The organism is Actinotignum inguinis (genome assembly GCF_051265835.1).
Lineage (GTDB): Bacteria > Actinomycetota > Actinomycetes > Actinomycetales > Actinomycetaceae > Actinotignum > Actinotignum timonense.
On the sequence record NZ_JBOZDP010000012.1, the window covers coordinates 1 to 57,671 of the forward strand.

Sequence of the window (57,671 nt, forward strand, 5' to 3'; positions counted from 1 at the left end):
GGGCGCGGCGGGTGCTAAACAACGACGGCGCAGGCCGTGGGTGGCCGGCTTTGCGTGAACGGCTGCGGGCGCGGCGGGTAATGGACAGGGCGGCCGCGCGCGAACGGTTAGACTATTCTCGTTCAAGGCATAGTTGGCGACGACGCAGGAGTTGAGATGGCATTCGGCCGCAAGAAAGAGGCAGTAGAAAAGGCGCAAGAACAGGCAGCCCCCGCCCCCACTCATCCCAAGGGATATACCCCGGGCAAGGGAGCCCCTACCCCGAAGCGTAAGGACGTGGAAGCGCGCCACCGCCGGCCGATTATTTCTGATAAATCCTCCATGACCCGCGAGGAAAAGAAGGCTCGCAAGGCCGAGGAACGCGCCCGTTCTTCCGAGCGCTGGGAACGCGAACAAACCGCGATGAAAACGGGGGATATTCGGAATATGCCCCTCGCTCACGCGGGTGTGCAGCGGGCTTTCGCGCGTGATGCTCTTGATTCGCGTTTCCAGTTCTCCTCACTCATGCTCTTCCTGGCCGTCATTATGATCGCCGGTGTTTTCACCCTCACCCGCTTCCCGCTGGTCTTCAATGTGTTCGTTATTACCTGCTACGCAATCTTGGTGCTCATGGCCCTCGAATCGTGGTGGCGGGCCCGCCAGGTGCGCACGCTGGTCGAATACAAATACGGGGAGGATAAGACTCCGGATCGCCTGGTCGGGCAGATGATGTCGCGCGGGTTTACCCCGCGGCGCTGGCGCATGCCCCGCCCCATGGTGAAATTCGGTGAGTACCCCGAGGGCGGCACTCCCGCGGATCTCAAGAAAGCGCGGGAAGCGAAGAAAGAAATGAAGCGGGCCGCGAAGTAAAGCGAAGGGCTAAAGAAAACTAAAGAAAACTAAAGATTGCGCTGGGCGATGCTGGCTGGCCGGGACCACATAATCCAGGCCAGCCCGGCAATGGCCCCGAGGGTAGGAAGGTAATAATAGGTGGCCCCGGCCTGATACCAGGGGCTCACCTGGTGGAAAAGATCAGGGATGACCACGCCCACCACGGCCATCACAATATTGGCGCTCCAGCAGGTGGTGGCCACCCACCGCATCCGCCGCCCGTTATGGAGCGAGCCGGCGCAGGCCAGCACCCACACAAGCGCCGCCACCAGGGTGGTGGTCATGCGCCCGGGATAGCCCAGCTGAAAATCTTCGGTGCCCGCAACAATGGCCCGCCACACGAAAATAACGGCCCCCAGGCTCAGCGCAATGAGGAGGAAGAGAGGCCAGCCCACGGCGGTGCGCCTCTCGTCTCGGATCATTTCACTATTCACCTGGCTCCTCCCAGAATCCTGCACTGGCTGCGCGCCTCCCTCGCGGAGCTGACCGCGGAGACGACGTACCATCATAAACCTTTAAGCGCGCCGGTGCTCCGCGTTCCAACGGCGCACCGACTCGGGATAGCCGGTGCGATTAATTTCGTAGAAAGGTATGCCCAGTTCACGGGCAAGTTGTGCTCCGGCTGCCAGATCGGGCACCCGCCGGCGGGTCCACTCCCCGGTGCGAGCAACGAGGAGAAGAGCTGCCGGCTCACGCGGAGTTTCCACCTCAAAATAGGCTTCCACCCCCGCGCGAGTCTCGATGAAATCGGCGAAGTGTTTCGCCGTCGCCGAACGGCGAGCACCGCCGTGAGCAGCACGGGAACGGGAGCGACGCGAAAAAAGACCCATACGGTGATTTTAGCGACCCTCGCTGGGAGCGTGATGCGTCCCAGATAACACCTCGGCATGGCAGAATATAGGTATAGCGGCTCTTGTACCGCATTCCAAAATGTTGTATTGCGAAGGGAAATCCTGTGGCAGAAACGAAAGAGTACGACGTCGTCATCCTCGGTGGCGGCAGCGGCGGCTACGCGGCCGCGCTTCGTGCCGGTCAGCTCGGCCTGACCGTTGCTCTTATTGAGGCTGACAAGCTCGGCGGTACCTGTTTGCACCGCGGGTGCATCCCCACCAAAGCATTGCTGCACGCCGCTGATGTTGCTGATGAAATGCGCGAAGGCCCGTCCATTGGCGTGAAGGGCTCCTTTGAGGGCATTGATATGCCCACCTTGCAGGCCTACAAGAACGGCGTAATCGAGAAGATGTTCAAGGGCCTGACCGGCCTGGTCTCCTCGCGCGGTGTGGAGATTGTGCAGGGCTGGGGCAAGCTAGTCGCGAAGGACACCATCGAAGTTAATGGCGTGCACTACCGCGGCAAGCACGTTGTGCTGGCCTCCGGTTCCTACTCGAAGACCATCGGTCAGGAGATCACCGGCCGCGTCCTCACCTCCACCGAAGCGCTGGAGTTGGGCGAGGCCCCCGGATCCGTGATCGTGCTGGGCGGCGGGGTTATCGGGGTGGAATTCGCCTCCGCGTGGCGCTCATACGGTGCGGAAGTCCAGATTATTGAGGGCCTGCCGCGCCTGGTCCCCAATGAGGACCCGGAAGTTTCCAAGAATCTAGAACGCCAGTTCCGCAAGCGCGGTATTAAATTCGCCACCGGAACCATGTTTGATCACCTCGAACAAACCGATCATTCCGTCAAGGTTTTCACCCAGGACGGCAAGGAATTCGAGGCGGATTACCTGCTCATCGCTATCGGGCGCGGTCCGGCCACCGCGAACCTCGGCTACGAAGAAGTCGGGGTGAAGATGGATCGTGGTTTCGTGCTCACCGATGAGCGCCTGCGCACGAACGTTGATGGAATCTACGCGGTGGGCGATATTGTGCCCGGCCTCCAGCTGGCACACCGCGGTTTCCTCCAGGGTATTTTCGTTGCCGAAGATATCGCGGGCCTCAACCCCAAGGTGATTGACGAAACGAAGATTCCGCGCGTGACGTTCTGCACCCCGGAAATCGCCTCCGTGGGTCTCAACCAGGATAAGGCTGAGGAAGAATACGGCAAGGAAAATATCACCACTGCCACCTTCAACCTCACCGGGAACGGCAAGTCCCAGATGCTGGGCGCGGCCGGTTTCGTCAAGCTGGTTGCGGTCAAGGATGGTCCCATCGTGGGCTTCCACGCCATCGGGGCGCGCATGTCCGAACAGATTGGCGAAGGCGAACTCATGGTGGCCTGGGAAGCCTACGCGCAGGACTTCGATGGTCTTATCCACGCCCACCCCACCCAGAACGAAGCAATCGGCGAAGCGGCACTGGTCCTCGCGGGCAAGCCGCTCCACAACCACTAAATCGAGGGAGATAACTCTATGTCTGAACCGTTGAAGATGCCCGCCCTGGGCGAATCCGTCACCACCGGTACCGTGACCGCCTGGCTCAAGCAGGTGGGCGATACTGTTTCGCTCGACGAGCCGATTGTGGAAGTCTCCACAGACAAGGTCGATTCGGAAGTCCCCTCCCCCGCGGAAGGCGTGATCGAACAGATCCTCGTCCAGGAAGATGAAGAAGTTGAAGTGGGTGCCATCCTCGCCTATATCGGTGATGGCTCCGGCGTGGCTGCTTCGGCAGCTCCCGCCAGCAATGCAGCCCACGCGGAAGAAGCGGCTCCTGCTCCTGCTGCCGCTCCTGCGCCGGTAGCTGCGCCCGCCGCACCCGCCGCGCCGGAAGGTGGTTCGGGCGCTACCGGTGTGGAAGTGAAGATGCCGGCCCTGGGCGAATCAGTCAATGAGGGAACCGTCACCTCGTGGCTGGTGGCCGAAGGCGATGAAGTCGAAGCCGACCAGCCCATCGTGGAGGTCTCCACGGACAAGGTCGATTCGGAAGTCCCGGCCCCGGCCGCCGGCATCATCCAGAAGATTGTGGTCCAGGAAGATGAAACGGTTGCGGTAGGCACCGTCATCGCTTATATCGGCGACGGCGCAGCCGGGGCCGCACCCGCGGCTCCCGCCGCCGGTGCGGCCCCGGCTGAAGCACCGGCCAGTGTGGCAGCGGTCCAGGAACCGGCTTCCGGGACCCCGCAGCACGGCACCCCAGCCCAGCAGGAAAACCAGGCGCGCACGCCGGATCTGGATGCGGCTGATGCCGGTACCGGGTTCTCCGAACCGGATGCTTATATCACTCCGATTGTGCGCAAGCTCGCCAAGGACTTGGATGTGGATCTGTCCGGAGTCAAGGGCTCCGGTGTGGGCGGGCGTATTCGCCGCCAGGATGTGGAAGCGGCAGCCGCGGCCGCGAAGAAGGCTGCGGAAGAAGCCGCGCGTGCCCAGGCCACTGCTTCCCAGCCGGCCCCGGCAGCTGCACCCGCGCCCGCCGCGGCGAAGAAGGCTACTCCGAGCGCACCGTCTGCTGAGGCAGCTCAGCTGCGCGGTACCACCGCGAAGATGACGCGCCTGCGCCAGACCATCGCCAAGCGCATGGTGGAATCCCTCCAGATTTCGGCGCAGCTGACCACCGTGATCAAGGTGGATGTCACGAAGATCGTCAAGCTCCGGGAAGCCAATAAGGCTGCTTTCGCCGAACGTGAAGGCACCAAGCTGACCTACCTGCCCTTCTTCGTCAAGGCCGCCATCGATACCCTGAAGAACCACCCGAAGCTCAACGCCACCATCAAGGACAATGAGGTGGAGTACTTCGATTACGAGAACATCGGGATCGCGGTGGATACCCCGAAGGGCCTGTTCGTTCCGGTTATCAAGAACGCGGGCGATCTCAATATCGCCGGCCTGGCCCGCGCCATTAATACCGGCGCGGCCAAGGTACGCAATGGCGAAGCAGCGGTCGATGATCTCACCGGCGGTACCTTCACCATTACGAATACCGGCTCGAACGGCGTCATGTTTGACACCCCGGTCATCAACCAGCCCGAGGTGGCCATCCTGGGTATCGGCGCGATTATGCGCGAACCCGGCATCGTCAAGGACGCGGACGGCAACGAATCCATTGGCATTCGTTCCTACCTCTACCCGGCGATCACCTACGATCACCGTTTGGTGGACGGCGCAGATGCCGGCCGGTTCCTCAAGGAATTCAAGGCCCGCCTGGAAGAAGCCGATTTCGAGGGTGCGTTCTAAGGAACTTAACAACTAGGATCCTCGGTTCCTCTGGGTTACGCAGTGCATCTCAGGTGCTACGTAACTCAGTAACGCAACCTCAACCGCGCGCGTGATCACGCGCGCGGGAAGCTCCCCGGTTCCGGTAGTGCTATCTGGCATTCCGGATACCGGGGAGTTTTCGGTTGATAGGCAGTCCGCAACACCGCCCGCAGCCCCGGTTCAGAATGCACGGTTTGCGGCCTGCTTAGGCAGCCCGCTCGGCCCGGAAAACAAAGTGGGTGTGAGAGCACCGTTTTCAGCCGGTTTTATGTTCCTTATGCCCATTCTGTGGGAGGCAGTGTCCAGAATGCCCGCTTTGCGGGGCCTGCTGGATTCTGGCACGCGCGCGGGCAATATCGCGAGCGCGTAGGCCGCCGAACCGGGTATGTTTTTTCCAGGGTGTACTGCGGATGTTGTACATGCGAAGTACAGCTCTGACAACACATACCTCCTCCCCAGGTGCTGGCGTGACTCCTGAGGTTCAGCTTATGGGACCTCGTCTTATGGAACCTCGGCTTATGAAGCACGTAGAAGTGCAACGGGGCGAATAACCACAATAGTTACTACTCAAGCGCCCCACTCAGCTGGCCTCTCCATACCGCTCATGCGATAGCCTTCACGGGCACGGATGGACGGCCACCACGCGCCACGGCTGCGGGCTCAGCTGCCAGCGCGCGCACCGCTCCGGTTGCGGCCCGATAGTTTCCCCGCTGGCGAGAATGAGGCGGTGCTGCACCGTGACAACTTCAAGAAGGTTCTCCCCCACCCAGGAAGCTTCCCGCACCTCAGTTTCCACCTGCGCAACCGGAGTGCTCTCCAGCACCCTACGCAACTTCGCATCGGCTGCCGCCGCTTCACCATCCGGCATGTTCAAGGCGTTCAGCGCTGCTATATCACCCGCGCCAATAGCGGCATCGCGGGCCGCCACTAACTGGCGGGCCACCGCCAGAGCATCCGGCTCCGGCTCGGTATTCGCACCAGAGCCACGTGCCAGGCCCTGGCCGAGTACCGAACGGTCGCCACGCTCCGGACCCTCGCCACGCCCCGGGCCGTCACCGTACCCCGGGCCCTCGCCAGACGCCGCGCCATCGCCATACCCCGGGTCTTCTCCCCGCACCGGCTCCGTGGATGCCTTTTTCACCGCGGGCACTAGCGCGCCCAGTGCCATCCCTGCCAGCACGCCCGCCACCAACCCGAGGACGCATAGGCGCACCAACATAGCCACGCGCCCGTCACTAGCTCCGCCTACCCCGCCTACGTCACGTGCCCTGCTCGCCTCGCGCCGCTTCACCACTGTGCCTGCCATAGGCCTACTTCACCACCGCCGGCCCATCTCGTCCAGAAGCCATCCACAGGAGGGCCCGCCACTGCGTCGTTATCCACAAGCCGCTCACGCCGCAGCCGCACGCCTCCTACCTCCTCCTCACGCCTCACGCAGAGTTCTCGAGCATATCACCGCGCTTACCCTTGATGCCGAGGTCACCACAGGATCCACACCTCCACCCCCAAACGCTCCGCCAGCGTGAGATTGGGCCAGGCGCTCAACAAAGCCGGCGCTATCGTCTAGAATCGACGGGGACTATCGAGAAGGATCTAAAAGGAATCAGATGGCACAGGATAAGAACAAGGGCGCGAAGAAGAAGCCTGGCTTTTTCAAGACTCTGCGTGACGCATTCACCATCGCGAAGCGCACCTACAAGCATCTGGGCTGGTGGCTTGCCCTGGCCGGGCTCGCGGGCCTGGGAATCGGTATTCTCCTCGGTTTCCTCACCAAGAGCTGGATCGCATGGACCGTGTTCGGGATTCTCCTCATGCTCCTGCTTCCCATGCTGCTTCTCACCCGGGCGGTGCGCTCGGCTAGCTACGCGCAGCTGGATGGCATGCCGGGAGCCACCTCCGCGATTCTCGATTCGCTGCGCGGCTCGTGGGTCAAGCAAACCGAACCGGTGCGTTTCAACGCCCGCCACCAGGATTTCGTTTTCCGCCTCATCGGGCGCCCTGGCGTGGTTCTGGTTGCCGAAGGCCCCATCTCGCGTACCCGCAAGCTCGTTGATGATGAACGCCGCGCCATCCGCCGGGTAGCCCCGAATGCCCCGGTGCACGCCATTTTCATGGGCAATGGCGAAGGTCAGATCCCGCTGGCCAAGATCGAAAAGGCCATTAAGAAGCTCAAAAAGGAAATTTCCGCCCAGGAAGTTTCTGCCCTGGCCCAGCGCCTCGAAGCTTTGGGGAATAAGGCACTCAATATCCCCAAGGGAATTGATCCCACTAATATTCGCGCTAATCGGCGGGCCCTGCGCGGCCAGTAGGCCGCGCCGTCGTCGTACATATGTAGTATCCGCCCGGGGAATTCCACGTGAGTTCTCCGGGCGGAGGCACGCCCGGAGGTTTTTTGAGCCGGGGGCAGCACGCTAAACTACATGGGGTAACCGCACCGCTAGCCGCGCCGCGCGCCGGGAGGAGTCCGCATGTTCACAAGTGTCGCCGAAGCTGCCGAGTTTATCGCGGAAAACGAGATCGAATTTCTTGATATTCGCTTCTGTGACCTGCCTGGCGTGATGCAGCATTTCACGGTGCCCGCCACCCAGGCAACCGCCGAAAAAATGAACGAGGGCTATATGTTTGATGGCTCCTCGATCCGCGGTTTTACCTCGATTCATGAATCGGATATGAAACTGCTTCCGGATGTGTCCACCGCTTTTGTGGATCCGTTCCGCGCGGAACCCACCCTCGTCATGAATTTCAATGTGGTGGATCCGTATACCGATGAGCCTTTCGCGCGCGATCCGCGCAATGTTGCCGAACGCGCCGAGGCGTACTTGCGTTCCACGGGTATTGCGGACACGATTTCGGTGGGTGCGGAAGCCGAGTTTTATTTATTCGACGACGTGCGCTATGACACCACGGTCAATCATTCCATGTACGTGATTGATTCCAATGAGGGCTCCTGGAATTCGAGCCGGTTGGAGCCGGGCGGGAATACCGGCTACAAAATTCCCCACCAGCAGGGCTATTTCCCGGTGGCACCGGTGGACGCGAACGAGGATGTGCGTGACCTCATGTGCCAGTATTTGGCGCAGGTGGGCTTGGATGTGGAACGTGCCCATCACGAAGTGGGCTCGGGCGGCCAGCAAGAAATCAACTACCGCTTCAATTCTTTGCGTGCCGCGGCGGACGACCTCATGAAATTCAAGTACGTCATTCGCCGGGCCGCCGATGTGTGCGGGAAAACTGCCACCTTTATGCCCAAGCCGCTTTTCGATTCGGCTGGCTCGGGGATGCACTGCCATATGTCGCTGTGGAAGGATGGGCAGCCGCTTTTCCACGATCCGCGCGGCTACGGGCAGCTATCGGACCTCGCGCGCTGGTACGTGGGTGGTTTGCTAGCCCACGGGAAGGCGCTCGCGGCTTTCACTAATCCGTCCGTGAATTCCTACCGCCGCCTGGTTCCCGGCTTTGAAGCGCCCATCAATTTGGTGTATTCGGCGCGTAATCGTTCGGCGGCGATCCGGATTCCGCTGAGCGGGAATTCCCCGGCTGCCAAGCGTATTGAATTCCGGGTTCCCGACCCGACCGCTAATCCCTACCTGGCTTTCTCCGCGGAGCTCATGGCGGGTCTGGACGGCATCCGCAACCGGATTGAGCCGCCGGCTCCCATCGATAAGGATATTTACGAGCTGCCGCCGGAAGAATACGCGGATATTGAGACGATTCCGGCCTCCCTCGATGCGGCTTTGGCCGAGCTGGAAGCCGATCACGATTTCCTCCTCGAAGGCGATGTGTTCACCGAGGACTTCATCGCCACCTGGATTAAATACAAGATGGATGCGGAGGTCACCCCGCTGCGAGCCCGCCCCCACCCGTACGAATTCGAGCTGTACTACACGCTCTAAACGGGCGCTGCCGAAGCGGCCCGCGGCGGCCTGGCCGCGGTGCGCGGGCTAGCCTCGCCCGTAAAATACGTGCTCCACGGCGGCGCGGGCGTGCCGCGCGGCCCGGGCGCGCCGGTCGAGGATATCGCTGGCGTGCTCGGCGCCCAGGATCGCGGCCATGCGTTCGCGCTCGCGCGGATCACGCGGAATGACCTGGGCGGCGCTCCCGGTGCGGCCCGTCGCCACAAAAGCGGCCTGGCGCAGGGCGCTGGCGGCCTGCCAGCCCTCCACGAGGGCATGTTCCTCATCCGCGGTGATCAACCCGGCAGCACCGGCCGCCCGCAGTGCCTCCCCCGTTCCGGTAACCCGGAGTTGCGGGTAGGCCGCGGCGTGCTCAAGCTGGAGGAGCTGCGCGGTCCACTCCACATCCGCGCTTCCGCCCGGCCCGAGCTTAAGGTGGGAGGCCGGGGCCACTCCCCCGGGAATCCGTTCTTTTTCCACCCGGATTTTCATGAGCCGGATGGCGGTGCGCCGCGCCTCATCCCAGTGCGCCGGGTAGCGCAGCGGGGCGATGAGCTCAAGGAAACGTTCCCCGAGTTCACGGTCCCCGCCCACCACGCGGGCCCGCAGCAGCGCCTGGAATTCCCAGGGCTCAGCCCAGCTGCGGTAATACTCTCCGTAGGAATCCAAAGTGCGTGCGAGCACCCCGCTGCGGCCCTCGGGGCGCATATCAGTATCCACCGCCAGTGGCGGCGCCCCGCCCACCTCCTGCTCCAGGCGCATAAAAGCACGCGCCAGTGCGTCGGCATCCCCGGCGGCCTCCTCCGGCCCGTCCCACACAAAGATCACATCGGCATCGGAGGTGTAGCCGCATTCGCGCCCGCCCAGGCTCCCCAGCCCGATCACCGCAAAAGAAAAATCGGGATGCGAGCTATCCGCCTCGTTTTTTTCGGCGACGACGGCGCACCTGGCGGCGCGTACCCCCGCTTCCACCGCGCATTCCACGGCGTTACTCACCGCGCCCGCCACTTCTTCGGGCCCGAGCAGCCCGAGAGCCTGGGCCATGGCGGTGCGCAGCACTTCCCGCCAGCGCAACCACCGGCCCGCCCCGGCGATCTCCTCCGGCCGGCTGCGCCGCTCGAGGAGCGCGTCCAGCTCCCCGCGCAGCGCCGCCGCGCTGCGCGGGGCCAGCTCGGCGTCGTCGCCCAACCACGCAATGGATTCGGGTAGTTCGGGAATATCGCGGGCCAGGAAACGCGAGCGGGAAAGAATGAGGGCGAGGCGGTGGGCGACGGGCCCGCCGTCGCGCAGGGTGCGCATATACCAGGAGGTGGCCCCCATTTTTTCGGAGAGCACCCGGAAGGCGAGCAGGCCAGCATCCGGTTCGGGGCCTTCGGCGAACCACCCGAGCATGACGGGCAGGAGCTGGCGGGCAATGGCCGCGCGCCGACTGGTGCCTTCCGTGAGGGCGCTGATATGGCGCAGTGCGCCGGCCGGGTCGCGGTAGCCGATACTGGCCAGCCGGGTACGGGCGGCTTCGGGGGCGAGCGAAATATCATCGGCGGCTAGCTGCGCGGCGGCGGGAAGGAGGGGCCGGTAGAAAATATCTTGGTGGAGTTCGCGCACCTCCCGGCGTACCTGCGCGAAAGTGTCGGTCAGGGCCGCGGCGTCGGGTAGGCCGAGGGAGCGGGCCAGGCGGCGCAGGTCGTCTTCGCGGGTGGGAAGCACGGCGGCCCGGCGCAGCCGCACCAGTTGGGCGCGGTGTTCCAGGCAGCGCAGCCAGCGGTAGTGGTGGTCGAGGCGGGCGGCATCCGGGCGGGAAATATATCCGCCTTCGGAGAGGCTCGCGAGCGCCGTGGTGGTGGTGGCCGAGCGGATGGTGGTATCCACGCGCCCGTGCACGAGCTGGAGGAGTTGGACGGTGAATTCCACGTCGCGCAGGCCGCCCGCCCCTAATTTGATATGGCGGTCGCGTTGGGCGGTGGGGATATGGGCTTCCACGCGGGCGCGCATGGCCCGGGCGTCGGTCACGAAGTTGTCCCGGGAGGCGGCGTTCCAGACGAGCGGGGCGGTGGCGCGCAGGTAGTTGGCGCCGAGTTCGCGGTTGCCGGCGGCCACGCGGGCTTTGAGGAGGGCTTGGAATTCCCAGCTTTGTGCCCAGGTGGCGTAGTAATCCAGGTGGGAGGCGAGGGTACGCACCAGGGGGCCGGTTCCGCCTTCGGGGCGCAGCGCGGTGTCAATGGTCCACAGGGCGCTTTCGGGGCCGGGTGCGCTGATATATCCGGCGAGGGTGGTCGCCAGGGCGGTGCCGATCTCCAGGGCTCGTGCTTCGCTGACTCCCGGGCGCGGTTCGGTGATATAGACAACGTCCACATCGGAGGCGTAATTGAGTTCCCCTCCCCCGGTTTTCCCGAGCGCGATAATCGTGAAATCGACATCGTGAGCATCGGGTACCCGGGTGCGGGCGAGTTGGAGGGCGCCTTCCAGGGTGGCGCAGGCGAGGTTGGAGAGGGTGGCGGCTACCTCGGGCATGCGGGCAGCGGGATCGGGCAGGGTGAGGTCCCAGCCGGCCAGGGTGAGGATGCGGGTGTAGTAGTGGGCGCGCAGCGCGGCAATAGCATCCTGGAGGTCATTGCGGTTCTCGCGCGAATCGCTCCCAGCCTCCGGCCCGGCCCCGCTCATAGGACCCGGCCCGGCACCGGTCACAGTTCCCGTCCCGGTACCTTCCACGGCACCGGCAAGCCAGGGCGCGAGAGCGGCGCGCATGGCCCTGCGTTCATCTGCCTCATTCAGCAGGGCCCGAGCTTCGGCTTCTTCGGCGGTCCCGCGTAGTTCCTGGGCGGCTTGGGGATGGCGGGCCAGGTGGTCGGCTAGCGCGGTGGAGAGCCCGAGCACGGCGAGCAGGCGTGGCCGGGCGGCGTCGTCGTTCCCTACGCCCTCCCTACGGTTTAAGCCGAGCCGCGCGCAGGCCGCAAGCGCACGATCCGGATCCGCTACCTGCGCGAAATCCTCCGGCTGCCAGGCGCCGGCCTCCAGTTCCGCGGCGGCGCGTTCGGGGGCCGTGAATCCGCAGCGCCGGGCCCGCTGGGCGAGGGTGAGACGTCGCATACCCGCTCCCCGCGGCCCTAGCGATCCGCCCGGAAACGCGCGCGTTCCAGCGGGGTGACCTGGGCGCGGTATTCGGCCCATTCGGCGCGTTTATCACGCAGGAAGTAATCGAAGGCATCCTCGCCCAGGATCTCGGCAACCAAATCGGAGCTTTCCATGAGTTTGAGCGCGCTATCCAGGCTCCCGGGCAGGGATTCGATACCGAGCACGGAACGTTCCATATCGGTGAGGAGGAGGACATCCGTATCGGCCGGGTCGGAAAGATCGTATTTTCCTTCGATTCCGGCCAGGCCCGCGCCCAGCACGGCCGCGAAAGCCAGGTAGGGATTGGCGGCCGTGTCCAAGGCGCGGTATTCCAGGCGCGCGGATTGCGGTTTGGTGGGCTTGTATTCGGGCACCCGCACGAGGGCCGATTGGTTACGCGGCCCCCAGCACACGTAGGGCGGGGCTTCCCCGCCGCCCCACAGGCGCTTATAGGAATTAACATGCTGATTGGTCACGGCGGTAATTTCGCGGGCGTGGCGCATCAGCCCGGCCAGGAAGCGCCGCGCCGTGACCGACATCCCGAATTGGCCGCGCGGGTCGTGGAAGGCATTTGTTTCGCCTTCGAAAAGTGAGAAGTGGGTGTGCATGGCCGAGCCGGGCCAGTGCGCCAGGGGTTTGGGCATAAAGGATGCTTCCACCCCGTGGCGCAGTGCCACTTCTTTAATGATGACGCGGGCGGCCATAATGCTATCGGCCATCGTGAGGCAGTCGGCGTAGCGCAGATCCACTTCCTGCTGGCCCGGGCCGATTTCGTGGTGGGAGAATTCCACGCTGATGCCTACGTCTTCCAGGGAGAGGATCACATCGCGCCGGAAATTATGGGCCACCGAGCGGGTGACGTAATCGAAATAGGAGGCCGAATCAATCGGGGTGGGTTCTTCATCATCGCTGGCTCCCGGCTGGAAGAGGTAGAACTCCACTTCCGGGTGGGCGTAGGCGGTGAAGCCCAGGTCCTCGCAGCGGCGCAGGGTGCGCTGGAGGATAGCTCGCGGGTCGGAGCGGGCCGGTTCACCTTCGCGGGTGAGGATGTCGCAGAACATGAAGGCGGCGTCGTCGCTCCCATCCACGCCACGCAAGACCGCAAAGGTCGAGGCATCCGGGCGCGCAATCATATCCGATTCGTAGACGCGCGTGAGGCCTTGGATGGCCGAGCCGTCAAAGCCGACGCCCTCTGCGAAGGCATTATCGAGCTCCACGGGAGCCACCGCCACGGATTTGAGGGTGCCGACGATATCGGTGAACCACAGCCGCACGTAGCGGATACCGCGGTCGCTTATGGTGCGAAGGACGTGTTCTTGCTGGTCATCCATGGCGCTTCATCTTTCCGTGTTTTTTCGGGGAGGGTCCGTTAGTTCCGGCGATTTCGGTTATGCGTTCGGGCGCGATCCGTTATGTCCGGGCGATGCCCGTTATGTGTGCGTGCGAGTGGAAACGGGGAGTAATCCGCGTACGAAACGCCGCAGGTGGCGCCGCCGTGCGTGCGGAAGATCGTGGGCGAGCGGGTGGGAACGGAACCGGGTTTCCAGAACGCTCAAGGCTTCGCGCAGCTGGTACCAGTTCGTGATATCTTCTCCGGCCAGGTGCAGCCACGGGAGAGCAGCGCCGACGTCGCGCATATCCCGCGAGTTAATTCGCTCGAGAGAACGAACCCACTCATCGGCACATTCCAGGCCGTACGCCCAGCCCACGTAGGAGGCGAGGACCTCCGCGCTCACCCCGGCGAAACGGGGCGCCGCGGTGAGGAAGCGCCGGAAGCCTTCCACCTGATCGGAGGCCACTACTCCGTTCGGGGTGAGGGAAGAAAAGTTGAGGAGACCAACGAATCCGCAGAACACCAGCCAGCCGCCCACAATGAGCCAGTACCAGGACAGCTGGAAAGCCAGAGCCCCGATAAAAGCCAGGCCCGTGAGCGCGATACCCCCGAAGAAAAGCACGGCGGCCAGGGAGCCCACCAATTCGCGCCCGTGGTGGTACCAGCCCCGGCGCGAGACCACTTCCGCTTTGCTATCGCGCGCGATGGCGAGGGCGAGGCGGGTGGAGAATCCCTGTACCCGCAGCACCGGGCGGGAGGCGGCCGGCAGCCCGGCGTTTTCCATCGCGGTGCGATACGAGCGGTCATCAAAGGGTTCGGATTCCCGGAATGCTGCCGATTCGGCACTTTCCGGGGAGGCCAGGGCAGCCAGGAAGCGTGCCTCAAAAGGTTCGAGGGTGGAGGTATCGGCTTCGGTGAGGGAGATGGTGATCATCTGGCCGCGCAGGGCCGGATCCCGGAAGAAGTCAATGGTGAGGAATCCGCGGGCGGCCAGGTCGAGGAGAGTGGTGATGGCGGCGTCGTCCGCGGCGTAGTGGCGGTGCATAAAAGCACCGAGGGCGGCGGGCATCTCCGGCGGAATAGTGCGTACCGGCGGGCGGGTATGCGGGCGGCGCCGCCGGTAATTATGGCCGGTCACCCCGGCCGGTTCACGCGGATATACCCCGCGCGGCAGATCGGCATATTCCCGACTCGGGATGAGCGCCAAGCACATAATGACCAGGGCAGTCACCCCGATCCCTAAGGCCAACCAGAATTCCAGTGCGTTCATGGACACCAGCTCAAGCAAGGGTTCCACAGTCACCTCCTCGCACCTAGCGTACCGTGCCCGATGATGCACCGGCGCGCGCGACCTAGTACTCTAAGCCATAGATATCGGGAGGTAATCATGACGGAGTTCTCACCGGCACGAATTCGGGTGCAGCACCTGAACGAGATGGTCGCTAACGGAGAGGTGCTCACGGCACTCACCTGCTATGACGCTCTAACCGCGCGGATCTTGGACGCGGCCGGAATCGATATTTTGGTGGTGGGTGATTCCATTGGCAATACCGCCCTGGGATTCTCCTCCACCATCCAGGTCACCCTGGAAGATATTGAACGAGCCACCAGCGCCGTCATGCGCGGCACCACCCGGGCTTTTATTATTGCCGATATGCCCATGGGCACCTACGAAGAAAGCCCCGCGCAGGCTATCCGCACCGCCATCCGCCTGGTGCGGGCCGGGGCGGACGCGGTGAAACTGGAAGGCGGGGAAGCTTTCGCCCCCACCGTCGAAGCCCTCACCAAAGCCGGGATTAACGTGGTGGCCCACGTCGGTTACCGCCCCCACGCCGATGCCGCCCTGGGTGGCCCGCGGGTCCAGGGCCGGGATGAAGAAGAAAGCGAGGCCATTATTGATGACGCGGTCTCGCTGGAGAAGGCCGGAGCTATTGCCGTCGTCGTCGAAATGGTACCCGGGAAACTCGGAGCAAAAATTACCGAGATTCTTTCGGTTCCCACCCTCGGAATCGGGGCCGGGTATCGCACCTCCGGGCAGCTGCTGGTTTGGCCGGATATGGCCGGGATGACCGAATGGCAGCCCTCCTACGCCAAGCGTTTCGGCGAGGTGGGTGCGGCGCTGAGTAACGCGGTCACCGCTTTCCGCACGGCCGTCAAGGGCCGGGAATTCCCGGATAAGGAGCACAGTTTCTAAGCCACTACAATGGTGGCTATGAGTCTTGCAGCACGTGCGCCGCTCGGTACGGCGCGTCCCGGAAAGATTTCGCCGCGCCGTAAAGTTCCGGCTTCCATTGAACGCCCCGAATACATGTTCCATGACGGGCCGGAAGTGATCACCGCCTCGGATGTGAAAACCGAGGAGACAATTGAGCGGATTCGGGTGGCGGGAACCATTGCCGCAGATGCCATGTACGAGGCCGCCAAAGCGATCCGCCCGGGCGTGAGTACCGATGAATTGGATCGCATCGCGCACGAATACATGATCGATAACGGGGCCTACCCCTCCTGCCTGGGCTATATGGGTTTCCCCAAGTCGATCTGTACCTCCGTGAACGAGGTTATCTGCCACGGCATCCCCGATGACCAGGTGCTACGCGAGGGCGACATTATTAATCTGGACGTCACGGCTTATAAGGACGGCGTGCACGGGGATACCAATGCCACCTTCGGCGTGGGCGAGATCGACGAAGAATCCCGCCTCCTCATCGAACGTACCGCCACCGCCACCCTGCGCGGGATTAAAGCAGCACGCCCCGGGCGCCAGGTCAATGTGATCGGGCGGGTCATCGAGTCCTACACCAAGCGTTTCGATTACGGGGACGTCCGCGATTTCACCGGGCACGGCGTAGGCGAAGCTTTCCATTCCGGCCTTATTATTCCTCATTACGACGCCGCACCTTTGCACGGGGAAACTATTGAAGAGAATATGGTCTTTACGGTCGAGCCCATGGTGACCCTGGGAACTATCGACTATGAGATCTGGGATGATGACTGGACCGTTGTGACCAAGGATCGCGGGCGCACCGCCCAATTCGAGCACACCATCGTGGTGCGGGAAAGCGGACCGGAAATCCTCACGCTGCCCTCTGATCCGAATCTTGGGCTGCGGCTCTAGGCGGGTATACGCTGCGCGGGCCGCGGCGGGCCGCGGCGGGCTACGGCGTTGCTATGCGCGTGGGGGCGGATCCGAGAATCCGCCCCCACTGTCATCTTGGCCTATACGCCGGGTTCTGTACCGCTTGCGCGGCGGCGACCATCCATCTACGTGCGCCATTGCTGACGCACTCTAGCAATCCACCCGTGCCCTAGACGAGGAGCCTGGCGGGGCACTGTCTGATCTTGCTCCCGGTGGGGCTTGCCGTGCCATGCCGGTCACCCGGCACGCGGTGGTCTCTTACACCACCCTTTCACCCTTACCTTGCGGCGGTTTACTTTCTGTTGCGCTTTCCCGCGGGTCACCCCGGGTGGGCGTTACCCACCACCGTCCTCTACGGAGCCCGGACGTTCCTCGAGGCGCATACGCGCCGCGCGGCCGCCCGGCCAACATGACCCGTTTATGCTACCAGCCTGACGGGCGCGCGGGCACCGCCCTACGGACACGTGGTAGCGGGCCTACGGGTGCGCGCGCATCCCTACAGTGAGCGGCGGGCACCCCGGGGTTCCGACCGGGATTCTGACCAGGGTTCTGACCAGGGTTCTGACCAGGGTTCTGATCGGAGTTCCGGCAGCATCTAAGAATGCCGTTTCTGAATATATCTCCCCCATCGATTACCGTGAGTAATTATGCACTATTGTTTCCTTGCTCACACCCAAAAGTCCGAATGTGCGGGAAAGTAAGGCAAGCCGTTCCCACCGCCACGGCGGCGATTGTTAAGTCTTTGAGGATCCCTTGCCTGTAAATATTAAACCTGCTTAGAATCCAGGCAACAGGCAAAACAGCGACGTTTCGTGCGTTTTCTCTGTTAGTAGGTAATGGCTGCGGGGGCCGACTTTGCGTGAGGGTCGGCTCCCGCACCTCTCTCCACAGCATTGCGCGAATGCCCCACACGCTACGGAACACCACGAATACGTGCCACGCGCCACCGATACCCACCACCGTAGACGCTCACCACATTTAACCAAAGGTCATGTACGAATATACGGCTTGGCCCGTAGACTTTAGCTGTTTTATAAACGGTCAAAAGTTGCAGATTAGCCGTTCCGGGTAGTACTGCACGTCTTCGCGAAGGATCCCCATGACACAGCGCATCTCCCGACTCGCCAGTACTCTTACCGTGACCACCCTCGCCCTTACCATGGCGGGCACCGTGGCCGCCCACGCCCAGCCGGCCGCCGGCTCCCCCGCCCCGGGCGCGTCCTTTACCTCCTGCACCGATTCCCCCAAAGCGAAGGCCGCGGCGGATGAGGCGAATGCCGAACGTGAGGCACTGCTCAAGAAAACGGAAACGGCGCAGCAGGAGCTCGCCGCCGCTCAGGAAGCGGCAACTGCAGCGCAGGCCGCCAAGGATGCGGCCGCCGCGAAACTGAGTGAGGCGGAGAAGGCCGCCCAGGCCGCCGCGGAGGCACGCGATGTCGCCAAGGCCGCCCTCGATGCTTTCCAGGCGGAAGGTCAGGCTGCGAAAGATGCGCTTCCCGCGGCCCGCACCGCCCTCGAGGAGGCGGAGGGCCGGGTAGGCGCGGCGTCGTCGCAAAAAGACAAGGACAGCGCGGCGGTGACGGAAGCGCAGCGCGTTTTTGAGGAAAAGAACGCGGATCTCGCCGCAAAGACGCAGGCGGAAAAGGATGCGCGCGCGAAGCTGGAGGCGGCGCAGGCCGCCGAGGCCGCGGGCAATGCCGAACGTGAGAAGCTCGCCGCGCAGCTGCGTGAGGTGACCGAGAAGAAGGCGCAGGCGGATGCGGATCTGGTCGCGGCGCAGGCGAAGGAACGCGCGGCGCAGGATGCCCGTTTCGAGGTGGTTACGCGGGAAGCAGAAAAGGTCGCCGCCGCGCAGCGCGGGTACGACGACGCTGTTGCCGCCCTTCCCGCCGCTCAGGCGGCGAAGGAGGAAGCGCAGCAGGCGGCCACCGCAGCCGCTAACGATGTGACCGCCAAGCGCGGGGAGGCCGAAGCCGCCCAGGCGAAGGTCAAGGACTCGGAGGCGAAGCTGGCGCAGGCCACGCAGAAACTCGGCGATCTTGAAAACGCCGTGACCGACCTGAAGAACCGCCAGGCCGAGGTGGAGGCCGCGCTGCCCGGGCTCGAGCAGGCCAAGAATGATGCCGAAACCGCTTACAACGAAGCCCAGGCGGCCGAGGACGAGGCAAGGGAATGGTACGAGGCCGCTGCCGGAGATAAGAAGAATTTCACCGAGGAGGATGTAGAGCAGTACCGGCAGGAATGGGAGGCGAAGAAGGCGGAAACTGCCCCGAAGAAGGCGGCTTTCACGCAGGCCACTGATGCCTATACTGCCAAGGCTGCGGAAAAGGATCAGCTGGCTACCCAGGTTCCGGCGAAGGAAGCGGAGCGCGATGCCGCGCAGACCGAGAAGACCGGACTGGAGGCGGCTCACGCTGCGAATCAGCAGGCCGCGCAGGACAGCGCCGCGAAGCTCGCCGCAGCGGTGGAGACCGAGGCTGCGAAGCGCGCGGCTCTCACGGAGAAGGACGCGGCGCTTACCGCGGCCCAGCAGCAGGTAGAAACGACGAAGGCCGCCCTCGCTGCCGCGGAGGAGGCCGCCGCGGAAGCGACCCGCCCGGTGGATGAGGCCCTGGCCACGGCCCAGCGGGAAACCGCCGCCGCGCAGGAGAAAGCCACGCAGCTAGCCGCCGAGCACGCCGCACTTTCCGAGCAAATTATGACCGTGCACGTACCCAAGTGGAATGATCTGCGCCTCAAGCGTGAAGATGCACAGCAGGAGCAGACCCAAGCTGCCGGGGCGCTCGCGGAGGCGGAGGCCGCGAAGGGCGCTGCGGATCAGGAGCTTGAGAAGGCGAAAACTGCGGCGCAGAAGAGCGCTGCGGCGGTCACGTCCGCTGAAGCTGAGCGTGACGCCGCACGCCAGAAGGTGACGGAGCTGGAAGCGGCCGGCGCGAAGCTGGACGGTTTGCAGGCCGAATATGACACATTGGCTGCGGCTGCTACCCAGCCGGAGGCGGATGCGGCGGCGGCCCGTGAGCAAGATGCGGCCGCTGGCACGGCACTTGCGGACGCGACGGCGAAGGCCGCGGAGGCTGATGCGGCGGTGAAGCGTTCCGCGGATGATCTTGCCGCGGTTGATGCGCGTATCGCGACGCTGCGGAATTTCCTGGAGAAGTGCGCTGCTGAGGAAGCGGAGCGGCCGGGCGCGGGCGAGCAGCCCGGTAGCGGGACCGCGGCTCCGGGCACGCCGGCACCGGGAGCTTCTGCACAGAATCCTTCAGTGCGGGGCGGCAAGCATGCCGATCCTTCCACGCCGGTCTCCCGCGGTCAGCAGTCGGTTGGCAAGCACGCCGCACCCGCGGCGCAGCTGCCGAACACCGGTGCGGAGAGCAGCGGTATCGCTAGTTCGGCTCTGCTGCTGATGCTCGCCGGAACGGGCGCTGTGGCTTACGCCCGCAAGCGCGCCGCGCGCTAACGCCGCAAGCCTCAGAGTGCGCATAAGAACACCGTGTTCAGCTAATTTCGTGTTTCTTATGCGCACTCTGTGCCTCTCATGGTTTCAAATGCGCACTTCGTACGTCCCCGCCTGGCGATTGCTCTGGCGGGGACGGGTTGTTTTTCCGAGCTGTACTGCATCTGTCGTACATGCGAAGTACAGGCGTGAAAAAGAGAGCCGGCCTAGGCTTCGTCGTAATCAACCGGGACGATAATGCAGTCGTAGTCCTCAGAAAGATAAATCTCATCTTCCGGGGTGGCCTTGATTTGCGCCACTTCCACTGGAGAGAGCGTAATTCCCGCCCCGGTAGCACCGTTAGGCGTCATGGTCATAACCGCGTAGCCGCCGGTGGCAACCGAGTGCTCGTACACTTTTTTGAGCGAGGCCGCCAGCGGTGCATAGAGTTCCTCGCGTTGGGCGCGGATTTTTTCTTGGGAGGCGGTGATGTCCGCGACCACGTCCTCCAGTTCGGAACGCTGGGCCAGTACTTTTTCTTGGAGTGAATCGATAGCTGCGCCCAATTCCCGCACCCGTTCCTCACCGCCTTCAACAGCTTCGAGCGCAGCGAATTCCTTTTCCGATGTTTCTTCCAGGGTGGTACGGAGCGCCGCCATTTCGTCTTCCAGAACGAGCAAATCGCGGGAGGTCAGCCCGGTGCCGGCATTATATTTTTCTTCTTTATCCGCTACCTGGCGAGCCAAATCCGCGCTAGCCTTCTCCACGCTCGCCAAATCCGCCCGTGCCTGCTCCAGCTGCGTCTCCGCCGCGGTTTTTTCCCGCCCGCGCGCGGCAATCGCGTTGAGGAGTTTACCCAAAGAGGCTCGCAGCGGATGCTGGGTATTTTCCCGCTCGAGGCGGTTGAGCTGCGCGTCCAAGTCGGCAACCTGAAGCAGGATAAGTTGATCGGCACGGGGTGCTTTCATCGGGTGGATCTCCTTCGACTCGCACGAAAGGCGCACGGCGCGCCTTCCCCTATTCTATGTGGGAGAACCGGCCCCGCGCAGCGAGCTCACCCGCATCACCTCACCCGCACAGCGCCGATGGCCCGGCAAGCATTACGTAGCCCGGCAGGCACCACTGCGCCGTCGTACCTTTAACCGCGCACCGCAATATTCCAAGCATCCGTGGGAATCTCGGAAATATAGGTATCCAGCTGCGGGAAACGCTTGCGTAAACGCTGCTCCATCTCGCCCAGCACCGGCCATTCGCTGGCCCAGTGGGTGGCGCAAATGAGCGCGCAGCCGCCGTCCCAGATATGGTCGGTGGCCGGGTGGTGGCGCAAATCGGCGGTGAGATACGCATCCGCGCCCGCGGCTTTCGCGGCCGCCAATAGCGAATCCCCCGACCCGGAGCAGATGGCTAGCCGCCGCACCACCCGATCCGGATCGCCCGCTCCGAGCACGCCGGCCGGAGTATGCGGCAACACCTGCGCGACCCGCTCGACCAGCTGCCCGAAAGACACGGCCGCGATGCTGCCCACCCCGCCGATTCCGGATTCGGGATCCAGCGGCGCTTCAATCTCCACGTCCAGCAGCCGCGCGAGCGCGGCGGTGGAGGCCACCACGTCCGCATTGGTGTGGGCACTAAAAAGCGCGACCCGCCCGCGCACCAGCTGCGTGACCCACCTTCCCTTGGCGAACGTTCCCGCCACGGTGGAGGTCCCGCGCAAAAAGAGGGGATGGTGCGTAATGAGGAGGTCAGCCCCGCGTTCGCAGGCTTCTTGCACGGTTGCTTCACACGGGTCGACGGCGAAACCGACGCTGCGCACCCCGTCGCTGGGTAGGCCGGCCACCAGGCCGACCCGGTCCCAGCTTTCCGCGCATGCGGGTGGGAAGAATTCGTCCATGGCCGCGGTGATATCCGCCACTGTATATGTCATGGACTCACCCTACCCTAGGACGCCGTGCGCTCCACGGTGCTCTCCCACTCCTTGTGGAAGATTTCCTCCTCGTGATCAAAGGCGGTGACCACCGATTGCACGTAGAAGTTCTCCGCATCGCAGCGGATGCGGGTATCGGCTTCCAGGCGAACCTCCCAACCGATATCCGGGCGGGCCAGCCCGATTTTCCATTCGGCTTCGGTGCGTGCCGAAAGCGGGTCATCCCAGGAAATCCAGTAGCGCTCCACCGAATCTTCGTCGTAGTGGAGGCCGTCCGGGTATACCCGGGTTCCCCCGTAGGCCGGATCCACCTGGATAAACGTTTCTTTCTTCACCACGTCGCGGGCGATGAGGCGTTCGGGGCGGCGCGCCCCGGCAGCGCCCGCTTCCGGGTACGTCACATCCAAACCAACGGGCTGGACCGGCCCGGCGAAACGCACCGCATCATCAAGCGCATCGCGCTCTCCCCCGGGACGGATCGGGCGGGCGGGCACCACCAGCGCGGAGGCCCCCAGATCCACCTCCACTCCGGCGTTTTCCCGCGCCGGCCAAATCCACGGCCAGTAAGCACTGGAAAGCGCCACCCGCAACGTGTGCCCGGCCGCGAAATGGTAGCCAATACCGGTAAGCGGAACCTCCACATCCACCCACTGCCCCGCGGGCATCTCCACGATCCGCTCGCGCCCCTCGCGAGCGCTCAGGTTGAGGTTCCCGCGGGTGATAAGCGTGGAGGCACCGTCCGGGGCCACATCTTCCAGGCGCACATACATATGCCCGCGTTCCCCACCATTGCGCAGCCGCAACAACGCCCTGGCATTGCCGAGAATCTCCACCGATTCCCCCAGGTAAAAATCGCAGGTTACCGCGCGGCCATCGTCGGCGCGCTGATCGACCGGCAAATCGGCGTCGTTCCCGTACGGGAAGTACCGCCCGGCATCCGAGCCGATATCTTGCGGCGACTTCACAAGAATCGTGCCACCACGCACCGCACCTGGCGATACGCTCGCCTGCCCTAACTCGAAACGCAGCGGCTCAATATCCGGGGAGGGCCAGGCGCGTTCCGCCACCCAGCGGCCCTCGATTTCCTCGTATACCGAGGCCGGGCGCATGGGGTCACTGATCCAGGTGCGCAGCAGCGGCTCATCCATCGCGCCGTTATCCACGCCCTTGAGCCATCTATCCCACCAGCGCAGCGTTTCCCCGAGGAAATCAATATGCGGGCCCGGGCGCAAATCGCGATCCGGGTACTGGTGGCTCCACGGCCCGAGCAGCCCGCGCACGTTCTTCCCCAGCGCGGAAAGATTCTCCACCAGGCGCAGCACGGTATCGCGGTACGGATCGAACCAGCCGCCTACCGCGAGCACCGCCGCATCGAGTTTCGAATAATCCTCACACACCGAGCCGTGTTTCCAGTAGGCATCGCGGGTCTGGTGACTCATCCAGGTATCCACGTAGGGCTCCATATTATTGAGGCGCTCTAGCCACATGGACTTCCAGTTTTCCCCCACGGCGCGCGGGTCCGGCGGCCGGGATTCGAAGGCGAGCATGGTGGCCCCCCAGGCGTGCATATCCACCGCGAGCATCGAGCCGCCGAAATAGTGCACGTCATTGTCGTAGCGGTCGTCGGTGGAGCAGGTGGTGACGATCGCCTTGAGGGCTTCCGGCTGATAGGAGGCGAGCTGGAGCGAATTGAAACCGCCCCAGGAAATCCCGAACATACCCACGCTGCCCGTGCACCATTCCTGCGAAGCAATCCATTCGATGACTTCCAGGCCGTCTTTGTGTTCCTGCGCATCGTATTCATCGCCCGGGATGCCCTCGGAATTGCCGTGCCCGCGGATATCGACCCGGATGGAGGCGTAGCCGTGCCCGGCGTAATACGGGTGGCGTTCGTGATCGCGCGGCGCGGTCCAGTCCCCGCTGCGGTAGGGCAGATATTCGAGGATCGCCGGCACTTTTTCTTCCGTGCGCGGCATCCAGGCTTTCATCCACAGCCGGGTGCCGTCCGAAAGCGGAATCCACCCCTCGCGAATCTCAGTCTCGTAGGGAAAATCTGTGATGTACTCCATTGTTCTCCTTCCTATGCGTCTGTGCTGTGTTGCTTCTATGCGTGTGCTGCGGATTTCGTGGGGCGTGTTGAGGAACGACGACGCCGCCAGCTTTACGCGACGACTTTCATACGCGAACGCATCCACGGAGTAAGCGCCATGAGCAGCACTCCGTAACCAATAACCACCGCTCCCTGCACTCCGAAGTAGGCAGGGATGGAGGCGGCCATATTTTCGTAATCAAAGAATTTCACCACCTGAGCTTGGATCCCCTGGGCGCAGGCCATCGCCGCGAACCACAGGGCCATGGTTTGGGAGGCGAAAGCCCGCGGGGCGAGTTTCGTGGTGGCGGACATCCCCGAGGTTTGCAGCACCAGGTCCCCCAGGCCGAGGAAGATATAGCATCCCACCAGCCACAGCGGCATAAGAAGAGCCCCGCGCGGGGTGAGGATGCCCGCGAGCGCCACAATGACGAAGGCGATCCCGCCGAGCACCGCGCCCAGCCCCACTTTCGCGGCCACGTGAGGTTGGCGTTTGCCCATTTTCAGCCAGATCCAGGCGAGCACCGGCCCCATGACGATTTCCACGATGGCGGTGAGGGAAATGTAATAGGAGGAGGGGTAACTCAGGGAGCCGATGGTGTTATCGGTGGCGTTGAGGGCCACGAGGTTGAGGGTATTTCCGGTTTGGAAATAGAGCAGGTTGTAGAGGATGAGGGCAATGAGCAGCAGCGCGTAAGGGATGAGATTGCGCCGTTCTACCGGGGTGACCTTCGGGGAGCGGTACATCCACAGGAAGAAGAACACCGGCACGATCCAGGTGATCACGGAGATGCCATTGACGACGTCGCTGAGCGTGGCGGAGGAGAAGGTGGCGAAAAGCGTGGCTACCGCGACTACTCCCCCAACCAGTCCCACGAGCATCCAGAAGGAACGGTCCGCCACGAAACTGGCGCGGATGCGATGCGCTTTGGCGCGCCCGGATAGGTTTTTGCCGGTTGCCACGTAGGCGATGAGGCCGAGGATCATTCCCACGGCGGCGGAGGCGAAGCCGGCGTGCCAATGCACCCGCTGGCCGAGGAACCCGGCCACCAGCGGCCCGAGGAACGCCCCGATATTAATACCGGCGTAGTAGATGGAGAAGCCGGCATCGCGGCGGCTATCCCCGGGTGCGTAGAGTTCACCCACCATGGTGGAAACATTGGGTTTGAGGAGCCCGGTTCCCACCACGATGAGACCCAGGCCCACCCAGGTGAAGAACTCGGTGGGGATACCCATGGCGATATGGCCCGCGGCAATAACAATGCCGCCCCAGAGCACCGTGCGGTAAGTGCCGGAAATACGATCCGCGATCCAGGCTCCCGCGATAGAAAGCAGGTAGACGAGGGCACCGTAGGCGGCCACGATGGAGGATCCTACGTCCTCCGCGTAGCCGAGCCCGCCGCTGGCGATGGCATCGGTGAAGTAAAGGACCAGGATGGCCTGGAAGCCCAGGTAGGAGAAACGCTCCCAGAGTTCCAGGCCGAAAAGGGAATACAGGCCGGTGGGTTGGCCCATAAAGGAGCGGGTGGCGCGGGCGCGCCGGTCGCGGCGCAGGGCTTCCTTGTGTTCCTTTATGTACTTTTTGGGATTCTCGACGTTATCGGGGACCTGCGCGGCAATCTGCGCGTGGGTGGGTAGGTCAGTCACGTGGTACTCCTTCTCGAAAAACGGGACCGTCTGACCCCGCTATCGCGGCCGCTTCCTCCTTTCTCTAGGCGCGCGCGTGCGTCTTCCCGGGGCAGTACGACGGGCGCACATCCCCGGCTTTTTCAAGCACAGCAGGGGCACTTTTCGGCCCTGCTATCCGTTTTCCAGGGTAACAAGGGCCTCCGACATAACCGTGATTTGAGTACTTTTTTATCGTTTTCGCCCTACCGCCCACCCGCCGCAAGCCCTGAGCCCGTAGGAAAAACTCGAATAGACATGACATCGGTCACATTGATAGGCTGTAGGGCATGACCACATGCAATATTCCCACCACTCGCCTTGCCGATGGCGGCCAGATTCCCCTGGTTGGGATCGGCTCCCTACTGGCCAAAGGTAACGAGCTCGCCACCACGCTCGGCCAGATCATTGCTGACGGCTACCGCCTTATCGATACCGCCCAGCAGTACGCCAATGAAACGGCCGTTGGGGAAGCGGTGAAACGCTCCGGGGTACCCCGCGCGGAGGTATTCATCACCTCGAAGGTGGCCGGCGGGGAACAGGGGAAGCGGTACACCCGGCGTAGTATTGAGGATTCGCTGCGTCGCCTAGATACCGATTACCTCGACGCTCTCCTCATCCACTGGCCCAATCCTTCCCGCGGCCTGTACGTGGAAACCTGGGAGGAGATGCTCGCGGCGCAGGCGGAGGGCCTGGTGCACCACGTGGGAGTCTCTAATTTCTTGCCCGAACATCTCACCCGCTTGCATGAGGCCACCGGGGTGTGGCCGGTGCTCAACCAGGTTCAGCTCTCGGTTGCCCTCCCGCGCACCGATCTGCGTGCTTTCCACGAGCGCCACGGTATTGTCACCCAGGCGTGGCGGCCGCTCGGCGGGCCGGAAAAGCTGCTGGATCAAATCGTGGTCAAGCGCCTGGCCGCCAAGCACGGGGTGAGTGCGGGGCAGATTGTGCTGCGCTGGTGTGTCCAGCAGGGCATTGTGGCGATTCCGTCGTCGTCCCAACGCGAGCGCTGGCGGGCAAATGCCGATATCTTCAACTTCACCCTGGACGACTCGGATATGCGCGATCTGGCCGCGCTGGATACCGGCGACCTGCACGTATGGGATGCGCGCACGCACGAAGAGTGGTAGCGGATTTCGCGGCGCTCACGGCATAAAGAGTGGGCCCGACCGGATTCGAACCGATGACACCCTGGGTGTAAACCAGGTGCTCTGACCAACTGAGCTACGGGCCCGCGCGCTGCGCACTCGGATGATCCTACCCGATGCGCGGCCCGCGCGCACCTTCCCGCCGAAAATACCGGCAGCGCTTCCGTTGCGATTGCCCGCCGGCACTACCGGCCCGGCCTACCGCACGGCTCCGCGCCGAAAATACCGGCGGAACCCGCCGGCTTCTAGTAGCGCAGGCCCTTATTGGTTAGGCGCACGCCCGTCCAGGACTCCCCGAGGGCCACAGATGTGGTTGGTTGCATGCCCGCGGTATCAGCAGCCTCTTCAATATCGTTATGCGGCACCGCATTCGACACCCGCCCCGTGGGCACGAAGAGCCAGCAGATAGCATTTTCGTCGTCGAAATTAGCCTTGATATCCAGGAGCAAATCGGTGAGGTCATCGACGTCGCCGTCGTCCGCGCGCCACCAGGCGATGGCGCCGTCCACGATATCGCGCGAATCTTCGTCCACCAGCGCACTTCCGATAGTTTCTTCGATCTGCGCGCGGACCTGGGCGGCTACGTCGTCGTCGTAGCCAAATTCTTGGATGATGTTCCCTTTCTGGAAACCAAACGAACTCATGGCTTAAGCTCATCTGATCGCCGGCATTTTTTCAAGTTAATCTCAGCCGCGTCGCCCGTGATTTTGGTGATCATTACCGTATGACGACGCGCGCCGCCCGGTTCCCGGGCGCCGTGAAAGCCACCGGCCATGCGCCCCGTCCACCGCTCAGCTTAATTCCGCTCATGCCTGTGCGATGGCTCTCAACAACGCGGTAATATAAGAGTGCATGTGTAAGAGGTACCACAGCCGTTCTGGGACCAAAGCCGCGAACGGGTAACCTTGACACGTCCCTATGAACTACAACCACTCAAGCAATGGAGGAGATTCCGTGGCTTCACAAGATTCTGATGATCGCATGGTGTCCGGCCAGCTCAGCCAGATCCCGGATGTTGATCCGGAAGAAACCCGCGAATGGCTCGCGTCCGTGGATGATCTGATTGAAACAAATGGTGCGGATCGGGCGCGGTTTATCCTCGCCAGCGTGGATGAGCACGCACGCTCCAAGGGAGTTTCGGTCTCCCCTGATCTCGTCACGCCCTATATCAATACGATTCCTGCGGAAGAAGAACCTCCCTACCCGGGCACCCCGGAAGAAGAGGAACTCGAACACCAATTCCGCAGCTGGACCCGGTGGAACGCGGCCGTGATGGTCACGCGCGCCCAGCGCCCCGGCGTGGGGGTAGGCGGCCATATTTCCTCCTACGCCGCCCAGGCCACCCTTTACGAAGTGGGCTTCAACCACTTCTTCCGCGGCCCGGATGCTCCCGGTGGCGGGGATCAAATCTTCTTCCAGGGCCACTCCTCCCCCGGTAATTACGCCCGCGCCTACCTGGAAGGGCGCCTCACGGAAGCGGATCTGGATTCCTTCCGCCAGGAAGCCTCCCGTATTTCCGGCGGGCGCGGCCTACCCTCCTACCCGCATCCCCACCAGATGCCGGACTTCTGGCAGTTCCCCACCGTGTCCCTCGGGCTGGGCGCCACGAACTCCATCTACCAGGCTTGGTTCAATCGCTACCTGAGCGAACGCGGCATTAAGGACACCTCGGATTCGCACGTATGGGCCTTCCTGGGCGATGGCGAAATGGACGAACCCGAATCGCGCGGTATGCTCCAGCTGGCCGCCTCCCAGAAGCTGGATAACCTCACCTGGGTGGTCAATTGCAACCTCCAGCGCCTGGACGGGCCGGTGCGCGGCAACGGCAATATCGTGCAGGAACTCGAATCCTTCTTTAAGGGCGCGGGCTGGAATGTCATCAAGGTGCTGTGGGGTTCGGGCTGGGATAAGCTCCTCGCCCAGGATAAGGACCACGCCCTCGTGGATCTCATGACCTCCACTCCGGACGGTGACTACCAGGGCTTCAAGGCGAATGACGGCTCCTACGTGCGCAATAACTTCTTCGGGCGCGATCCGCGCACGAAGGCCATGGTGGAAGATTGGTCCGATGATGAGATTTGGGCGCTGCGCCGCGGCGGCCACGATCACCACAAGATCTACGCTGCCTACCGGGCAGCCCTGGCCCATAAGGGCCAGCCCACCGTGATTCTGGCGCAAACGGTCAAGGGTTATGACCTCGGCTCGAACTTCGCCGGGCGTAATGCCACCCACCAGATGAAGAAGCTCAATAGCAACGATCTCAAGCTGCTGCGCGATACCCTGCGTATCCCCATCGATGATTCCCAGCTGGAAGATCCCTATAACGCGCCCTACTACAAGCCGGCTGAAGATCACCCGGCCATGAAGCATATGCGCGAGCGGCGCGAAGCACTCGGCGGCTACCTGCCCCAGCGCCGCACCCACCAGGGTGGTATCGCGCTGCCGGCCGATAAGCCCTTCCAGTCCATGAAGAAGGGCTCGGGCAAGCAAAAGGTGGCCACCACCATGGCCCTGGTCCGCCTGCTCAAGGACATTATGCGCGATAAGGAATTCGGCTTCCGCATGGTGCCGATCGTTCCGGACGAAGCGCGTACCTTCGGCATGGATTCCATGTTCCCCTCCGCCAAGATCTTCAATACCCAGGGCCAGCAGTACACCGCGGTGGACCACGATATGCTGCTCTCCTACAAGGAATCCACCCAGGGCCAGCTGCTCCACACCGGTATTACCGAAGCCGGTTCCCTCTCCGCTTTCGTGGCGGCCGGAACCTCCTACGCCACCCATAACACCCCGATGGTGCCCTTCTACATCTTCTACTCGATGTTCGGGTTCCAGCGCACCGGGGATCAGTTCTGGGCGGCCTACGATCAGCTGGCCCGCGGCTTCATTATTGGTGGCACCGCCGGGCGCACCACCCTCACGGGTGAAGGCTCCCAGCATATGGATGGGCACTCCCCCGTCCTCGCCTCCACCAACCCGGGCATGGTCATTTACGATGCGGCCTACGCTTATGAACTCGGCCATATCTTCAAGGATGGCCTGAAGCGTATATACGGGGATGGATCTGACGGGCGTGAACAAAACGTCATGTACTACCTCACGGTCTACAACGAACCCATCCACCAGCCCGCCGAACCGGAGAATGTGGATGTGGACGGCATTATCCGCGGTATCTACAAGCTTGATGAAGCTGATGGCCTGGGCGGCCCGCGCGTCAATCTACTCTCATCGGGCGTGGGGGTGCGCTGGGCCCGCGAAGCCAAGCGCATGCTGCGCGATGACTGGGGCGTGGATGCCACCGTCTACTCGGTAACCTCCTGGTATGAGCTGCGCAAGGATGGCCTGGCCACCAACGAATACAACTACCTCCACCCGGAGGAAGAGCCGCGCAAGGCCTACGTGACCGCGAAGCTGGAAGGCGAAGAAGGCCCCTTCATCGCCACCTCCGATTTCGAGCACCAGGTCCAGGATTCCATCCGCGAATGGATCCCCGGTGATTATGAGACGCTCGGCGCCAAGGGCATCGGTATTTCCGATACCCGCCCGGCTGCCCGGCGCTACTTCAAGATCGATGATGCCACCATGGTGGTGCGGGCCCTGTACGCGCTCGCCAAGGCCGGCAAGATCGACCGCTCGGTTGTCCGCCAGGCAATCGAGAAGTACGATCTGCATAACCCGGCAGCCGCCGAACCGGTTCCCGATAACGACCCGGAGTAAAGCGGCGCGGGCCACGCCGGCGCTCCCGGCATCACCGGGATACCCGGCACGCCCAAGCTACGGCGCTCGGGTGCTGCACTGGCAGCGGCGCAGGCCCGGCGTCGTCGTAACTAATTGAATAGTGTTTGAGCATCCGTGCTCTCACACGTAGCATAGTGTGGCGGTCCTTTCTCACCCGTGAATAATTATCGCGAGCTGAGCTTTCGGACCGCCACACATATATGGAGGCTAGTGATTGACCGTTTATCGACTGGCGTGGAGGCATCTGCGCGACCGCAAATTCCAGCTCCTCGCGATTGCTGTGCTACAGATCGCGCAGGTGCTCCTCGGGCTCACCCTCCCCGCGCTGGGCGCTAACGTTATCGATTACGGCATTCTGGAACGCAATAGCTCCTATATTTGGTCGCGCGGACTGCTCATGGGGCTCTTCACCCTCGCGCAGGTGCTCTGCGCCATCGGGGCGATCTATTACGGGGCACTGGTCTCCACCCACCTGGGCCGGGAGCTGCGCCGCGAAACTTTCGCGCATGTGCAACGCTTCTCCCCCGCGGACCAGCAGCGTTTCGGGGCCTCCACCCTGGTCACCCGCACCACGAACGACGTCAATCAAATCCAAATGGTCACGCTCATGTCCCTCACCATTATGGTGACGGCCCCGATTATGGGCGTGGGCGGGGTGCTCATGGCCATCGGGCAAGACGTAGTTCTCTCCCTCACCCTCCTCGTGATTATCCCGGTGCTCACCGCGATTATTCTGGTGTGTACCGCGATGCTGGCCACACGCTACGAAACTCTCCAGCGGCGCGTAGATGCCATTAACGATGCGCTGCGCTCCCAGCTTTCCGGGGTGCGAGTGATTCGGGCCTTCCGCCGCGAGGAAGCCATGGCCGGGGAATTCGAGGTTCATAACCGCAATTTCCGCTCCATTATGCTCCAGATCGGCACGATTTGGTCCGCGCTGCTGCCGGCCATGAGCGCGGTCATCGGGCTGGCCTCCGCGCTGATCGTGTGGATTGGCGGACATCGGATTGCCGGAGGCTCCATGCCGGTGGGGGCGCTCGCCGCGTTTATCACCTACCTCATGATGATTCTGGGCGCGGTCATGATGCTCGGCATGATTATTATGGTGGTTCCGCGCGGGAACGTTTCCGCCGAACGCGTTATCGAAGTCAATACCACCGTTCCTTCTATTACGGACGCGCCGGATGCGCGGGAGATGCCGCCCGGTCCGGTCACCTTCCGCTTGCGCGATATTTCCCTCACTTACGCGGATGCGGACGAACCTGCCTTGCGCGGCATTTCTTTGTGTTTCAGGCCTGGAACGACGACGGCGATTATTGGCGCCTCGGGCTCGGGCAAATCATCGCTGGTGAAAATACTGCCGCGCCTCGTGGATGTGACCGCCGGGCGCTTCACCGTGGAAGGCAGCGCCGGGGCCGGAGCGGGTAGCGAGGCCGGCGAAACGGAATCCGGCGGTGCCGCAACGCGTACTGCTGGAATGAGTGAGGCCGGCGTGGGCGAAGTGGATGTGCGCGATATTCGACTCGCTGATTTCCGCCGCCGGGTGGCCCTTGTGCCCCAGCGGGCTTTCCTGTTCAGCGGCACGGTGGCCAGCAATGTTGCCGGCTCCACCCGCGATATCAACCAGGAGCGGGTCATTGATGCGCTGCGCTGCGCCCAGGCCTGGGATTTCGTTCAGGCCGGGGGAGGGCTAGAGATGCCGGTGGAAACCGGAGGAACCAATCTTTCCGGCGGGCAGCGCCAGCGCCTGACCATCGCGCGGGCCCTCTACCGGGCCCTACCCGATAGCTCCGGGCGGGCCGGGGCTGATCTGGTGGTTTTCGATGATTCTTTCTCCGCCCTCGATTACGCCACCGATGCCCAGCTGCGGGCCAACCTCAAGGAGCGGATCCGGGACGCGGCGGTGGTCATCATTGCCCAACGTATTTCAACGACCCGCAGCGCTGATTGCGTCGTCGTACTGGATTGCGGCGAGGTAGTAGGCTGCGGCACGCACGCCGAACTGATGGAAACAAGTGACATGTACCGCTCGATTGTGCGCTCCCAGGAGCGCGAGCCGGAAGGCGGCGCGGAACGCGGAACGGAAGCGAACGGTACGGAACGCGGCACGGCGGCCGCAACGAGTGAGGAGGCGCGGGCATGAGAGGTGCCGGAAATATTGACGAAGCCCGCGATATCCGCGGGGCGCTTCTCACCCTTATTCGCCATTACCTGCGCCATTACGTGGGGCGGATCGTGGCGGTGCTGCTGCTTTCGCTTATCTCCACCGCGGCGGTGGTAGCCGCTCCCTTCCTGCTCGGGCAGGGCACCAATGTGGTGGTGGATGGAATTCGCGCCGGCGGCGTCGATTTTCCGGAGTTGGCGCGGGTGCTGAGCCTGGCGGCCGGGTGCTATATTCTCTCGGCGCTGCTGCGTTTCTGGTTCGGCTATATTATTCGCCTTATTATTCAGGATCTCGGCTATGAGATGCGGCGGGATTGCCAGCAGAAAATTGATCGGATGCCGCTATCCGTGCTGGACAAACAGCAGCGCGGCGATGTGCTCTCGCGGGTCACGAACGACGTTGATAACGTGACCCAGTCCCTGCTGCAAACCCTTTCCGAAGTGCTCTCCGCGATCTACCAGATCATCGGGATCGTGGCGGTGATGGTCTATTTGTCCTGGTCGGTGGCCCTCGCCTCGCTGGTGGTCATCCCGGTGGGGATTATTGGGATCCTCCTTCTGCTGCGCCGCTCCCGCCCTTATTTCCGCGACCAGTGGCGCCTCACCGGTGATGTGTCCGCGGTGGTGGAGGAAAGTTTCACCGGGCTGGATGTGGTGGCCGCTTACGGGCTGGAAGATGAATTCCAGGGGCAATTTGATAGCGCGAATGCGCAGCTCTACGATGCGTCTTTCCGCGCGCAGGCAATCGCGCAAATGTCCCAGCCGCTTATGATGCTGGTGCAGAACGGTTCCTTTGCCATCGTCACGCTCCTAGGCAGTATTCAGGCGATGGCCGGCACCATGACGATTGGCGGGCTGCAGGCGATGATGCAATACACTCGACAGCTCTCCCACCCGCTCCAGTCCCTGGCCTCCACCGCGAATCTTATTCAATCGGCGGCGGCTTCCGCGGAACGCATTTTCGATTACCTGGCCCAGGAAGAAATGGCACCGGATGCGAAGTCCAGCTACCGCGAGGTGGTGGCCCCCGAGGCGCGGCGCGGCACCATCGAATTCTCGCACGTGCGTTTTGCCTACGAGCCCGATACTCCGGTGATCCGCGACCTCTCACTGCGGGTGGAGCCGGGGCATTCCGTGGCAATTGTGGGGCCCACCGGCGCCGGGAAAACCACGCTCGTCAATTTGCTCATGCGCTTCTACGAGGTGGACGGCGGGGCGATTACCGTGGACGGCGCGCCCATCGATTCCTTCACGAAAGAATCCCTACGGGAACATTTCGGGATGGTCCTGCAAGACACCTGGCTTTTTGACGGCACGGTCTGGGAAAACATCGCTTTCGGGAAGGACGGTGCTACGCGCGACGACGCCATTGCCGCCGCGGCCGCACTGGGCATTGATGATCTTCTTGAGACCCTCCCCCACGGTTTTGATACCCATATTGGGGATGAGGGCGAGAATGTTTCCGCCGGGGAGAAACAGCTCATCACCATCGCGCGGGCCTACCTGGCCAATCCCGATGTGCTTATTTTGGATGAGGCCACCAGTTCGGTGGATACCCGCACCGAGGCACTTATCCAGGATGCGATGGAGCGGCTGCGCGAAGGGCGCACCTCCTTCATCATTGCGCACCGGCTCTCCACCGTCCGCAATGCCACCACGATCCTGGTTATGGAAGCCGGGGACGTGGTAGAAAGCGGCACCCATGAGGAACTGCTGGCCGCCGGCGGCGCCTACGCCCGCCTCTACGAAAGCCAGTGGGCCTAAGCTAGCGGCGGTGCGAGCCTATGCTGGCGGTGGCGCGCCCAAGCTAGCCGCGATCCTGAGACCTGCGAGCCTAGGCGACCGGGACCGCCAGCTTCTCCTCCGCCGGGATTTCCCGGCTGGCAAGATACCCGGACATGAGCCGCGCTACCGCGCTGGCACCCAGGCTGAGCACCCACAGAGCAGCCATGAGAATGAGAATGCTCGGATGCCCGGCATCCTTAATAATGAGGAAGACCAGGAGGATCACTCCGAGGGCAGCCGCGATCACCGGGACGGCCTGCATGGTGGGGCGCAGCCACGCCGGTGCAGAGCGCCGGGGTTGTTCCAGCAGCCCAAACCACTGGTAGACCCCTAGGAAATAAACCTGGCCGAGCGCGACCCAGAGCATGCCAAAACAGGTGCAGGTCCACACCACCAGGCTATATTCCGGAGCCCATTGCATTGTTTCCATTGCGCTAACGCACAGCAAAAGATAACCGAGAAAACCGCCGAGAACCGCAGCTCCCGCCGCGATCTTTCCAGCCGTGTACGCGTTCATATGAGATCCCTCCGTTGAGCTAGGTAGCCAATCGCCGCGGTGACGATCTTATGTGGGAGTCTAACGACGCCTCGGGTGGATGTATACGGCCACGCCCTTCGCTGCTCAGATCTTAATCAAATTGTATCCAGACTTAATGCTGCTGTGACCCTATGTTAATATGCCCGTGCCTGATGTTAATGGGATTGTGACCGCTCCACTCCGGCGAAATCCCACAGGATCTCACCGAGCTCGCGCGCGGTTCCCACGTGCCGCCAAGCTAGCTCCCATTCGGAACGCGGTGCAGTCCCCCACTCCACGAGCACCGTGGGAAGGCCGTGCTGGCCTGCGCCGTCGACATCGTGAATACGATCCCCCACCATGAGGGCACGCGAGGTATCGATGCCCTGCGCCCGCAATTCGCGCAGCGCGGCCCCCACCACCTCAGCTTTCCCGTACCCGGGGATATCTTCGGGATCCCCGGCAATATAGCGGAAGTGCTGCGCCACGTCCTGGTGTTCCAGAATCGCGCGGGCATTCTTTTCGTTTTTCGACGTCGCAATGGCCAGCGGCACCCCGGCCGCGTCCAGCTCCTCTACCAATTCGCGCATCCCGGGGAAAATCGGGGTGTCGAGCATGCGCTGTTCGTAGCGGACGCGGTAGCGGCGCACCATCTCTACCGGGTCGGCCGCACCGAGCTTCGTGAAGGTATCGATGAGCGGCGGGCCGATGAACTGCACAAAGAATTCTTCGGGGTGGTCCTCCCCCATTTCTTCGCGCAGGGTGGCCCGGAAAGTTTCTTTGACGATAGCGGCGGAATCGTGGAAGGTTCCGTCCAGATCAATAAGGATAGGGTTCACAGGTCAAGTCCGGCGGTATCGCCTGCTCCTTGTCTCGCGATTTCGTTAGTTACCAGGTCAAGTACGGTGGTGGGACCGCGCCCCACGGGCCCGTTCACCACCACATCCAGGGCATGGCCCAGTTCATCTTCCACAATCCAGCCCTCTTCGAGGGGTTCTTCCGCGCCGGGAAGAATCAGCGTGGAGGAGAGTAGCGGTTCGCCCATTTCCGTGACTACGGCTTGGGTGATGCGGTGGTCGGGGATGCGCACGCCCACCGTGTGCTTCTTCGGGTTGAGGGTCATCCGCGGCACTTCTTTGGTGCCCTTAAGAATGAAGGTGTAGGGCCCGGGCGTGAGGCTTTTGATGAGCCGAAAATCGGGATTATCCACAATCACGAGCTGGCCGAGCTGCGCGAAATCGTGGCACAGCAGGGTGAAATGGTGTTTATCACCCACCTGCCGGATGCTGCGAATCCGCTCCAGGCCCTCCTTATTGCCCATCTGGCACACAATGGCGTAACCGGAATCGGTGGGCAGGGCCACCACCTCACCGCGGCGCAGCCGATCCACCACTTTGGTGACGAGCCGCGGTTGCGGATCCTCAGGATGAATATCAATGAAGGTAGCCATAGCCCCTAGTCTAGTCGAGGCCGCGACACGAAAAAGCGGCGGTTTTGACTACTCCGCCGCGCTCACCGCCTCCCGCAGCTCCGCGAGCTCATTCGCCTTGCCATAGGGTTCCATTTCCCGCAGATACGCGCGGGCTTCATTGGTGCGCCCGGCCGCCAGTGCGGTGCGTACCAGAGCCTCACCGGCCTCGAAACTGTGGGTGGCCGGATCCCAATGGGCCAGCCCCAAACTGAGGGCCTGATCCGGATGCCCGGCGTCGCGCAGAATTGCCATGGCCCGGGCGAGGATGTGCCCATCCGGATTGCGATCCGTGGCGGTGGTGAGGAGCCGCAGGGCCCGCTCGGGATCGGAGTCCACCGCAAGCCGAGCCATATGCAGCTGCGGGTACCAGGAAGCCGGTGAGCTGGAGAGTTCTTCGGCGAGGGCATAAATCGCCAGGTCCGCGGAAAGGATGCTTCCGGTTCCGGTGAGCTCCGCGGTGAGCGGATCAGCGGGCGGGAGTTCGCCTTCGGCCGCGCGTGCCAGGGTGACGAGCTGGGTGAAAGCCTCGACGTCGTTCGGGTCCTCAGCAAGCCGCTCACGCAGCGCCTGCGCGGTGGCGGTACCGGCTTCCGGGGCCCGGGTATGCTGGAAGAGTTGCTGCATCAAATCGAGGAATGCCATGATGCGAGCGTACCGAAAATAGGGAGGTCGTGCGATGGAGGTAGCGCAACTCATGTCGCTGGGCGCGGATGTTCTGGAGCGCGAAGGCTACCCGGATGCCACCGAAAGTTTCGAGCTGAACCGCGTGGATAGCGTGACACGCTGGGCAATCGCTGTCACCTTGGAAGACGCCAGCGGCGTGGTGGTGCCCGATAGCGAGATCTGCGCGGCGCGCACCCTCGGGGAGCTGGTGCGGCTCAGCTGCCCGGGCGCGGACCTCAGCCTCGCACCTTCTTCTCAGCACGACGGCGCAGCTGCGGCCCGCCCCGCTTCTGCCACCACCGCGAATGCGGCGGCGGGGCCTAGCCCGGCGCAGTCGGATAAGGCGAATGTGCGGGATAAGCCGGAGACGCCGACTGAGACGAATCGGCCAGATGTGCCGGATGAAAACGCCCCGCTATCCGCGGAGGATCTGCGGGCTGCCCTGGGGCTTTAGCCCACGCGGTGCAGCCAGCGTACCGGCGCACCCGCGCCGGCATAGCGGAAGGGCTCAAGTTCATCATCCCAGGCTTGACCGAGGGCAATATCGAGGAGCCGGCGCATTTCTGCGGCGTCGTTCCCCGCGTTTTCCAGGGCGGCCCGCACCCGGTTTTCCGGAATCACCACATTGCCGGTCAGATCTGTTTGGGCGTAGAAAATACCGAGGCCGGGGGTGGCGGACCAGCGGCCTCCTTCGGATACCGGGCTGGCATCCTCGGTGATCTCAAAACGCAAATGCTCCCAGCCGTTGAGGGCGGAGGCGAGCATGGCTCCGGTTCCCACTTCTCCCGTCCACGAGGCTTCTGCCCGGTTCATATGCGGGGCTGCGGGTTGTTTCGTCCACTCAAAATGCGGTTCGTATCCGAGCACACTTGTAACCGCCCATTCAACGTGGGGTTGAACGGCCGGCATAACAGAGTGAATGAATATGACGCCGCGAGTGGCGTATTTGTGTGCCATAGCATTCCTCCTGCGCTTGGGTGGCTTTCCCCGTGCTACCCACGCGGAGGGGCTACTAGAGCGATTGTAGCGCAGAAGAGACGCGCAGCTGGCGAATATCGCGCATCGCTTGTTTACGGACCTCCCGCTCCAGGCGGTCAAGGTAGAGGTGGCCGTCCAGGTGATCGCATTCGTGCTGGATGCAGCGCCCGAGGAGCCCCTCCCCTTCCACGATTTTCTTCTTGCCGTCCAGGTCGATACCTTCCGCCCGGGCGTACCAGGCGCGCTTGGTCGGGTAGTACAGGTCCGGGACGGATAGGCAGCCTTCCTCGCCATCCTGGTATTCATCTTCGGAGAGGGCCACGATCACAGGATTGAGGATGTAATCGATCTCGCCGTCGATATGCCAGGAGAAGGCGCGCAGGGAAACCCCGATTTGGTTGGCTGCTAGGCCCGCCCGGGCGTCGTCGTTCACGTTTTCGAGGAGGTCTTCAACCAGGCGCACGATGCCCGGGGTGATCTCCCGAATCGGATCGCAGGGGGTGCGCAGGACCGGGTCCCCCACCACGCGAATCTCCCGGAATGCCATCACGAACTCCTTTATAAGATTTCTCACATTAAGACTGCCCGGCGGCGCGGCTTAGGCTTATGGCTTACAGGACCGCACCGCGGGTGCCGGACAGAGCAGAACGGCGGTAAGCCTACGCTCACCGCCGTTCGTTCGCTCCCGCAGCTGGACTCGAACCAGCAACCGTTCGATTAACAGTCGAATGCTCTGCCATTGAGCTATGCGGGAATTTGCAACAGAAAAGATAATAGTCAATGGCGGGCCGTGAAGCAACTTGAGAGGTGTGCGCTCTACCACCCTTGGCTCAAAGGGTTGCTATAGGCCGGGCCCCTGCCGTACTTCAGCCGTTGCTAGGCGCGCCTCAGGCGTTGTTACACGTGCTAGGGCTGGTCACCACCGCCGCCGTTCGCCACCACCACCGCCACTACCTGCTGCTCCCCTGCGCCAACATCAGCCGCGGCCAGGTGCTGGCGCAGGGCGCGCCCGGCGAAGAACATGACGATAAGCAGGATGACCCCCACAATCGCGGCGGCGATCATACGACGGCGTGCGATGCGCTGAATCTCCTCCGCCTGGGCGGCGTCAAGGGTGCGGGATTCTTGCGCCTCGGGCCCTTCCGCCGCCTCAGGCCCTTCCGGCAGGTCCGGTTTCTCGGGTTGTGACATGGGGCTACTCTAGCCCACGCTCTGCCCGGTGAGCATGAACAGCACCATCTTGGTGGGAGCCAGGGCGCGCACCGCGTGCGGGAGGCGGGTGGGCAGGTGCACAAGCCCGCCGGGGCGCAGCTGCACCGTGCGCCCCTCGGTACACATCTCCACTTCCCCTTCCAGCACCTGGATGAGCACGGGCACGGCGGCGGTATGCTCGGAGAGCTCCTCGCCGGTATCGAAGGAGAAGACCACCACATTCGCGCCTTCAACGCGCAGCGCGGTGGTGGAAACGGTCGAGGCAGCGGCGTAGTCCACCGTGGCGCCCAGATCCTCCAGGTAGGAAAGTTGCGGGGTGTTTTCACTCATCGGTTGTCCTTTCAGTTAGCGGTGGTAGCGGAAGTGCCGGCATCCGCAGAGCTGGCGATGCCAGTAGATTCGGCGGCGCCAGTAGCACCAGCAGCACCAACGGATTCAACGGGCTTACGGGCCACCATGGCCACGCCGGCCAGGTGGTGGCGATACTTGCGGAAGAGCGCGCGCATGGCCAGCACTCGCGCACGCAGCTCTTTATCGCGCAGCACGTTGCGGAGGATACGCGCCACCCCGCGCAGGCCTTCGTCGGCGAGGTTGCGGCGCAGAGAAAGCAGGGCCATGGGGGCATCCCCCACCCATTCCACCTCGAAACCGGCATCGGTGAGCACCTGCCGCCATTCGGCCTGGGTGAGCGGGCGCGCATTGACGCGAATCGTCTGCGCCAGGCCTTTGCGCAGGGTATCGGCAATGGCCGGGTCGATGCTATCCGGGGTGAGGCTCAGTTCATGGATGGCGTAGCGCCCGCCCGGGCGCAGCAGCCGGAACGCCTCGCCCACAATCGCGGCTTTCGAGTTCGCGCCCTGCATGGTGAGCATCGCTTCGCCCACGACCACATCGGCACCGGCATCGGGTAGTCCAGATTTTTGCGCGGTGGAATTAACGACGACGCCGCCCACTTTCTCCACAATCCCCTTGACGCGGGTCACCGCATTCTTGTCTTGATCTACCCCGGTGTAGGAGTGAATGGGCTCGGAGATAATGAGTTCTGCGGTCCGGCCCAGGCCGGGGGCGAATTCTACAACGTCCGCGCTGGCCAGCTGGGCATACTCAAGCATGGCCTTCGTCAAATGCAAGCCGCCGGGGCGCAATACCCGTTTGCCGGCGCGGGCGAGCACCCAGTGCCCGGCGGCGGTAGCGGTGGGACGATCAGATTGCGGAAGTGGAGCATTGTCATCGATCATGGATTCACCTTAATCCCGCGGGCCTGGTGAGAAAAGGGCGTGTCACAACGATTTCACACCAACCTGACAACTCATAAAAGCGAATAATTACCACTAGAAATCCACCCATTGCCTTAGCCACCAAGTCACCCGATGCTAATAAATACAAAACTGTTGAGAGTAAGCATCTTGAAATGCCCACAACACAACCACCTGTGGCACACCCCACATCAACTTAGACAAACGCACATCCTTGCCCTAAACGTTTAGGTGACATAGCTTGACCTCAACGCAACCAATTGGGACAAAGGAGACCCTGATGAAACCGGCAACTCTTAAAGACGTGGCTCGGGCCGCCGGTGTGTCTATTTGGACTGTTTCCAATACGTTTTCCGGCAAAGCGCCCGTCACGCAATCGACCAAAGCCCGAGTATTGGAAGCGGCTAAAACGCTCAACTACATCCCGAACCAGACAGCACGCGCCCTGCGTCGCGAAACTCCCGGCCCAATCGTCGTGATGACCGCATCAACATCTAATGCTTACTACGTCGATATGCTCGATGGCATTCATGAAATGTTGCGCGCATCTTCCCATGGAGTACGCACAGCCGATCTTGCTCCTGAAGGCCGATTTGATCAGAAAACTGAAGATTTGGTTGTCACCGAAGCAATCCAATCGCGGGCAGCCGGAGTTATCAGCACTCTTACTTTATCTGTAGACAATCACGAGAAACTTTGCGAGTGGGGAATCCCCATTGTCTATGTCGACTCGCAAGGACCGACTGCGCCGTCCGGTTCGGTATCTGTAACCTCAAATAACGAACAAGCCGCTCATCAAATCGGTGAACATCTTAATTATCATGAACTCGACACGTGGCTTTTATTGATCTATCCCGAGCGGTGGTCGACAAGGCAAACTCGAATTAAAGGCATGAAAAACGCCGCCAAGAAATTCGGGGCAACTCTCTCGATTCTCGAATGCGCTAATGACTCACAATCGAGCGCAATTGCGTTAGAGGAATATCTCAGAAATACGAAGGTAGAGAAGCTCGCGATTATTGCCGGTAACAATCCTCTCCTCCTCGGAACCATGCACGCACTCCAGGCATGTGATCTCCATGTTCCTGATCAAGTCGCCTTAATTGCGTTTGACGAATTCACCTGGTCAACTTTCGTCAATCCTCCAGTGACGTTGATTGACGAAGATTCTCGCGATATCGGCGCAAAAGCCGCTCTAAAACTTATTCACATCATGCAAGAGCATCCGCAGGGAGCTATCCGTTACCACAACCAGGAGTCTGAGGAGGTGAACGTCAAGCTCAGAATTCGCGCCTCCTGCGGCTGCTAAACAAATTAGAAAACCAAATTGGGCTAAACCGGCCTATCTAACCAAAAGGAGATCTCAACGATGAGAACAGCAAAAAAGGCGCTCGCCTTCACGACAAGCATTCTGCTCGCCGCAACTTTCTCGGGTTGTACTTCAGGTGACTCCGCTACGGAAGCGCCGAAACCTGACAAGATCGAGAAAATCGGCTTAATGGTGCAGGACATGTCGAACCCGTTCTTCTCAGCTATGGATAAGGGAGCGAAAGAAGCAGCCGAGAAGATTGGCGCAACCCTCAACGTCCAAGACGCCAAACTTGATCTGGCGAATCAGAATACTCAGATTGACACATTCATTCAGCAAGGCGTAGACCTTATCGTTGTCTCCGCCGTTGACGAGTCCGGCCTCCAACCCGCCATCGAACGTGCGCGACAGGCAGGGATCTTCGTGGTAGCTGTTGATACTCCTGCGAAGGGCGCGGATGCCATTGTTATGACCGATGCCGTTCAGGCTGGCGAAATTGCATGCACCTATCTATTCGAACAGATGGGTGGCAAGGGAAATATTTTGGTTGTTGATGGCACACCTATCCAGACGATCACGGATCGCATTAAGGGCTGCAATCAAGCAATGAAGAATTTCCCCGGCATCAAGGAAGTCGGGCACCAAAACTCGCAAAATGACCGCGCCACCGGTCTCTCCGTCACTACCGACATGCTTACTGCAGCCAGCGATGTCCAAGGCATCTTTGGAATGAATGACCCGTCCGCCCTTGGTGCGACGCTTGCCGTGCAGCAAGCTGGACGTACTAATGAAATTAAGGTGGTAGGAATCGACGCTTCTCCCGAAGGACTCCAGGAACTCCGAACCGCTGGTTCTCCCTTCGTCGGCACGGCCACCCAAGAACCCGCAAAAATGGTCGAAAAAGCAATCGAGGTTGGGCAGCAGCTTGCTCGTGGAGAATCACTCACCGAAACCACTATCCTCATCCCCTCGCAAATCATTACCCGGGATGCGGTAGACGAATACCCGGGATGGTAGAAATGACTCTTCTCAAGCTCGAAGGGATCAGGAAAAGATTCGGCGCTACCCAAGCGCTTGGAGGAGTTTCCTTTGATCTGAACGCCGGAGAGATTCATGCCCTCATGGGAGAAAACGGCGCTGGCAAGTCAACGTTGATGAAAATCCTGGCGGGGAATCTTGCTGCCGACAGTGGAAAGATCTTCGTTGACGGTCAGGAAGTCCATATCTCATCTCCTAACGATGCGCGTAAACATGGAATCGCAATCATCCACCAAGAGATCAATACCGTCCCAAATCTGACGGTAGCCGAGAATCTCTGCCTCGGCGTTGAACCACTCAAACACGGGATCCTTGACCGTGAAAAGATGCGTTCGGATGCACGCGCTAAGTTATCGGCTATTGGAGTGGACATCGACGTGAACAGGCCTCTCGGCTCGTTTTCCATCGGTATGCAGCAGATGGTCGAAATTGCTCGTGCTGCTGCCGAGGATGCCCGCATCCTCGTTCTCGACGAACCAACTGCCGCGCTTTCCCGAGCTGAAACAGAGGATCTTTTCAGAATTATTCGGGAACAGCAGCAAAACGGTGTCGGCCTTATCTACATCACTCACCGCATGGAAGAAGTGTGGAAATTGGCTGATAGGGTGTCCGTTCTTCGGGACGGAACGTCCGTCGGAACACAGCTTCTAGCCGAATTAACACCTGACGAAATCGTGCGAATGATGGTCGGTAGAAAAATCGGTGATCTCTACGAACACGCGGACCGTGCATCGGGAGAAGTGGTGCTTGAGGCAAAGGATCTCAAAGCGCCTGGAGTTGACGACGTTTCCTTCAAAGCTCGCGCCGGTCAAATTCTTGGATTTGCAGGCTTGGTCGGTGCCGGGCGTTCGGAAACCGTCAGGCTACTTATGGGAGCAGATCCCATGAGTAGCGGAACGTTGCTACTCAAAGGCGAAAGATATCATCCTAAAAGTCCCAAGGAGGCCCTGGAATCTGGCATTGCCATGGTGCCGGAATCAAGAAAGGAACAAGGTCTGTTCTTGGATCACACAACGGCATCGAATATCTCGATTGCCTCTCTGGGTGACTTCACCAAACTCGGCGTACTCGCGCGAGGCGCAATTCGAAAGAAAGTTCGCCAGATCATGGAAGTGCTCAATATTCGAAAGACCTCCACAAGTCTTCCGGTAAGAGCTCTTTCGGGAGGAAACCAACAAAAGGCACTTCTCGGCCGCACTCTCATGGCAGGTGCCGATCTTTTGATTTTCGATGAACCTACGCGCGGTGTTGACATCGGGGCGAAAAGGGAGATCTACGAAATCATGAATGATCTGGCTAAAGAAGGTAAAACCATCATCATGGTTTCTTCTGACCTCCCTGAAGTTCTGGGAATGTCTGATCGCATCATCGTTATGCGAAAAGGAAAAGTCGTGGGAGAACTCGATGCACGAGATGCCACAGAAGAATCGGTCATGAGCCTCGCGACCGGAGCAACAAAGGAACAAGCATGACTATAGAAGCTGCACCTCGACGGAAAATGAACTTCGCTGCGTGGTGGGATAAGGTTGGGATTCTCGCGGTCCTCGTCCTTCTCGTCGTGATTATGGCGCTCATCGCCCCGAACTTCATGTCGATGAACAATCTCATGAATATCGCCCGTTCGATCTCTATCAACGCGATCATTGCGGCCGGTATGACCTTCGTTATTATTACTGCCGGCATTGATCTCTCTGTCGGATCAATCGTTGCCGTATCGGGTGTAACCGCAGTACTGGCTTGTATCTCCGGTGCTCCAGCCATCGTCGGGATAATCGCTGGCATTCTTGCCGGTGCAGTTGCGGGATGGGTAAATGGTGCCCTATCGGCGTATCTAGCCCTCGCGCCCTTTATCGTGACGCTCGGCATGATGACATTCCTCCGTGGCCTCGGATACACACTGACCGGCGGCCAACCCATCGTAGATAACAAGCTGGCTTTCAGAGATCTCGGAAACGGATACATGGCTGGAATTCCAGTTCCCGTCATTGTAATGATCATTGTCTACATCATCTGCTGGTTCATCCTCGAACGCACGAAGTACGGCAGGCATGTTTACGCAGTCGGCGGCAATCCCGAGGCAGCACGGCTCGCTGGAATCAACGTGAAGCGTGTACTCACATCTGTTTACGTCATTGCAGGGGCACTCTCAGGGCTTGCGGGTGTCATTTTCGCCGCACGCGTTGTTTCCGCGCAGCCGACCGCTGGAACCGGATACGAACTTGATGCTATTGCCGCAGTTGTTCTAGGTGGAACATCCCTTGCCGGTGGTAAGGGCAAGATCATCGGAACCCTCATCGGTGCGATCATTCTCGGCGTGCTCTCGACCGGCATGATTCTGATGAATGTCCAATTCTTCACTCAGCTACTAATTAAGGGCGTCGTCATTATTCTCGCCGTCGCCATTGATTCCCTCAAGCAGAAGAGCACCAAGGCAGGAAAGTAGATGAAGACCCATAAAGTAATCAGTAGTATCGAAGGAAAGCGGGCATTCGAGCCGATTTACTTCGATGAACCACAAGTGCTCACAGAGTCTTTATGGCTAGCACGAACCAATACTGGAGAGCAGATCCTTTGCCAGCGATTGGTTGATCAGCCGGCTCCACAAGAGGCCACCAGATTTGTCACTACACTCAGTTTTGAGGGCGAGGCAAGTTTCACACTGGATGAACCAGTCGAATCCGGAGAAGGAATCACAAAAGGACCCGGTACTGAAGTTGACTCATGGGCCCGCGTTAATACCGGCTACTTCGATATTGATGTATGCACGGGTACCGCCGAGGGCACTGGTGCCTCAAAGTGGGGGCTCAAGCATTTCCGCACCCTTGATGAGGGTATTGATCTCCTCCCCTCTGGAAACAATGCGATTGGTGGATTTTACGGCCCGTTCTTCACTCCTGAAAACGGACTGATCAATCCGCCAGAACACACAAAGGTGAAGATTGAGATCCGTGAAGACGGACCGGTCTTGCTTTCTTTCAGAATGCTAGGTGTGATTCCCGACGGGCTCCTCCCAGAGCTCAGGGGTAAGAACTTCTCAATCGAGTGGGCTTTCACTTATAGGACGCCTTGGTTCAGCCGTCGTTATTACGTAGATGATTTCCAAACCGTGATCAACGGGCGTTCTGTAACTAACAAGATCACCGTTGGGGATGAATTCGAGGCCGGGCAAGGAAAGCTGCTCTTTGATCGGTTTGCGTGCTACGGTGGATCCCGATATCGCAGCGGCGATCCTTATGCTGGACACCTGGCCGACATGGTCGAGCAGACCATTTCTGACGGTACATTGCCTCAGCGCAAGAAACTTGAAGAGTTTAAGGCCGTCCTAACGGATGATATTGAGAACGCCCATTGGGATTTGTACTGGCGCCTATTCTCGACTTTCGAAGGTGCTTTAACGGACGAAACGATCCGCGACCGGCTGGCAATTGTTCGCGAGAAATCGTTTGTTGATGCAGAGCTGCGTGATTGGCGAGTCGATTCTGAACCTATCGACGTCCAGAAAGAGGAGCACGAGACTATCTTCCCCGGAGCTTCCGATAAGACAGTCGAATATGACACATCTACCGGTCGTGCAATGATCTGGTATACCTCGAAGCCATCGGGAGGCTTCCAGATCGTGCAGCGCAAGCAGTCGGGATGGGGAAACTGGGGTACCAACCTCGAAAACGAATGCCCGGAGCTCCCTGTGGGTGTCGATATCAAAACGGCATACGGCAAATTCGCGTCTAACTGGAAAGATATAGCCGACCAGTTAGAAACTCCTCCGGAAGTACTTTAGGACCAGAGAATCCCGTATGGCACTTGCCGGATTTCTAGATGTCCCAGAGTAGGACAGCACGGTTACCGTATACAAAGCTGGGTGGCTGGCGCGATCATTCTCGCGTTAGCCACCCAGTTCCCTTTTACCAAGAAACTGATTCCTCCAGGTGTGATTCACGCCGGGAAGTTGAGTGGGAGGGTGAGGTCGTATTGTTCCGCGTCATACAAATGGTCGGCTAGATCCACGACCCGCCCGGATTCATCATAAGCACTACGCCGCACCCGTAAGAGAGGTGCCCCGGATGCTACGTGTAAAAGTTCTGCTTCCGTAGGCGTCGCGCTACGCGCGCTAATACGCTGGACCCCACCACGTAACACGATCCCGTGGCTCTTGAAGAAATCATAGAGACCACCCGATGATATCGCGGTAAGAGAGGGCGCTAGATCGGCTGGGATCCAGTTACGCATAATCCCCATACGGTTCCCCTCCGCCCACCGCAACCGCTCTAAAGCCACGATCTCTTTACCTTCTTGGCAATGCATATCGCCAGCTAGACCACTATCAGCAAACACCACCCGATACTGGAGAACATCCGTGCGTGGTTCACGGCCCGCCGCCCGCAAATCATCGGAAAGACTCGCCAGGGAAGGATCCCGTTGGAAAACCCGTGGCATCACCCTGGTTCCCACGCGCGGACGCCGTGAGAGTTTGCCTTCATCAGTCAACACTTGCAACGCCCGCCGTAGTGTAGGACGTGAGACTCCCAGCCTGCGTGACATAGATACTTCGTCTTCAAGGAGCTGACCGGGTAAAAGCGCGCCGGAGTCAATCAGGCTCCCTAATGATTGCGTGATTTGTTGATGCAAAGGAAGCGAGGAGCGAGAGTCGAAAACAATCTGCGGAGCAACCGGGATATCCAGCTGATCCGGGTTGTCTTTCCCACCCAGGTTTGACATTAACGTGACCCTCTCACTCTTATTTGTTCACCCAATTGTAAACATAGCGGACAATAGTGAGATTAGCTAGTGTTTCTCTCATTTTATCGCTTCGATGCTGTCCTATATGGCCGTGTTCATTCAAGTTTGCTGGCCGCCCTGGCTGGTCTTTTGTGTTTACAAGTGGGTGGGGTGGGGTTATTTTGGAAACCAATGAGACACCCCGCTGGTGGGGTGCTGGTTTGGACTCACAAGGGAGTGATACGAATGGATATACCTCATTGGATTAATGGTGGCCTCTATGCGGGGCAACCTGAGGGAAAGATTGAGGTTGATGACCCGGCGAGTGGTGAGATTCGCGGGTATTTGTTACAGGCAAGCCGTGAAGATCTTGACTACGCGGTAGGGGTTGCTGTTAAAGCTCAAAAAGCTTGGGCTCGTACCTCGTTGGCTAAGCGTACCGAGATCATGTATCGGATGCGTCAGCTTGTTTTGGATCATCAAGACGAGATCGCTAAAGCGATTGTGGCTGAGCATGGTAAGGATTATTCGGATGCTATCGGGGAGATCCAGCGTGGGCGGGAGACCCTTGATTTTGCTTGCGGGATTAACGTCGCTTTGAAAGGTGAAACCTCGTCGAATATTTCCACCGGGGTAGATATTCACACGCTACGCCAGCCCCTGGGTGTTGTTAGCGGGATTTGCCCGTTTAATTTCCCGGTGATGGTGCCTATGTGGATGCACCCGATTGCTATTGCTACCGGGAATGCTTTCATTTTGAAACCCGCACCGGCCACGCCCTCGGCTTCTCTTGTGATTGCGCGTTTGTATAAGGAAGCCGGACTGCCGGACGGGGTCTTCCAGGTTATTTCCGGGTCGAATGATTTCACGATGGCTATGATTGACCACCCGGATATTAGGGCTGTTTCTTTCGTGGGTTCAACCCCGGTTGCGAAACTGATCCAGGAGCGTGCGGTGCGCGCGGGTAAACGTGTCCAAGCATTGGGTGGGGCTAATAACCACGCGATTGTGATGCCCGATGCTGATATCGAGTTCGCTGGTAAACACCTCTCAGCAGCGGCTTTCGGCGCGGCAGGTGAACGCTGCATGGCCCTGCCCGTTGCTGTCGCGGTGGGTGGGATCGGTGAAAAACTAGCGAAAGCAGTCAAAGAACACGCCGAGCTTATCCGGGTGGGTTACGGCCTGGACGAAGGCGTCCAAATGGGCCCGGTTATCAACGCCCAATCAAAACAACGCATTATTGATGCGATCAATGATGCCGAAGAAAAAGGCGCGAAAGTCATTCTTGATGGCCGCACGCTTCGCGTGAGCGGGCACGAGAAAGGGTATTTCCTCGGCCCAACTATCTGCACGCACGTCCCCCAAGACTCCCTCCTCTACAAGCAAGAAACTTTCGGTCCCGTCCTGGCAATCGTCGAGGTAGACACCTACGAAGAAGCCATCACTCTTGTTAATTCCTCGCCGTATGGCAACGGGGCAGCGATCTTCACGAATGATGGTGGTCTGGCACGTCGTTTCGAACTGGAAGTTGAAGCTGGCATGGTCGGTATCAACGTCCCCATCCCCACCCCCGTGGCCTACTACTCCTTTGGCGGATGGAAAGACTCTCTCATGGGAGATACCCATATCCACGGGCCCGAAGGCGTGCGCTTCTACACGCGCGCGAAGGCCACCACGGTGCGTTGGCCTTCCGAGGGCACCTATGAAGCAACAATGTCGTTTGAACGCACCGAATAAACAATAAGGTAAGGAAGTGATGGACATGGTCGTCCATGATGTACTAACAATCGGACGCTGCGGCGTCGATATCTATCCCCTACAAACTAATTGCACCCTCGAAGAAGTCACAACGTTCGGGAAATTCCTGGGAGGATCGCCTACTAACGTTGCGGTAGCAGCAGCACGCCTGGGAGAAGACTGCGCCACCCTCACCGGGGTAGGTGATGATCCTTTCGGGCGGTGGGTCCGCCTGGAAATGCGCCGGCTCGGCGTATCAGATGAATACGTGATCGTTGACGATACCCTGAACACGCCTGTTACTTTCTGCGAGATTATCCCACCCGAACATTTCCCGTTCTTCTTCTACCGTGAACCCTCCGCCCCTGACCTCCAGATCAAGGACAGTGATCTGGATGAAGACCAGGTACGCGAGGCTAAACTCTTGTGGGTATCCGGGACGGGCCTGTGCGAGGACCCCTCGTATTCCACCCATATGAGCGCGCTTGCCATGCGGGGGCGTAAAGACCATACCGTTTTCGATATGGACTGGCGTCCAATGTTCTGGGAGTCAGTTGATCTGGCACGTCAGCGTTATGCGGAAGTTCTTGAGTATGCGACAGTCGCGGTGGGTAACGTGGAAGAATGTGAAATCGCGGTCGGGGAAACTGATCCACACGCGGCTGCAACAGCACTACTGGAACGCGGGGTCCAGATCGCTGTGGTCAAGCAAGGCAGCAAGGGCACCCTCGCGAAATCGAGCGCGGAAGAATTCTTTATCCCCGCGATGAACACGACCGTGGTCAACGGGGCTGGAGCCGGGGATGCTTTCGGTGGGTCCCTTGTCCACGGGCTTTTACAGGGCTGGAGCCTGGAGAAAACAATCCGGTATGCCAACACTGCCGGCGCGATCGTGACCTCGCGTATCGAATGCTCTACCGCGATGCCCACCCAGGATGAAATCGAGCAAGTACTGGCCGCTAACCACACCGACGCGCTACTCGATACACCCAAATCAGTAGAAAGCAACCAGTAACCATGGATATTGCCAGGCTTATTGCAGGACGGCGTTGCCCGGGCACTGCTCACCAAGCCTTGCTCACACGCGAGCAACCCGCCAGCCTCCTACCCAATGGGAAATTCCTTATCATGGCCGCTGACCACCCCGCCCGGGGCGCGTTCGCGGCTGGCGCTAACCCCCGCGCTATGGAAGACCGTTTCGACCTGCTCGCACGCCTGTGTGACGCGCTTGCCGTGCCCGGGGTTTCCGGCCTGTTAGGAACAGCCGACATCATTGAAGACCTCGCACTCCTGAGAGCCCTGGACGGCAAATGGGTATACGGGTCCATGAACCGGGCAGGACTGGCCGGCGCCGCGTGGGAACTCGATGATCGTATCACGGGCTATACGGCCAAAGGGATAGCTAAAGCAGGCCTGCAAGGAGGGAAAATCCTGCTCCGTATCGCCTACCAGGAAACACAAACCGTTGGCACGTTAGAGATGGCCGGGAAAGTAGTCACCGACCTTGCCCGGCGCCAACGCATCGCCATGGTCGAACCCTTCATCTCACGGCGTGAAGGCAGCCAGGTCGTCAATGATGTTTCTACCGATGCTGTCACCCGCTCGATAGCAATCGCTTCAGGTTTGGGGGCTAATAGTTCCTACACGGTCCTCAAACTCCCCGATACCCCAGACCTGGAACGCTTCGCTCGGGCTACTACCCTACCCATCGTTATCCTCGGCGGGGAAGTCAGCAACGACGCTGCTAAAACCCTGCACAGGTGGGCTCTCCTCTTGGAGATCCCTAACGTGATCGGCCTGGTCATTGGCCGGTCATTGCTCTATCCACAATCAGGCGACGTTCAAGGCGCCGTGGCCAACGCCGCCCAGCTTCTCTCCTAGAGAAGCCCACATATCCAAGGAGCACTCATGACTCTCACAACAGGAGGCCTCCTCGGTATCGCTCTAGCAGCGATAGCCGTTTTACTCTTCCTCATCATCGTATTCAAAGTCAACGCCACAGTTGCGCTTATCCTCGTATCAGCTCTGACTGCTATCGCTACCGGAGTCCCAGTCAGCGAACTATTCGATATGCTGCTCACCGGGTTCTCAGGCACCGTTGGCAAACTCGCTCTCATTATCGGGTTCGGAGCAATCATCGGGCGTATGCTCGAACAATCCGGAGGCGCTGAAGTACTCGCCCAAACCCTGCTACGTTGGTTCGGTGAGAAACGAGCACCCCTCGCCCTCTCGGTAGCCTCGCTCTTGTTCGGCTTCCCGATTTTCTTCGACGCCGGGCTCATCGTCATGTTCCCGATCATCTTCTCCGTTGCCCGCCGCCTGGGCGGACCAGTCTTGCTGTATGCCCTACCAGCAGCCGGCGCATTCCAGGTCATGCACGGACTCATGCCACCCCACCCCGGACCAGTAGCCGCCGCTACCACAATGAACATCAACATCGGGACCGTGCTCCTGGTTGGTTTGATCGTCGCGATTCCCACCTGGTACCTGGCCGGCTACCGCTTCGCATTGTGGCTCTCCAAGCGGTTTGATGTTCCCATCCCTAACGTTCTCGGATCGAAAGAATCCGGGCGTGAACTACCCGGGAAAGAACCCGCCTTCGCGACCGTTCTCTTCATCCTCATGCTCCCGATCTTGTTGATTACCGGTAACACGGTCACCAGTACCCTTCAATCAGCTGGAATCATCCCGGAAAACGCTGCCTGGGCAAGCGCCCTGAAATTCTTCGGTGAAACCGCTGTCGCCCTGTTCGTTACCGCACTCGTAGCTTCAATCATTTTGGGTTATGTACGTAAAGTACCCTGGAAGAATATCGATAAGATCAACGACGCCGGGTTCAAATCAGTAGCCGCGATCGTCATGGTCGCCGGTGCTGGTGGCATGTTCGGTTCCGTGTTACGCGAAACCGGTATCGGTACCGCGCTTGCTAACACGCTAGCCGATCTTGGTATTCCCTTGCTCCTGGCTGCCTACCTTATCTCCCTGGCACTACGAGTCGCGCAAGGCTCAGCAACCGTGGCCATCCAAACCACCGCGGCCTTGCTCGCGGCTACCGTGTCGGGTGCCGGACTCAATGACATCCAAACCGCGCTCGTCGTGGTGGCGATGGGAGCAGGATCCTTCTTCGCTTCCCACGTCAACGATTCCGGGTTCTGGCTAGTAGGTGGCTTCCTGCAAGTAGATACGAAAACGAATCTGAAGATGTGGACCACGTTCACCTCAGTAATATCCCTCGTATCCTTCGGTTTCTGCTCCCTGGTCTACCTCATCGTCTAGAAAACTCAAACTCACAAAACCACGTGTACGCACCCGCGGGCTGGATCTACACCCACCACGGGTGCGTACATGTTTAACTTCCTCACGCACCCCCCTGAATGAAATGCTTCCGTGGGCGTCAAGCACGAGTTAAATCCGCGCGTCTTACGCGATTGTCAAACGCAAGTTAAAACTGCACGCCTAGCGCAATACGAATTGCATGCCTAGCGCAAGGAAAATGCACACCCAGCGCAACCAAAACTGCACCCCCTCACCGAACAGGCAATCTCGCCCGGCGCCCAAGCATCCCTACCGATACCACCACTCAACACTCGCCGGCGGTCGGCGTTACTGCCACCCCACAGGCCGACCACTGGCCGGGTAACCGTGTCAAAAGTAGGTGGATATATTGTCGAAGAAGCTACTGGACTCCTCGTCTAAAAAGTCAATGAACTCCAAGTCCAAATACACGAAAATCCCACGTAGCTGGCGGAACTATGACGCGGGACATCACATAGTGGGGCTAATAGACAAATGGTGGGTCTTATACCGGGAGTTTGCCCTGTCATACCAACGAAAAGTCGGCCTTATTGAGGTCGGGCACCTCAATAAGCTTGCTTCCTTGACATCCGTTGCGTGACATGCCTTGACGGAAAACTCGTTCCGTCCGGGCTGCCATGCGCCACAGCCACGGGGTGGGCAGAGGCGTCAGAGCCGCTTTCTGGGCCGTGTAGGCGCCATAGTGCGCGTTAGAGACACGAAATCGGGGACAAACGGTGCTCTCCCTCGCACTTCGTTTGTGTACCCGATTCGTACGGATCTGATCCGGATCCAAGCCAACGACACGCCGTCATTAGACCCACTTTTTGTCTATTAACCCACATAGTGCCCCCGGCAGGACTTGAACCCGCGACCGATGGATTATGAGTCCACTGCTCTAACCTGCTGAGCTACGGGGGCAGCGCGTAAATTCTAACAGCTCCTAATTGGTCTGAGCCCCAATCATCAGGCTCATCTTTCACATCCAAGAAAACAGGTAGAATACAAGGGCGTTCCGGCCTTTAGAGTGCGTCAGACCGGAACGCCCAGCTTTTGAAAAATAGAAACTTGTCGGCTAAATCTATGCGCGTACGTCGCGCAGCAGCGTCGCGATTTTCTCCGAATCCTCCGCACTCAACGGGACCTGCGGGGCACGCATCAACGGCGAGCACTCCACCCCGCACAAACGCACACCCTCCTTAATCGCAGCAATGAAAATATCACCAATCTCATACACCGCAGCCAAACGCGTAATCTTTTCGAGCTCCGCAGCCGCGCGCGTAACATCCCCGGCCTCATACGCCGCATGCATCGCCGCAAACACCTCCGGAATCAAATTCGTCAAGCCAGAGAGCACCCCGGCCCCGCCACACACCCGATTCCCAATGTAATACTCATCAAAACCAGAAAGCACCGCGAAATCCGGGCGCACCTTCCGCACCTCGCGAATCACCCGCCGCGTATGACTCTGGGTATCCACCGTATCCTTGAGCGCCACAATATTTTCGTGCCGGGCAGCCAGCTCAGCCACCAATTCCGGAGTTAAATCCGCACCCGTGCGCTCCGGGAAGTTATAGAGCATAACAGGAAGGGCCGTCGCGCCCGCAACAGCGTCATAAAAATCAAGCGCCCGCCCGTGCGAATGCCCGAAATAGAACGGCGGGAGGGCCACCACCCCATCCACACCAGCCGCCTCAGCAGCCGCGATATTCTCCAGCACCTCACCCAAACGCGCCGCGCTCACACCGGCCAACACCTGGAAACGCCCCGCGGCCTGCTTGACCGCGAACTTCAAGAACTCGGCCTTCTCCTCAGTGGAGAAAGAGAAAAACTCCCCAATCGAGCCGAAGAAGAGCACCCCGTTGAGCCCGGACTCGGCAAGACGATCAATATGGGCAGCCATCGCCGGATAATCAATCGCACCCGAATCGTCGATCAACGTGACCGACGGGCAATACACACCAGAAAACATTCCAACCCCTTCCAGGTTTGGGCAAATAAAAGCTACCCATTTCCATGTCTCACGCATCATTGCGACTTACTTCGAACGATAACAGGAGGAATGCGAATCCATACCCGCGCAAAACACTAGAAGACAATAAGTACCGTAGGAAACATCGCTGACCGGCGCGCTGAATCATTGAACACGCCGGCCAGCGATAGCCCTACGTTAGGACCAATTCAAATTATTGAATTTACACTACAACAGGAAGAGTCCAAGACCCCAAACCAGAACTAGCCCAACAATGGAGATCAAACATGTCATCACTGTCCAGGTCTTAAACATCTCGGGAAGAGTGAACCCGAAGTATTCCTTTACCAGCCAAAGGCCCGCATCGTTTACGAAGGAGAAAATAAACGACCCAGCACCGATTGCAAGGACAAGAAGACCTGTTTGGATCGGATCATAAGCAAGCGCAGTGGCTGTCGGCTCCAGAATGCCGGCCGTAGTAATGGCCGAAACGGTCGAGGATCCTGTAGCCACACGCACGAACACCGCAATCACCCAAGCGATCAAGATGATCGATATATTTGTGTTTTCTACAAACTTAGTGATCATATCTCCAATGCCGGTATCAATCAGAAGGTTCTTGAAACCGCCACCAGCTCCGAGGATAAATACAATTCCAGCAATGGGACGTAACGATTTCCCGGCTTCATCGTTGAGCTTTTCCCACGGGTACCTTGTCGTAACGAAAAGCGTGAGAGATGCAAATACCAGTGAAATCAGAAGGGCAATCTCGGGATTCCCGATAAACTGCAAAATCTGAGCACCCATTTCCTTGGAATCGTGAAGGTCAGGGCGGACCATCATGATAATTGAAGTGATCAAGAGAAGAATGGCCGGCATGGTGACACAAAGCAGAGACAACCCGAAGGAAGGCTTACGACGACCTTCAACACCGTCCTCTTTATCCGCCATAGCGAACGTGTCCGGCGCACCACGCGGCACGATACGCGTCGAGTACTTCGCGAATAGCGGTCCGCAGATAATAACGAGAGGAATAGCAAGGACAATGCCCATACCCATCGTGATACCCATGGAACCATTCTCAAAGGTTTGGAGAGCGGCGGTGGGCCCGGGGTGTGGAGGAACGAGTGCCTGCATCGCACAAAGGCCCGCCAGGGCTGGCATCGCGATCATCATAAGGGGCATCTTAGATTTCCGCGTAACCATGATGATCACCGGAGCCATGATGATCAGTCCAACATCAAAGAACAGGGGCAACCCAATAAGAGACCCGATGAGAGCCATAGTCCAAGGGAGCATCTTGCGAGACGACTTCGAAATCAGAACGTCAACTAAAACGCCGGTCGCTCCCGTTACCATCAAAACCGCACCCAGCATTGCACCGATACCGACTAAGATACCGACACTTTTAGTGGTGTCTCCAAAGCCGTCAAGGAAGGCGTGGACGGTGTTCATCAGCCCGAACCCGGACCCAATTCCGGTAATCAGGGCCGCAAGCATAATCGCGAGGAAGGGGTGAACTTTCGCCCAGCTAACCAAAATAATGAGGATGGCAACGCCGGTTACGATACTGATGAGAAGCGCTGCCGGGTTAAGACTTACTTCCGGGATATCGCGAGCGAAAGGTAAAAGTCCCTGGGGTATTGAGCTTTGTAGCTGACTCACACCTACAAGTAAAGCATTCATCTATATTTCCTTTTTCTGACGAGTGCAGCGTCCGCACTGCCGCACGCGGGGAATCCAAATGGATTACCAATAGCAAGCAGCGACAGCTATTTATTTAGCCCGCGTGCGGCAGTGGAACGTGGTTTTCCCGGGAGAATTAGCCTCGGTAGAGGTACTTTTCAGCGGTTGCCTGAGTCATCTCAGCACCGTTGCCGGGAGCCGTTTGCGGCATATAGTTGCCATTCTTGATAACTGTCGGGTGCACAAAGTGTTCATGTTGGTTATCAACGTACTCAATCAACCGGTTCTCCATAGTTCCGGATACCGCGACGTAATCAAACATCGCAAAGTGCGCCACAGCTTCGCATAGGCCAACGCCGCCAGCGTGCGGGCAGACAGGCTTATTAAACTTCTTGGCAAGCAGGTATTCGATAACCAGTTCCTGCGGGCCCGCAACACGGGTTGCATCAATCTGCATGATTCCAAACGCATTCATTTGGAGATACTGCTTGAACATGATCCTGTTCTGCATATGTTCGCCAGTTGCTACAGGAATCGGATTAATAGCGCGTGCAATGGTTGCGTGTCCCACCACATCATCCGGCGAAGTCGGCTCTTCAACCCAAGCCAAATCGAAATCATGGAATTCGTTAATCCAAGAAATCGCATCAGGAACGTCCCACACCTGGTTAGCATCAACAGCCAACTTTACATCGGGACCAATCGCTTCGCGAGCTAACCCAAGACGCCGAATATCATCCTCGACGCGGCGCCCCACCTTCAGCTTGATAAGCTTAAACCCTTTTTCTTGAGTCTCTTCCTTACACAGCGAGACCATCTTTTCATCTGAGTACCCTAGCCAACCCGCGGCAGTGGAATACCCGGGGTAGCCATTTTCAAGAAGGTTGGCAATTCTTTCTTGCTTACCACGCTGACCGTCCTTTAGGAACTCAATAGCTTCTTCAGGACGAAGCGCATCAGAAAGATAACGGAAATCAAGAGTTGCGACCAACTCTTCCGGTTCCATTTCACCCAGCAGGCGCCACAGAGGCTTTCCAGCACGCTTGGCTTTAATATCCCAAAGCGCTGAGAGCAATGCACCGATAGCCATATGCTCCACGCCCTTCTCGGGACCAAGCCACCGCAGTTGGGAATCCCCTACGAGCAGATCCCACGCGAGTCGCATATTGTCGAGCAGCTCTTCAACATTACGCCCGACGAGCGTGTGAGCCATAGAGTTCATTGCCGCGCAAACAACATCATTTCCACGACCAATGGTGAACACAAACCCAACACCGATAATTCCATCATCAGCATCAGTAGAAATCTCCACATAAGCCGACGAGTAGTCAGGGTCGGGATTCATCGCATCCGAGCCAGAGAGCGTGTTAGATGTGGGGAATCGAAAATCGTACGTTTTTACGCC

Annotated in this window: 46 protein-coding genes, 3 tRNA genes, 1 other RNA gene and 1 pseudogene (1 of these 51 running past the window's edge); 22 read left to right on the forward strand and 29 right to left on the reverse strand. The window is 60.2% G+C overall.

Translation table 11 applies throughout. The features are described 5' to 3' along the window. Positions 1-156 precede the first annotated feature (156 nt). Positions 157-849: a DUF3043 domain-containing protein gene (locus ACRQFC_RS06590; RefSeq protein ID WP_284896580.1), complete on the forward strand. Its 693-nt coding sequence runs from the start codon at positions 157-159 to the stop codon at positions 847-849. Between the two features lie 29 nt (positions 850-878). On the opposite strand, the gene ACRQFC_RS06595 is transcribed toward ACRQFC_RS06590, so the two are convergent. Together ACRQFC_RS06595 and ACRQFC_RS06600 are read right to left on the reverse strand one after the other, a co-directional pair. Continuing rightward, positions 879-1,292, reverse strand: a complete 414-nt coding sequence (locus tag ACRQFC_RS06595; protein ID WP_284901221.1) for a hypothetical protein — start codon at positions 1,290-1,292, stop codon at positions 879-881. A gap of 93 nt (positions 1,293-1,385) precedes the next feature. Next, positions 1,386-1,700 carry a P-loop NTPase family protein gene (locus tag ACRQFC_RS06600; protein ID WP_026428811.1) on the reverse strand — a complete coding sequence of 105 codons (315 nt, stop codon included), beginning with the start codon at positions 1,698-1,700 and terminating at the stop codon, positions 1,386-1,388. Positions 1,701-1,825: 125 nt separating this feature from the next. On the opposite strand from ACRQFC_RS06600, the gene lpdA reads away from it, so the two are divergent. Continuing rightward, positions 1,826-3,199 (forward strand): dihydrolipoyl dehydrogenase, encoded by a 1,374-nt coding sequence (lpdA, locus tag ACRQFC_RS06605; protein ID WP_284896576.1) that lies wholly within the window; start codon positions 1,826-1,828, stop codon positions 3,197-3,199. Positions 3,200-3,217: 18 nt separating this feature from the next. Beyond that, a complete protein-coding gene (gene sucB, locus ACRQFC_RS06610) occupies positions 3,218-4,978 on the forward strand; it encodes a 2-oxoglutarate dehydrogenase, E2 component, dihydrolipoamide succinyltransferase (protein ID WP_284896574.1) in 1,761 nt (586 codons plus the stop codon). A 637-nt stretch (positions 4,979-5,615) separates the two neighbouring features. Here the strand turns inward: sucB and ACRQFC_RS06615 are convergent. Then, complete coding sequence (locus ACRQFC_RS06615; protein ID WP_284896572.1) at positions 5,616-6,305, reverse strand: hypothetical protein; 690 nt, start codon at positions 6,303-6,305, stop codon at positions 5,616-5,618. A 301-nt stretch (positions 6,306-6,606) separates the two neighbouring features. On the opposite strand from ACRQFC_RS06615, the gene ACRQFC_RS06620 reads away from it, so the two are divergent. Together ACRQFC_RS06620 and glnA are read left to right on the forward strand one after the other, a co-directional pair. Further along, positions 6,607-7,308, forward strand: a complete 702-nt coding sequence (locus ACRQFC_RS06620; RefSeq protein ID WP_284896571.1) for a DUF4191 family protein — start codon at positions 6,607-6,609, stop codon at positions 7,306-7,308. Positions 7,309-7,467: 159 nt separating this feature from the next. After that, entirely contained in the window at positions 7,468-8,892 is a 1,425-nt protein-coding gene (gene glnA, locus ACRQFC_RS06625) for a type I glutamate--ammonia ligase (protein WP_284896569.1), read from the forward strand. A 48-nt stretch (positions 8,893-8,940) separates the two neighbouring features. Here the strand turns inward: glnA and ACRQFC_RS06630 are convergent, their stop codons facing one another. The 3 genes from ACRQFC_RS06630 to ACRQFC_RS06640 form a co-directional block, all read right to left on the reverse strand. Further along, complete coding sequence (locus ACRQFC_RS06630; protein ID WP_284896566.1) at positions 8,941-11,979, reverse strand: bifunctional [glutamine synthetase] adenylyltransferase/[glutamine synthetase]-adenylyl-L-tyrosine phosphorylase; 3,039 nt, start codon at positions 11,977-11,979, stop codon at positions 8,941-8,943. Positions 11,980-11,996: 17 nt separating this feature from the next. Then, positions 11,997-13,334: a glutamine synthetase family protein gene (locus ACRQFC_RS06635; protein ID WP_087070665.1), complete on the reverse strand. Its 1,338-nt coding sequence runs from the start codon at positions 13,332-13,334 to the stop codon at positions 11,997-11,999. 99 nt (positions 13,335-13,433) lie between these two features. Then, on the reverse strand, positions 13,434-14,633 hold the full coding sequence (locus ACRQFC_RS06640) for a DUF2207 family protein (protein ID WP_026428803.1): 1,200 nt from the start codon (positions 14,631-14,633) through the stop codon (positions 13,434-13,436). Between the two features lie 90 nt (positions 14,634-14,723). On the opposite strand from ACRQFC_RS06640, the gene panB reads away from it, so the two are divergent. Beyond that, the gene (gene panB, locus ACRQFC_RS06645; protein ID WP_026428802.1) at positions 14,724-15,530 is read left to right on the forward strand and encodes a 3-methyl-2-oxobutanoate hydroxymethyltransferase; all 807 of its coding nucleotides are present in this window, start codon (positions 14,724-14,726) and stop codon (positions 15,528-15,530) included. 9 nt (positions 15,531-15,539) lie between these two features. Further along, positions 15,540-16,451 carry a type I methionyl aminopeptidase gene (map, locus tag ACRQFC_RS06650; protein ID WP_087070663.1) on the forward strand — a complete coding sequence of 304 codons (912 nt, stop codon included), beginning with the start codon at positions 15,540-15,542 and terminating at the stop codon, positions 16,449-16,451. 88 nt (positions 16,452-16,539) lie between these two features. Here the strand turns inward: map and rnpB are convergent. Beyond that, positions 16,540-16,884, reverse strand: an RNA gene (gene rnpB, locus ACRQFC_RS06655) — RNase P RNA component class A. Between the two features lie 687 nt (positions 16,885-17,571). Here rnpB and ACRQFC_RS06660 point away from each other — a divergent pair. Continuing rightward, positions 17,572-19,929, forward strand: coding sequence for an LPXTG cell wall anchor domain-containing protein (locus ACRQFC_RS06660; protein WP_284896563.1), 2,358 nt, complete (start codon positions 17,572-17,574; stop codon positions 19,927-19,929). Positions 19,930-20,132: 203 nt separating this feature from the next. On the opposite strand, the gene ACRQFC_RS06665 is transcribed toward ACRQFC_RS06660, so the two are convergent. From ACRQFC_RS06665 to ACRQFC_RS06680, 4 genes are all read right to left on the reverse strand, one after another. Further along, positions 20,133-20,873, reverse strand: a complete 741-nt coding sequence (locus tag ACRQFC_RS06665; RefSeq protein WP_284896562.1) for a zinc ribbon domain-containing protein — start codon at positions 20,871-20,873, stop codon at positions 20,133-20,135. Between the two features lie 170 nt (positions 20,874-21,043). After that, the gene (locus ACRQFC_RS06670; RefSeq protein ID WP_284896560.1) at positions 21,044-21,829 is read right to left on the reverse strand and encodes a Nif3-like dinuclear metal center hexameric protein; all 786 of its coding nucleotides are present in this window, start codon (positions 21,827-21,829) and stop codon (positions 21,044-21,046) included. A 14-nt stretch (positions 21,830-21,843) separates the two neighbouring features. Continuing rightward, positions 21,844-23,898 carry a CocE/NonD family hydrolase gene (locus tag ACRQFC_RS06675; protein ID WP_284896558.1) on the reverse strand — a complete coding sequence of 685 codons (2,055 nt, stop codon included), beginning with the start codon at positions 23,896-23,898 and terminating at the stop codon, positions 21,844-21,846. Between the two features lie 92 nt (positions 23,899-23,990). Further along, positions 23,991-25,565 (reverse strand): peptide MFS transporter, encoded by a 1,575-nt coding sequence (locus ACRQFC_RS06680; protein ID WP_284896555.1) that lies wholly within the window; start codon positions 25,563-25,565, stop codon positions 23,991-23,993. A gap of 308 nt (positions 25,566-25,873) precedes the next feature. Here ACRQFC_RS06680 and ACRQFC_RS06685 point away from each other — a divergent pair, with 308 nt between their 5' ends. Beyond that, complete coding sequence (locus tag ACRQFC_RS06685) at positions 25,874-26,713, forward strand: aldo/keto reductase (protein WP_284896553.1); 840 nt, start codon at positions 25,874-25,876, stop codon at positions 26,711-26,713. 30 nt (positions 26,714-26,743) lie between these two features. On the opposite strand, the gene ACRQFC_RS06690 is transcribed toward ACRQFC_RS06685, so the two are convergent. Next, positions 26,744-26,817 (reverse strand) — tRNA-Val (locus ACRQFC_RS06690). 159 nt (positions 26,818-26,976) lie between these two features. Continuing rightward, the gene (locus ACRQFC_RS06695) at positions 26,977-27,375 is read right to left on the reverse strand and encodes a DUF3052 family protein (protein ID WP_026428793.1); all 399 of its coding nucleotides are present in this window, start codon (positions 27,373-27,375) and stop codon (positions 26,977-26,979) included. Between the two features lie 337 nt (positions 27,376-27,712). On the opposite strand from ACRQFC_RS06695, the gene aceE reads away from it, so the two are divergent. The 3 genes from aceE (at position 27,713) to ACRQFC_RS06710 (ending at position 34,396) form a co-directional block, all read left to right on the forward strand. After that, positions 27,713-30,448 (forward strand): pyruvate dehydrogenase (acetyl-transferring), homodimeric type, encoded by a 2,736-nt coding sequence (gene aceE / locus ACRQFC_RS06700; protein WP_284896644.1) that lies wholly within the window; start codon positions 27,713-27,715, stop codon positions 30,446-30,448. Between the two features lie 235 nt (positions 30,449-30,683). Continuing rightward, a complete protein-coding gene (locus tag ACRQFC_RS06705) occupies positions 30,684-32,612 on the forward strand; it encodes an ABC transporter ATP-binding protein (protein ID WP_284901165.1) in 1,929 nt (642 codons plus the stop codon). Beyond that, positions 32,609-34,396 (forward strand): ABC transporter ATP-binding protein, encoded by a 1,788-nt coding sequence (locus ACRQFC_RS06710; protein ID WP_284896549.1) that lies wholly within the window; start codon positions 32,609-32,611, stop codon positions 34,394-34,396. The genes ACRQFC_RS06705 and ACRQFC_RS06710 overlap by 4 nt, the downstream gene beginning before the upstream one ends. A gap of 70 nt (positions 34,397-34,466) precedes the next feature. On the opposite strand, the gene ACRQFC_RS06715 is transcribed toward ACRQFC_RS06710, so the two are convergent. The 4 genes from ACRQFC_RS06715 to ACRQFC_RS06730 form a co-directional block, all read right to left on the reverse strand. Beyond that, positions 34,467-34,934, reverse strand: coding sequence for a hypothetical protein (locus ACRQFC_RS06715; RefSeq protein ID WP_284896545.1), 468 nt, complete (start codon positions 34,932-34,934; stop codon positions 34,467-34,469). A 176-nt stretch (positions 34,935-35,110) separates the two neighbouring features. Then, positions 35,111-35,773 (reverse strand): HAD hydrolase-like protein, encoded by a 663-nt coding sequence (locus ACRQFC_RS06720; RefSeq protein WP_284896543.1) that lies wholly within the window; start codon positions 35,771-35,773, stop codon positions 35,111-35,113. Continuing rightward, positions 35,770-36,384, reverse strand: a complete 615-nt coding sequence (locus ACRQFC_RS06725; protein WP_026428788.1) for an L-threonylcarbamoyladenylate synthase — start codon at positions 36,382-36,384, stop codon at positions 35,770-35,772. The genes ACRQFC_RS06720 and ACRQFC_RS06725 overlap by 4 nt, the downstream gene beginning before the upstream one ends. 48 nt (positions 36,385-36,432) lie before the next feature. Continuing rightward, complete coding sequence (locus ACRQFC_RS06730; RefSeq protein WP_284896541.1) at positions 36,433-37,047, reverse strand: hypothetical protein; 615 nt, start codon at positions 37,045-37,047, stop codon at positions 36,433-36,435. Positions 37,048-37,081: 34 nt separating this feature from the next. On the opposite strand from ACRQFC_RS06730, the gene ACRQFC_RS06735 reads away from it, so the two are divergent. Beyond that, the gene (locus tag ACRQFC_RS06735) at positions 37,082-37,522 is read left to right on the forward strand and encodes a hypothetical protein (protein ID WP_284896538.1); all 441 of its coding nucleotides are present in this window, start codon (positions 37,082-37,084) and stop codon (positions 37,520-37,522) included. On the opposite strand, the gene ACRQFC_RS06740 is transcribed toward ACRQFC_RS06735, so the two are convergent. The 6 genes from ACRQFC_RS06740 to ACRQFC_RS06765 form a co-directional block, all read right to left on the reverse strand. After that, positions 37,519-38,025, reverse strand: coding sequence for a DUF3145 domain-containing protein (locus tag ACRQFC_RS06740; RefSeq protein WP_026428785.1), 507 nt, complete (start codon positions 38,023-38,025; stop codon positions 37,519-37,521). The genes ACRQFC_RS06735 and ACRQFC_RS06740 overlap by 4 nt on opposite strands. A 55-nt stretch (positions 38,026-38,080) precedes the next feature. Further along, entirely contained in the window at positions 38,081-38,593 is a 513-nt protein-coding gene (gene def / locus ACRQFC_RS06745; RefSeq protein ID WP_284896535.1) for a peptide deformylase, read from the reverse strand. Positions 38,594-38,728: 135 nt separating this feature from the next. After that, a tRNA-Asn gene (locus tag ACRQFC_RS06750) sits at positions 38,729-38,800 on the reverse strand. A gap of 152 nt (positions 38,801-38,952) precedes the next feature. Continuing rightward, complete coding sequence (locus ACRQFC_RS06755) at positions 38,953-39,237, reverse strand: hypothetical protein (RefSeq protein ID WP_284896532.1); 285 nt, start codon at positions 39,235-39,237, stop codon at positions 38,953-38,955. 9 nt (positions 39,238-39,246) lie between these two features. Then, positions 39,247-39,588 carry a cupin domain-containing protein gene (locus tag ACRQFC_RS06760; protein ID WP_284896529.1) on the reverse strand — a complete coding sequence of 114 codons (342 nt, stop codon included), beginning with the start codon at positions 39,586-39,588 and terminating at the stop codon, positions 39,247-39,249. Positions 39,589-39,599: 11 nt separating this feature from the next. Further along, complete coding sequence (locus ACRQFC_RS06765) at positions 39,600-40,496, reverse strand: methyltransferase domain-containing protein (RefSeq protein WP_307886424.1); 897 nt, start codon at positions 40,494-40,496, stop codon at positions 39,600-39,602. 298 nt (positions 40,497-40,794) lie between these two features. Here ACRQFC_RS06765 and ACRQFC_RS06770 point away from each other — a divergent pair, with 298 nt between their 5' ends. Genes ACRQFC_RS06770 through ACRQFC_RS06790 form a run of 5 tightly spaced genes read left to right on the forward strand, consistent with a single transcriptional unit; the run spans position 40,795 to position 46,639 of the window. Continuing rightward, the gene (locus ACRQFC_RS06770) at positions 40,795-41,823 is read left to right on the forward strand and encodes a LacI family DNA-binding transcriptional regulator (protein ID WP_101595599.1); all 1,029 of its coding nucleotides are present in this window, start codon (positions 40,795-40,797) and stop codon (positions 41,821-41,823) included. 60 nt (positions 41,824-41,883) lie between these two features. Further along, on the forward strand, positions 41,884-42,840 hold the full coding sequence (locus ACRQFC_RS06775) for an ABC transporter substrate-binding protein (protein WP_016442592.1): 957 nt from the start codon (positions 41,884-41,886) through the stop codon (positions 42,838-42,840). A 2-nt stretch (positions 42,841-42,842) separates the two neighbouring features. Further along, entirely contained in the window at positions 42,843-44,333 is a 1,491-nt protein-coding gene (locus ACRQFC_RS06780) for a sugar ABC transporter ATP-binding protein (protein ID WP_081690054.1), read from the forward strand. Next, positions 44,330-45,304, forward strand: a complete 975-nt coding sequence (locus tag ACRQFC_RS06785; RefSeq protein ID WP_026428778.1) for an ABC transporter permease subunit — start codon at positions 44,330-44,332, stop codon at positions 45,302-45,304. The genes ACRQFC_RS06780 and ACRQFC_RS06785 overlap by 4 nt, the downstream gene beginning before the upstream one ends. Then, positions 45,305-46,639, forward strand: coding sequence for a hypothetical protein (locus tag ACRQFC_RS06790; RefSeq protein ID WP_087070645.1), 1,335 nt, complete (start codon positions 45,305-45,307; stop codon positions 46,637-46,639). 155 nt (positions 46,640-46,794) lie between these two features. Here ACRQFC_RS06790 and ACRQFC_RS06795 read toward each other — a convergent pair whose 3' ends face one another. Both ACRQFC_RS06795 and ACRQFC_RS06800 read right to left on the reverse strand, forming a co-directional pair. Further along, positions 46,795-47,295, reverse strand: coding sequence for a GntR family transcriptional regulator (locus tag ACRQFC_RS06795; RefSeq protein ID WP_244899295.1), 501 nt, complete (start codon positions 47,293-47,295; stop codon positions 46,795-46,797). A gap of 12 nt (positions 47,296-47,307) precedes the next feature. Beyond that, positions 47,308-47,577 (reverse strand): annotated as a pseudogene (locus tag ACRQFC_RS06800) (GntR family transcriptional regulator); the annotation flags it as partial. 246 nt (positions 47,578-47,823) lie between these two features. On the opposite strand from ACRQFC_RS06800, the gene ACRQFC_RS06805 reads away from it, so the two are divergent. The 4 genes from ACRQFC_RS06805 to ACRQFC_RS06820 are packed head-to-tail and all read left to right on the forward strand — an operon-like array spanning position 47,824 to position 52,590. Next, entirely contained in the window at positions 47,824-49,314 is a 1,491-nt protein-coding gene (locus tag ACRQFC_RS06805) for a CoA-acylating methylmalonate-semialdehyde dehydrogenase (protein ID WP_087070643.1), read from the forward strand. 25 nt (positions 49,315-49,339) lie between these two features. After that, the gene (gene iolC, locus ACRQFC_RS06810) at positions 49,340-50,329 is read left to right on the forward strand and encodes a 5-dehydro-2-deoxygluconokinase (protein ID WP_087071188.1); all 990 of its coding nucleotides are present in this window, start codon (positions 49,340-49,342) and stop codon (positions 50,327-50,329) included. Positions 50,330-50,331: 2 nt separating this feature from the next. Further along, positions 50,332-51,195: a Cgl0159 family (beta/alpha)8-fold protein gene (locus ACRQFC_RS06815; protein ID WP_087070642.1), complete on the forward strand. Its 864-nt coding sequence runs from the start codon at positions 50,332-50,334 to the stop codon at positions 51,193-51,195. A 27-nt stretch (positions 51,196-51,222) separates the two neighbouring features. Further along, entirely contained in the window at positions 51,223-52,590 is a 1,368-nt protein-coding gene (locus ACRQFC_RS06820) for a GntP family permease (protein WP_087070641.1), read from the forward strand. An 865-nt stretch (positions 52,591-53,455) separates the two neighbouring features. Here the strand turns inward: ACRQFC_RS06820 and ACRQFC_RS06825 are convergent. From ACRQFC_RS06825 to ACRQFC_RS06840, 4 genes are all read right to left on the reverse strand, one after another. Continuing rightward, a tRNA-Ile gene (locus ACRQFC_RS06825) sits at positions 53,456-53,529 on the reverse strand. Positions 53,530-53,689: 160 nt separating this feature from the next. Continuing rightward, complete coding sequence (locus ACRQFC_RS06830; RefSeq protein ID WP_087070640.1) at positions 53,690-54,580, reverse strand: dihydrodipicolinate synthase family protein; 891 nt, start codon at positions 54,578-54,580, stop codon at positions 53,690-53,692. 228 nt (positions 54,581-54,808) lie between these two features. Continuing rightward, entirely contained in the window at positions 54,809-56,266 is a 1,458-nt protein-coding gene (locus ACRQFC_RS06835) for a GntP family permease (RefSeq protein ID WP_016442581.1), read from the reverse strand. 136 nt (positions 56,267-56,402) lie between these two features. Next, positions 56,403-57,671 carry the 3' portion of an enolase C-terminal domain-like protein gene (locus ACRQFC_RS06840; protein ID WP_087070639.1) on the reverse strand. The gene runs 15 nt beyond the window's last position, so the window shows 1,269 of its 1,284 coding nt (coding positions 16-1,284); its start codon lies beyond the right edge, outside the window; it ends in the stop codon at positions 56,403-56,405.

Excerpts from the sequence above, each read along its gene's own strand:
- ACRQFC_RS06590 (WP_284896580.1), top strand. The coding sequence starts at position 157 with ATGGCATTCGGCCGCAAGAAAGAGGCAGTAGAAAAGGCGCAAGAACAG.
- ACRQFC_RS06595 (WP_284901221.1), bottom strand. The coding sequence starts at position 1,292 with ATGATCCGAGACGAGAGGCGCACCGCCGTGGGCTGGCCTCTCTTCCTC.
- ACRQFC_RS06600 (WP_026428811.1), bottom strand. The coding sequence starts at position 1,700 with ATGGGTCTTTTTTCGCGTCGCTCCCGTTCCCGTGCTGCTCACGGCGGT.
- sucB (WP_284896574.1), top strand. The coding sequence starts at position 3,218 with ATGTCTGAACCGTTGAAGATGCCCGCCCTGGGCGAATCCGTCACCACC.
- ACRQFC_RS06615 (WP_284896572.1), bottom strand. The coding sequence starts at position 6,305 with ATGGCAGGCACAGTGGTGAAGCGGCGCGAGGCGAGCAGGGCACGTGAC.
- ACRQFC_RS06620 (WP_284896571.1), top strand. The coding sequence starts at position 6,607 with ATGGCACAGGATAAGAACAAGGGCGCGAAGAAGAAGCCTGGCTTTTTC.
- glnA (WP_284896569.1), top strand. The coding sequence starts at position 7,468 with ATGTTCACAAGTGTCGCCGAAGCTGCCGAGTTTATCGCGGAAAACGAG.
- ACRQFC_RS06630 (WP_284896566.1), bottom strand. The coding sequence starts at position 11,979 with ATGCGACGTCTCACCCTCGCCCAGCGGGCCCGGCGCTGCGGATTCACG.
- ACRQFC_RS06635 (WP_087070665.1), bottom strand. The coding sequence starts at position 13,334 with ATGGATGACCAGCAAGAACACGTCCTTCGCACCATAAGCGACCGCGGT.
- panB (WP_026428802.1), top strand. The coding sequence starts at position 14,724 with ATGACGGAGTTCTCACCGGCACGAATTCGGGTGCAGCACCTGAACGAG.
- map (WP_087070663.1), top strand. The coding sequence starts at position 15,540 with ATGGTGGCTATGAGTCTTGCAGCACGTGCGCCGCTCGGTACGGCGCGT.
- ACRQFC_RS06660 (WP_284896563.1), top strand. The coding sequence starts at position 17,572 with ATGACACAGCGCATCTCCCGACTCGCCAGTACTCTTACCGTGACCACC.
- ACRQFC_RS06665 (WP_284896562.1), bottom strand. The coding sequence starts at position 20,873 with ATGAAAGCACCCCGTGCCGATCAACTTATCCTGCTTCAGGTTGCCGAC.
- ACRQFC_RS06670 (WP_284896560.1), bottom strand. The coding sequence starts at position 21,829 with ATGACATATACAGTGGCGGATATCACCGCGGCCATGGACGAATTCTTC.
- ACRQFC_RS06675 (WP_284896558.1), bottom strand. The coding sequence starts at position 23,898 with ATGGAGTACATCACAGATTTTCCCTACGAGACTGAGATTCGCGAGGGG.
- ACRQFC_RS06685 (WP_284896553.1), top strand. The coding sequence starts at position 25,874 with ATGACCACATGCAATATTCCCACCACTCGCCTTGCCGATGGCGGCCAG.
- ACRQFC_RS06695 (WP_026428793.1), bottom strand. The coding sequence starts at position 27,375 with ATGAGTTCGTTTGGTTTCCAGAAAGGGAACATCATCCAAGAATTTGGC.
- aceE (WP_284896644.1), top strand. The coding sequence starts at position 27,713 with ATGGTGTCCGGCCAGCTCAGCCAGATCCCGGATGTTGATCCGGAAGAA.
- ACRQFC_RS06710 (WP_284896549.1), top strand. The coding sequence starts at position 32,609 with ATGAGAGGTGCCGGAAATATTGACGAAGCCCGCGATATCCGCGGGGCG.
- ACRQFC_RS06715 (WP_284896545.1), bottom strand. The coding sequence starts at position 34,934 with ATGAACGCGTACACGGCTGGAAAGATCGCGGCGGGAGCTGCGGTTCTC.
- ACRQFC_RS06725 (WP_026428788.1), bottom strand. The coding sequence starts at position 36,384 with ATGGCTACCTTCATTGATATTCATCCTGAGGATCCGCAACCGCGGCTC.
- ACRQFC_RS06730 (WP_284896541.1), bottom strand. The coding sequence starts at position 37,047 with ATGGCATTCCTCGATTTGATGCAGCAACTCTTCCAGCATACCCGGGCC.
- ACRQFC_RS06735 (WP_284896538.1), top strand. The coding sequence starts at position 37,082 with ATGGAGGTAGCGCAACTCATGTCGCTGGGCGCGGATGTTCTGGAGCGC.
- ACRQFC_RS06740 (WP_026428785.1), bottom strand. The coding sequence starts at position 38,025 with ATGGCACACAAATACGCCACTCGCGGCGTCATATTCATTCACTCTGTT.
- def (WP_284896535.1), bottom strand. The coding sequence starts at position 38,593 with ATGGCATTCCGGGAGATTCGCGTGGTGGGGGACCCGGTCCTGCGCACC.
- ACRQFC_RS06755 (WP_284896532.1), bottom strand. The coding sequence starts at position 39,237 with ATGTCACAACCCGAGAAACCGGACCTGCCGGAAGGGCCTGAGGCGGCG.
- ACRQFC_RS06760 (WP_284896529.1), bottom strand. The coding sequence starts at position 39,588 with ATGAGTGAAAACACCCCGCAACTTTCCTACCTGGAGGATCTGGGCGCC.
- ACRQFC_RS06765 (WP_307886424.1), bottom strand. The coding sequence starts at position 40,496 with ATGATCGATGACAATGCTCCACTTCCGCAATCTGATCGTCCCACCGCT.
- ACRQFC_RS06770 (WP_101595599.1), top strand. The coding sequence starts at position 40,795 with ATGAAACCGGCAACTCTTAAAGACGTGGCTCGGGCCGCCGGTGTGTCT.
- ACRQFC_RS06775 (WP_016442592.1), top strand. The coding sequence starts at position 41,884 with ATGAGAACAGCAAAAAAGGCGCTCGCCTTCACGACAAGCATTCTGCTC.
- ACRQFC_RS06780 (WP_081690054.1), top strand. The coding sequence starts at position 42,843 with ATGACTCTTCTCAAGCTCGAAGGGATCAGGAAAAGATTCGGCGCTACC.
- ACRQFC_RS06785 (WP_026428778.1), top strand. The coding sequence starts at position 44,330 with ATGACTATAGAAGCTGCACCTCGACGGAAAATGAACTTCGCTGCGTGG.
- ACRQFC_RS06790 (WP_087070645.1), top strand. The coding sequence starts at position 45,305 with ATGAAGACCCATAAAGTAATCAGTAGTATCGAAGGAAAGCGGGCATTC.
- ACRQFC_RS06795 (WP_244899295.1), bottom strand. The coding sequence starts at position 47,295 with ATGCCACGGGTTTTCCAACGGGATCCTTCCCTGGCGAGTCTTTCCGAT.
- ACRQFC_RS06805 (WP_087070643.1), top strand. The coding sequence starts at position 47,824 with ATGGATATACCTCATTGGATTAATGGTGGCCTCTATGCGGGGCAACCT.
- iolC (WP_087071188.1), top strand. The coding sequence starts at position 49,340 with ATGGTCGTCCATGATGTACTAACAATCGGACGCTGCGGCGTCGATATC.
- ACRQFC_RS06815 (WP_087070642.1), top strand. The coding sequence starts at position 50,332 with ATGGATATTGCCAGGCTTATTGCAGGACGGCGTTGCCCGGGCACTGCT.
- ACRQFC_RS06820 (WP_087070641.1), top strand. The coding sequence starts at position 51,223 with ATGACTCTCACAACAGGAGGCCTCCTCGGTATCGCTCTAGCAGCGATA.
- ACRQFC_RS06830 (WP_087070640.1), bottom strand. The coding sequence starts at position 54,580 with ATGTTTTCTGGTGTGTATTGCCCGTCGGTCACGTTGATCGACGATTCG.
- ACRQFC_RS06835 (WP_016442581.1), bottom strand. The coding sequence starts at position 56,266 with ATGAATGCTTTACTTGTAGGTGTGAGTCAGCTACAAAGCTCAATACCC.